52 protein-coding genes, 3 tRNA genes, 1 other RNA gene, 1 pseudogene and 2 riboswitches (2 of these 59 cut by a window edge) are annotated in these 57,671 nt (G+C 36.0%); of the genes and pseudogenes, 34 read left to right on the top strand and 23 right to left on the bottom strand.

Going from position 1 to position 57,671, the window contains the following annotated elements; genetic code table 11:
• Together EO766_RS04930 and EO766_RS04925 are read left to right on the top strand one after the other, a co-directional pair.
• A protein-coding gene (locus EO766_RS04930) for an RNA polymerase sigma factor (RefSeq protein ID WP_287100786.1) crosses the window boundary here: on the top strand, nucleotides 1-551 show its 3' portion. Its footprint begins 106 nt before the window's first position; only the last 551 of its 657 coding nucleotides appear in the window; its start codon lies beyond the left edge, outside the window; it ends in the stop codon at nucleotides 549-551.
• Nucleotides 552-591: 40 nt separating this feature from the next.
• Nucleotides 592-960 carry a hypothetical protein gene (locus tag EO766_RS04925; RefSeq protein WP_074420868.1) on the top strand — a complete coding sequence of 123 codons (369 nt, stop codon included), beginning with the start codon at nucleotides 592-594 and terminating at the stop codon, nucleotides 958-960.
• 284 nt (nucleotides 961-1,244) lie between these two features.
• Here the strand turns inward: EO766_RS04925 and ssrA are convergent.
• The 4 genes from ssrA to EO766_RS04905 all read right to left on the bottom strand — a co-directional run bounded on the left by ssrA (nucleotide 1,245) and on the right by EO766_RS04905 (nucleotide 5,937).
• Nucleotides 1,245-1,617, bottom strand: a transfer-messenger RNA (tmRNA) gene (ssrA, locus tag EO766_RS04920).
• Nucleotides 1,618-1,698: 81 nt separating this feature from the next.
• Entirely contained in the window at nucleotides 1,699-3,066 is a 1,368-nt protein-coding gene (gene rseP / locus EO766_RS04915; protein ID WP_074420867.1) for an RIP metalloprotease RseP, read from the bottom strand.
• Nucleotides 3,067-3,158: 92 nt separating this feature from the next.
• On the bottom strand, nucleotides 3,159-4,319 hold the full coding sequence (locus tag EO766_RS04910; RefSeq protein WP_074420866.1) for a 1-deoxy-D-xylulose-5-phosphate reductoisomerase: 1,161 nt from the start codon (nucleotides 4,317-4,319) through the stop codon (nucleotides 3,159-3,161).
• 124 nt (nucleotides 4,320-4,443) lie between these two features.
• Nucleotides 4,444-5,937: a GH3 auxin-responsive promoter family protein gene (locus EO766_RS04905; protein ID WP_218330690.1), complete on the bottom strand. Its 1,494-nt coding sequence runs from the start codon at nucleotides 5,935-5,937 to the stop codon at nucleotides 4,444-4,446.
• Between the two features lie 174 nt (nucleotides 5,938-6,111).
• On the opposite strand from EO766_RS04905, the gene rplU reads away from it, so the two are divergent.
• From rplU to EO766_RS04885, 4 genes are all read left to right on the top strand, one after another.
• The gene (gene rplU / locus EO766_RS04900) at nucleotides 6,112-6,417 is read left to right on the top strand and encodes a 50S ribosomal protein L21 (RefSeq protein WP_074419484.1); all 306 of its coding nucleotides are present in this window, start codon (nucleotides 6,112-6,114) and stop codon (nucleotides 6,415-6,417) included.
• 64 nt (nucleotides 6,418-6,481) lie between these two features.
• Nucleotides 6,482-6,748, top strand: a complete 267-nt coding sequence (rpmA, locus tag EO766_RS04895) for a 50S ribosomal protein L27 (protein ID WP_074419483.1) — start codon at nucleotides 6,482-6,484, stop codon at nucleotides 6,746-6,748.
• A 68-nt stretch (nucleotides 6,749-6,816) separates the two neighbouring features.
• Complete coding sequence (locus tag EO766_RS04890; protein ID WP_179853206.1) at nucleotides 6,817-6,993, top strand: hypothetical protein; 177 nt, start codon at nucleotides 6,817-6,819, stop codon at nucleotides 6,991-6,993.
• A gap of 90 nt (nucleotides 6,994-7,083) precedes the next feature.
• Nucleotides 7,084-8,766 carry a DNA polymerase/3'-5' exonuclease PolX gene (locus tag EO766_RS04885; protein WP_074419482.1) on the top strand — a complete coding sequence of 561 codons (1,683 nt, stop codon included), beginning with the start codon at nucleotides 7,084-7,086 and terminating at the stop codon, nucleotides 8,764-8,766.
• Here EO766_RS04885 and EO766_RS04880 read toward each other — a convergent pair.
• Both EO766_RS04880 and mazG read right to left on the bottom strand, forming a co-directional pair.
• On the bottom strand, nucleotides 8,763-12,524 hold the full coding sequence (locus tag EO766_RS04880) for a sensor histidine kinase (RefSeq protein WP_074419481.1): 3,762 nt from the start codon (nucleotides 12,522-12,524) through the stop codon (nucleotides 8,763-8,765). The two genes, EO766_RS04885 and EO766_RS04880, sit on opposite strands and share 4 nt — an antisense overlap.
• Nucleotides 12,521-13,300, bottom strand: coding sequence for a nucleoside triphosphate pyrophosphohydrolase (gene mazG / locus EO766_RS04875; RefSeq protein ID WP_074418416.1), 780 nt, complete (start codon nucleotides 13,298-13,300; stop codon nucleotides 12,521-12,523). The genes EO766_RS04880 and mazG overlap by 4 nt, the downstream gene beginning before the upstream one ends.
• A 171-nt stretch (nucleotides 13,301-13,471) precedes the next feature.
• Here mazG and EO766_RS04870 point away from each other — a divergent pair, with 171 nt between their 5' ends.
• Complete coding sequence (locus EO766_RS04870; protein WP_141676805.1) at nucleotides 13,472-14,302, top strand: hypothetical protein; 831 nt, start codon at nucleotides 13,472-13,474, stop codon at nucleotides 14,300-14,302.
• Between the two features lie 60 nt (nucleotides 14,303-14,362).
• Here EO766_RS04870 and EO766_RS04865 read toward each other — a convergent pair.
• The 5 genes from EO766_RS04865 to EO766_RS04845 all read right to left on the bottom strand — a co-directional run bounded on the left by EO766_RS04865 (nucleotide 14,363) and on the right by EO766_RS04845 (nucleotide 17,664).
• Nucleotides 14,363-14,448, bottom strand: a tRNA-Leu gene (locus tag EO766_RS04865).
• A gap of 44 nt (nucleotides 14,449-14,492) precedes the next feature.
• Nucleotides 14,493-14,565 (bottom strand) — tRNA-Gly (locus tag EO766_RS04860).
• Nucleotides 14,566-14,645: 80 nt separating this feature from the next.
• Nucleotides 14,646-14,849, bottom strand: coding sequence for a hypothetical protein (locus EO766_RS04855; protein ID WP_074418409.1), 204 nt, complete (start codon nucleotides 14,847-14,849; stop codon nucleotides 14,646-14,648).
• Nucleotides 14,850-14,890: 41 nt separating this feature from the next.
• Nucleotides 14,891-15,919 carry a glycosyltransferase gene (locus EO766_RS04850; RefSeq protein WP_245634902.1) on the bottom strand — a complete coding sequence of 343 codons (1,029 nt, stop codon included), beginning with the start codon at nucleotides 15,917-15,919 and terminating at the stop codon, nucleotides 14,891-14,893.
• A 116-nt stretch (nucleotides 15,920-16,035) separates the two neighbouring features.
• Nucleotides 16,036-17,664, bottom strand: a complete 1,629-nt coding sequence (locus EO766_RS04845) for an ABC-F family ATP-binding cassette domain-containing protein (RefSeq protein ID WP_074419479.1) — start codon at nucleotides 17,662-17,664, stop codon at nucleotides 16,036-16,038.
• 151 nt (nucleotides 17,665-17,815) lie between these two features.
• Between EO766_RS04845 and EO766_RS04840 the strand changes: the two genes are divergently transcribed.
• Nucleotides 17,816-18,982: a sensor histidine kinase gene (locus EO766_RS04840; RefSeq protein WP_074418412.1), complete on the top strand. Its 1,167-nt coding sequence runs from the start codon at nucleotides 17,816-17,818 to the stop codon at nucleotides 18,980-18,982.
• 107 nt (nucleotides 18,983-19,089) lie between these two features.
• On the opposite strand, the gene EO766_RS04835 is transcribed toward EO766_RS04840, so the two are convergent.
• From EO766_RS04835 to glgB, 3 genes are all read right to left on the bottom strand, one after another.
• The gene (locus tag EO766_RS04835) at nucleotides 19,090-19,674 is read right to left on the bottom strand and encodes a phosphatase PAP2 family protein (protein ID WP_074418413.1); all 585 of its coding nucleotides are present in this window, start codon (nucleotides 19,672-19,674) and stop codon (nucleotides 19,090-19,092) included.
• Between the two features lie 2 nt (nucleotides 19,675-19,676).
• A complete protein-coding gene (locus EO766_RS04830; protein WP_074418414.1) occupies nucleotides 19,677-20,207 on the bottom strand; it encodes a phosphatase PAP2 family protein in 531 nt (176 codons plus the stop codon).
• Between the two features lie 131 nt (nucleotides 20,208-20,338).
• On the bottom strand, nucleotides 20,339-22,363 hold the full coding sequence (gene glgB, locus EO766_RS04825) for a 1,4-alpha-glucan branching protein GlgB (RefSeq protein ID WP_287100785.1): 2,025 nt from the start codon (nucleotides 22,361-22,363) through the stop codon (nucleotides 20,339-20,341).
• Between the two features lie 112 nt (nucleotides 22,364-22,475).
• Here glgB and EO766_RS04820 point away from each other — a divergent pair, with 112 nt between their 5' ends.
• Nucleotides 22,476-25,238, top strand: coding sequence for an outer membrane beta-barrel family protein (locus EO766_RS04820; RefSeq protein ID WP_287100784.1), 2,763 nt, complete (start codon nucleotides 22,476-22,478; stop codon nucleotides 25,236-25,238).
• A gap of 60 nt (nucleotides 25,239-25,298) precedes the next feature.
• Nucleotides 25,299-26,039, top strand: coding sequence for a GLPGLI family protein (locus EO766_RS04815; RefSeq protein WP_287100783.1), 741 nt, complete (start codon nucleotides 25,299-25,301; stop codon nucleotides 26,037-26,039).
• A gap of 54 nt (nucleotides 26,040-26,093) precedes the next feature.
• Here the strand turns inward: EO766_RS04815 and EO766_RS04810 are convergent, their stop codons facing one another.
• From EO766_RS04810 to EO766_RS04795, 4 genes are all read right to left on the bottom strand, one after another.
• Complete coding sequence (locus EO766_RS04810; RefSeq protein WP_218330695.1) at nucleotides 26,094-27,950, bottom strand: glycoside hydrolase family 13 protein; 1,857 nt, start codon at nucleotides 27,948-27,950, stop codon at nucleotides 26,094-26,096.
• A 22-nt stretch (nucleotides 27,951-27,972) separates the two neighbouring features.
• Complete coding sequence (locus EO766_RS04805; RefSeq protein ID WP_218330696.1) at nucleotides 27,973-29,328, bottom strand: SLC45 family MFS transporter; 1,356 nt, start codon at nucleotides 29,326-29,328, stop codon at nucleotides 27,973-27,975.
• Nucleotides 29,329-29,418: 90 nt separating this feature from the next.
• Nucleotides 29,419-30,702: a glucose-1-phosphate adenylyltransferase gene (locus tag EO766_RS04800; protein ID WP_074420454.1), complete on the bottom strand. Its 1,284-nt coding sequence runs from the start codon at nucleotides 30,700-30,702 to the stop codon at nucleotides 29,419-29,421.
• Between the two features lie 55 nt (nucleotides 30,703-30,757).
• Nucleotides 30,758-32,173 carry a glycogen synthase gene (locus EO766_RS04795; protein ID WP_074420455.1) on the bottom strand — a complete coding sequence of 472 codons (1,416 nt, stop codon included), beginning with the start codon at nucleotides 32,171-32,173 and terminating at the stop codon, nucleotides 30,758-30,760.
• Between the two features lie 147 nt (nucleotides 32,174-32,320).
• Between EO766_RS04795 and EO766_RS04790 the strand changes: the two genes are divergently transcribed.
• Both EO766_RS04790 and EO766_RS04785 read left to right on the top strand, forming a co-directional pair.
• Entirely contained in the window at nucleotides 32,321-33,934 is a 1,614-nt protein-coding gene (locus tag EO766_RS04790; RefSeq protein ID WP_074420456.1) for an MFS transporter, read from the top strand.
• A 32-nt stretch (nucleotides 33,935-33,966) separates the two neighbouring features.
• A complete protein-coding gene (locus tag EO766_RS04785; RefSeq protein WP_074420457.1) occupies nucleotides 33,967-34,941 on the top strand; it encodes an ROK family protein in 975 nt (324 codons plus the stop codon).
• Nucleotides 34,942-35,026: 85 nt separating this feature from the next.
• On the opposite strand, the gene EO766_RS04780 is transcribed toward EO766_RS04785, so the two are convergent.
• From EO766_RS04780 to EO766_RS04770, 3 genes are read right to left on the bottom strand one after another with little or no spacing between them, the layout of a single operon-like run.
• A complete protein-coding gene (locus EO766_RS04780; protein ID WP_074420458.1) occupies nucleotides 35,027-35,638 on the bottom strand; it encodes a low molecular weight phosphatase family protein in 612 nt (203 codons plus the stop codon).
• A 21-nt stretch (nucleotides 35,639-35,659) separates the two neighbouring features.
• On the bottom strand, nucleotides 35,660-36,502 hold the full coding sequence (locus EO766_RS04775) for an arsenite methyltransferase (protein ID WP_287100782.1): 843 nt from the start codon (nucleotides 36,500-36,502) through the stop codon (nucleotides 35,660-35,662).
• A gap of 19 nt (nucleotides 36,503-36,521) precedes the next feature.
• Nucleotides 36,522-36,854 carry an ArsR/SmtB family transcription factor gene (locus EO766_RS04770; protein WP_287100781.1) on the bottom strand — a complete coding sequence of 111 codons (333 nt, stop codon included), beginning with the start codon at nucleotides 36,852-36,854 and terminating at the stop codon, nucleotides 36,522-36,524.
• Nucleotides 36,855-37,003: 149 nt separating this feature from the next.
• A riboswitch (Fluoride riboswitch) is annotated at nucleotides 37,004-37,070 on the top strand.
• Nucleotides 37,071-37,110: 40 nt separating this feature from the next.
• On the opposite strand from EO766_RS04770, the gene EO766_RS04765 reads away from it, so the two are divergent.
• From EO766_RS04765 to EO766_RS04700, 14 genes and pseudogenes are all read left to right on the top strand, one after another.
• Nucleotides 37,111-38,496 (top strand): voltage-gated chloride channel family protein, encoded by a 1,386-nt coding sequence (locus EO766_RS04765; protein ID WP_287100780.1) that lies wholly within the window; start codon nucleotides 37,111-37,113, stop codon nucleotides 38,494-38,496.
• Nucleotides 38,457-38,825, top strand: a complete 369-nt coding sequence (locus EO766_RS04760) for a DUF190 domain-containing protein (RefSeq protein ID WP_074419995.1) — start codon at nucleotides 38,457-38,459, stop codon at nucleotides 38,823-38,825. The genes EO766_RS04765 and EO766_RS04760 overlap by 40 nt, the downstream gene beginning before the upstream one ends.
• Before the next feature lie 20 nt (nucleotides 38,826-38,845).
• Entirely contained in the window at nucleotides 38,846-39,214 is a 369-nt protein-coding gene (gene crcB, locus EO766_RS04755) for a fluoride efflux transporter CrcB (RefSeq protein ID WP_074420022.1), read from the top strand.
• A 27-nt stretch (nucleotides 39,215-39,241) separates the two neighbouring features.
• Nucleotides 39,242-39,682, top strand: coding sequence for a universal stress protein (locus EO766_RS04750; protein ID WP_074419996.1), 441 nt, complete (start codon nucleotides 39,242-39,244; stop codon nucleotides 39,680-39,682).
• A 25-nt stretch (nucleotides 39,683-39,707) separates the two neighbouring features.
• Nucleotides 39,708-39,777, top strand: a riboswitch (Fluoride riboswitch).
• 94 nt (nucleotides 39,778-39,871) lie between these two features.
• Nucleotides 39,872-41,056 (top strand): MFS transporter, encoded by a 1,185-nt coding sequence (locus tag EO766_RS04745; RefSeq protein ID WP_074420023.1) that lies wholly within the window; start codon nucleotides 39,872-39,874, stop codon nucleotides 41,054-41,056.
• A 4-nt stretch (nucleotides 41,057-41,060) separates the two neighbouring features.
• Nucleotides 41,061-41,480, top strand: coding sequence for a hypothetical protein (locus tag EO766_RS04740; protein WP_074419997.1), 420 nt, complete (start codon nucleotides 41,061-41,063; stop codon nucleotides 41,478-41,480).
• Between the two features lie 40 nt (nucleotides 41,481-41,520).
• A complete protein-coding gene (gene eno / locus EO766_RS04735; RefSeq protein WP_074419998.1) occupies nucleotides 41,521-42,831 on the top strand; it encodes a phosphopyruvate hydratase in 1,311 nt (436 codons plus the stop codon).
• 1 nt (nucleotide 42,832) lies between these two features.
• The gene (locus tag EO766_RS04730; RefSeq protein WP_074419999.1) at nucleotides 42,833-43,417 is read left to right on the top strand and encodes an inorganic diphosphatase; all 585 of its coding nucleotides are present in this window, start codon (nucleotides 42,833-42,835) and stop codon (nucleotides 43,415-43,417) included.
• 73 nt (nucleotides 43,418-43,490) lie between these two features.
• Nucleotides 43,491-44,267, top strand: a complete 777-nt coding sequence (locus EO766_RS04725; RefSeq protein ID WP_081301284.1) for a metallophosphoesterase family protein — start codon at nucleotides 43,491-43,493, stop codon at nucleotides 44,265-44,267.
• 38 nt (nucleotides 44,268-44,305) lie between these two features.
• Nucleotides 44,306-45,076, top strand: coding sequence for a metallophosphoesterase family protein (locus tag EO766_RS04720; RefSeq protein ID WP_074420001.1), 771 nt, complete (start codon nucleotides 44,306-44,308; stop codon nucleotides 45,074-45,076).
• A 5-nt stretch (nucleotides 45,077-45,081) separates the two neighbouring features.
• Nucleotides 45,082-46,779, top strand: coding sequence for a dynamin family protein (locus tag EO766_RS04715; protein WP_074420002.1), 1,698 nt, complete (start codon nucleotides 45,082-45,084; stop codon nucleotides 46,777-46,779).
• A gap of 1 nt (nucleotide 46,780) precedes the next feature.
• Nucleotides 46,781-48,094: pseudogene (locus tag EO766_RS04710) on the top strand (MutS-related protein).
• An 83-nt stretch (nucleotides 48,095-48,177) separates the two neighbouring features.
• Nucleotides 48,178-48,594: an NUDIX hydrolase gene (locus tag EO766_RS04705; protein ID WP_074420005.1), complete on the top strand. Its 417-nt coding sequence runs from the start codon at nucleotides 48,178-48,180 to the stop codon at nucleotides 48,592-48,594.
• A gap of 149 nt (nucleotides 48,595-48,743) precedes the next feature.
• Complete coding sequence (locus EO766_RS04700) at nucleotides 48,744-49,211, top strand: HIT family protein (protein ID WP_074420006.1); 468 nt, start codon at nucleotides 48,744-48,746, stop codon at nucleotides 49,209-49,211.
• Nucleotides 49,212-49,335: 124 nt separating this feature from the next.
• On the opposite strand, the gene EO766_RS04695 is transcribed toward EO766_RS04700, so the two are convergent.
• On the bottom strand, nucleotides 49,336-51,534 hold the full coding sequence (locus EO766_RS04695; RefSeq protein WP_074420024.1) for an outer membrane protein assembly factor BamB family protein: 2,199 nt from the start codon (nucleotides 51,532-51,534) through the stop codon (nucleotides 49,336-49,338).
• A 311-nt stretch (nucleotides 51,535-51,845) separates the two neighbouring features.
• On the opposite strand from EO766_RS04695, the gene EO766_RS18390 reads away from it, so the two are divergent.
• The 3 genes from EO766_RS18390 (at nucleotide 51,846) to EO766_RS04685 (ending at nucleotide 52,936) form a co-directional block, all read left to right on the top strand.
• Nucleotides 51,846-52,031, top strand: coding sequence for a DUF4372 domain-containing protein (locus EO766_RS18390; protein ID WP_074420007.1), 186 nt, complete (start codon nucleotides 51,846-51,848; stop codon nucleotides 52,029-52,031).
• Nucleotides 52,032-52,136: 105 nt separating this feature from the next.
• Nucleotides 52,137-52,658: a transposase gene (locus EO766_RS04690; RefSeq protein ID WP_074420008.1), complete on the top strand. Its 522-nt coding sequence runs from the start codon at nucleotides 52,137-52,139 to the stop codon at nucleotides 52,656-52,658.
• Between the two features lie 2 nt (nucleotides 52,659-52,660).
• Nucleotides 52,661-52,936 carry a hypothetical protein gene (locus tag EO766_RS04685; protein ID WP_074420009.1) on the top strand — a complete coding sequence of 92 codons (276 nt, stop codon included), beginning with the start codon at nucleotides 52,661-52,663 and terminating at the stop codon, nucleotides 52,934-52,936.
• A 103-nt stretch (nucleotides 52,937-53,039) separates the two neighbouring features.
• On the opposite strand, the gene EO766_RS04680 is transcribed toward EO766_RS04685, so the two are convergent.
• A tRNA-Pro gene (locus tag EO766_RS04680) sits at nucleotides 53,040-53,113 on the bottom strand.
• A gap of 89 nt (nucleotides 53,114-53,202) precedes the next feature.
• Here EO766_RS04680 and EO766_RS04675 point away from each other — a divergent pair.
• The 5 genes in view from EO766_RS04675 to EO766_RS04655 are tightly spaced (at most 14 nt apart) and all read left to right on the top strand, a layout consistent with a single transcriptional unit that may run on beyond the window.
• A complete protein-coding gene (locus EO766_RS04675) occupies nucleotides 53,203-54,465 on the top strand; it encodes a dihydroorotase (RefSeq protein ID WP_074420025.1) in 1,263 nt (420 codons plus the stop codon).
• Between the two features lie 11 nt (nucleotides 54,466-54,476).
• A complete protein-coding gene (locus EO766_RS04670) occupies nucleotides 54,477-54,986 on the top strand; it encodes a DUF4199 family protein (protein ID WP_074420010.1) in 510 nt (169 codons plus the stop codon).
• A gap of 7 nt (nucleotides 54,987-54,993) precedes the next feature.
• Nucleotides 54,994-55,935, top strand: coding sequence for a glycosyltransferase (locus EO766_RS04665; protein ID WP_074420011.1), 942 nt, complete (start codon nucleotides 54,994-54,996; stop codon nucleotides 55,933-55,935).
• 4 nt (nucleotides 55,936-55,939) lie between these two features.
• Nucleotides 55,940-57,079, top strand: a complete 1,140-nt coding sequence (locus EO766_RS04660; RefSeq protein WP_074420012.1) for a glycosyltransferase — start codon at nucleotides 55,940-55,942, stop codon at nucleotides 57,077-57,079.
• A gap of 14 nt (nucleotides 57,080-57,093) precedes the next feature.
• On the top strand, nucleotides 57,094-57,671 hold the 5' portion of the coding sequence (locus tag EO766_RS04655) for a GHMP family kinase ATP-binding protein (RefSeq protein ID WP_074420013.1). The gene runs 448 nt beyond the window's last position; 578 of the gene's 1,026 nt are visible here — the first part of the coding sequence; it begins with the start codon at nucleotides 57,094-57,096; its stop codon lies beyond the right edge, outside the window.

Below are 57,671 nucleotides of genomic sequence, written 5' to 3'. Positions count from 1 at the left end.
AAGCTTTGCTGCAAGAGTTTTATGCTGATGGCAATACAGAATGGATAGGTATTTTATTAGAACGGTACACCATACTCTTACTGGGTACCTGTATGAAATATTTAAAAAATCAGGAAGCAGCTAAAGATGCTGTTCAGCAAATATTTTTGAAAGTGATGACAGAACTGCCAAAATATAAAGTACAATATTTTAAAAGTTGGATATACATGATTGCCCGAAATTATTGCCTGATGCAATTAAGAGATAAAAAAATTACTTATACACTACAGGAAGAAGCACCACTACTTGAAGCTGAAGGTAATTTGGCTGAATTATTAGAAAAAGAAAAACTATTGCAATGCATTGAAAATGCGTTAGATGATTTAAATGAAGAACAAAAAAAATGCATAACCCTTTTTTATTTGGAAAAGAAAAGTTACAGAACCATTGCCGCAATAACCGGATACAGCATATTACAAGTAAAAAGCCATATACAAAATGGGAAAAGAAATTTAAAATTATTGGTTGAAAAAAAACAACAACATACACCATCGGGAAAACAGCCTGAATAGTATTTTACCAAAAGCTGATTTCATTTAAAGATGCGATACCATGACACAAAAAACAACTAAAACAAATAACCAGCTCCCAATTACTGAAGAAACAATTCTTCACTATCTTGAAGGCAATCTTTCAGATAGGGCCATGCATGCATTTGAAGAAGAAATGGAATCTTCAGCTTTTTTAAGAGAAGCCATAGAAGGTTTAGAAACTTTTACTGATAAAAAAGCGTTAAGAGTATCAGTAAAACAATTACAAAAACAATTACGAAGAAGAACAGAGCATACCAGAAAAAAAAGATACCAGTTTTTCCAACAACGTCAGTTTCAGAACATCATCCTTATTGTGGCATTACTCTTATTAATATTTCTTGGCGTTATTGTGGTTCATTTTTTAAAGCTTCACCCGTTATTAAAATAGTCAGACCGTATCAATAAGCTTACTGGCGATTTAGACCAATCTTATTTCATTTTAAACAACAATATTGAAAAATGTACCGACTTAAATTATGTATACCAATTAGCAGCTCTGCCTGAGAAGCAGCAGCTCTTGAATAAATTGTTCGATAGAAAGCTTTACTACTTTGAGGGGTGTTATCGAACTTTTTGGATAATGCCATTGTTTGCTCATAACTCATTGATTCTCAAGGAAAAAAACCTCCTTGATATTCAAAAAAAAGGCGATTTCATGACAAAAATCGCCTCAGGTGGACCTGAGGAGAATCGAACTCCTGTCCAAACATATTTACCATAAGTCTTCTACATGCTTATTTCATTATTAATTGTCGGCAATGAACCGGAAATGAACAAACCAATTCAATGCTTAGCTGTATATTCTTTTGCAATAGTCACAGCCTTCTATTGCAGCAACCTGTGTTTGTTTTGAGTCGGCGGCGGCACCTGGTAACAGATAAACCTGTGCGGCGGCCCGAATGACTGACTAATTACTAATTAGGCAGCCATGGCATACTGTGTATTGCCATTTAAAGTTTGAGTATTCAGATTTAAGTGCTAATTACCCAACGCACTGCATGCTTCCACTTACCGTAACCTATGCTGTCGAAACCAATACAGGCCCGGGTAGTTGAAAAAATCAAAGAACTTATTCAATTTCTTATACAAAGGTACTTTATTCTGTAAACACCTGCTATTTAAAATTTTAATGACTAAAAATTCGTAAAAAATCCAAGCCAAGTGCATAAGCCATTAAACTTAACAACAAAATCATGCCAACCATCTGCGCATACTCCATAAACTTATCGCCCGGCTTTCTTCCTGTAATCATTTCTACCAATGTAAACAAGGCATGGCCGCCATCTAAAGCTGGTATGGGTAACACGTTCATAAATGCCAGGATAATTGAAAAAATGGCAGTTAAGGTCCAAAATGACTGCCAGTCCCACACACCAGGGAATATACCACCAATACTTATTACACTTCCTAAAGAATCGTTTACTTTTACTTCTTTAGAAGTGAACAATAATTTAAGATTGCTAATATAATTAATGAGCGTACTGTAGCATTTTTCAATACCAACCGGAATGGCCTGTAAAAAAGAATATTTAATTTGCACGGTACCCAATACTTCGTCAGGTGTCTGAAAGCCAATACCGGATTTGATTTTAGGATTGGTATTATTTACAACAGTAGCCTGAATGGTATCAGTATTGTTTTGAATCAGGGTATACTGAATGGAATTTTTATTTTTTAAATCTTTCAAAACATCAAATGCCTGGTTGTTATACGAAACAGGTATTTGATTAATGGCAATAACCCTGTCGCCTTTATGTATAGCAGCATCACTGTTTATTTGTGTTCCGAGAAGCACGGTATCTACGATTAATGGAATACGAACATAGGTAAACCCACCCAGCTTATTTTTATTTAACTGTTCAATAAATCCGGGAGGTACATTTAAAATGGTATCTTTTCCATTTCTTTCAATGGTAATATTTGTAGCCTGGTTTAGAATAATTAATGAACCTACCGTTCCAATTTTTTCAACAGGTTTACCTGCTACTGCCACTATTTTATCGCCATCCTGCATTCCAATTTTTTTCCCAAGACTATCTACATACACCCCATATTTTAAATTCTGTGCAGGTATATATTTTTCGCCCCAGGTATACATAATACCAACAAAAATAACAATGGCCAATAAAATATTCACTGTTACCCCACCCAACATAATAATTAGCCGTTGCCAGGCGGGCTTTGCACGAAATTCATAAGGCTCAGGTGGTTTTTTCATTTGCTCTTTATCCATACTCTCATCAATCATTCCGGCAATTTTTACATAGCCGCCAAAAGGAACCCAACCAATACCATATTCCGTTTCACCTATTTTCTTCTTCCATAAACTAAACCAGGGATTAAAAAAAAGGAAAAATTTTTCAACCCTGCATTTAAACCATCTTGCAGGTAAAAAATGCCCCAACTCATGCAAAATAACAAGGATAGAAAATGACAGGATAAATTGTCCTGCTTTAATTCCCACTACACTCCAATCAATTACTAAAAGACTCATTCAATTTTAATATTTAGTTGACTTTTAATTTTTATACAACAAAATGATTGCCATTCAGTTGATTATTTGAACCTATTTTTATATCAGTTCCGTTACATCTGAATTAAAGAAGCTGCAAAATTACGCGCTTCGGCATCACTGTCAAAGTATTCGTCCAAGGTGGGCTGGGCAATGAAGGTAATTTTATTCATGGTTTGCTCAATCATTTCAGTAATATCCAAAAATCCAATCCTGTTTCTTAAAAAAGCATATACTGCAATTTCATTGGCTGCATTCATTACACAGGGAAGATTACCGCCTTTAAATAGTGCTTCCGTTGCCAATACCAAATTGCGGAAGGTGCGTAAATCAGGCTCTTCAAATTGAAGTGTTGCTGCTTTTTTAAAATCAAAACGGGGAAAATTATTGGGAATTCGTTGCGGAAATGCCAATGCGTATTGAATAGGTAGTTTCATATCGGGTAGGCCCATCTGCGCTTTGATGCTCCCGTCTTCAAACTGCACCATACTATGAATAATACTTTGCGGATGCACCACTACCTGAATTTGATCAGCAGATAAATTAAACAACCACTTTGCTTCAATCATTTCCAGACCTTTATTCATTAAAGTAGCAGAATCGATACTGATTTTTGCACCCATTGACCAATTAGGATGCTGCAATGCATGTTCTTTTTTTACATTCACCAAAAAATTTGGTTTTTTCCCTAAAAAAGGGCCACCACTTGCAGTAAGCACCACTTTTTCAGTTTTATTTCTTCCTTCGCCAATAAGGCATTGAAAAATAGCTGAATGTTCACTATCAACCGGAATAACAGGCACTTTATTTTCTAATGCTTTTTGCATGATGATGTCTCCTGCTACTACCAATGTTTCTTTATTAGCCAGTGCAATGGCTTTTTGATGCTTAATGGCTGTGAGTGTAGGTTTTAATCCTGCATAACCCACAATAGCAGCCAACATCATATCATAACAATTCATTGCTGCTACTTCTTCCAAAGCTTTTTCACCTGCAAAAACCTTTATTGGAGTATGTGCCAATGCCTCTTTCACTGCAATATATTTTCTTTCATCAGCTATTACTACACAATTTGGATTAAACTGAATTGCCTGCTGCACCAATAATGTATCGTTGGTTTGGGCAGTTAATATTTCAACAGAAAATTTATCAGGATTAGCTGCAATCACTTCTAATGCCTGTGTACCAATTGAGCCTGTTGAGCCAAATAAAGCAATTCTTTTTTTTATTGTCATTGAATTTTAGAATTAAAAAAGTACGCAAAAAAGTACAAAATAAGGTATTTACCACAAATATGCACTAACAGGTATTTTGTATACCTATATTTTGGTGCATACCGTTGTTTGGCAAATGATTTTTCTATTTTACAAAGGCTTGTAATGCATCGGCAATATTTCTATCATTACTTAAACGAGGCACTTTATTCTGTGCTCCCAGTTTTCCAATAGAACGCATATAATCAATAAATGCATTTTTTTGTAAGGGCTTTATTTCTAATGTACGCAAAATATTTCCTCTAATTAAATCATCATAATACACATTTTTGGCGCGTAAATTATTATCAACTTTTAAGGCAAATGCCGCCATATCTTTCGGCGTTTCTTCAAATTCAATATACCATTCATGAAAACTATTGCCTTTTTCTTTTGCAATGTTGGGCGCAACTGTAAATTCAATAATTTTTATTCCTTCTTCATTGGCTGCTTTCATTAAAGCATATTCTACCTCTTCCCCAATAACGTGTTCCCCAAAAGCAGAGATAAAATGTTTAATGCGTCCGGTTACTAAAATTTTATATGGATTGGTGCTGACAAATTTAACCGTATCACCAATATTATAAGCCCATAATCCAGCATTGCTGCTTATAATTAAAACATAGTTTTCACCAATCTTTACATCAGCAAGGGTAAGCCGGGTAGGCTTTTCATTGAAAATTTCATTGGCCGGAACAAATTCAAAAAAAATACCACTATTGGTATTTAGTAATAAACCCGGTGCATTGGAGTCATCCTGAAAAGCAAAAAAACCTTCACTGGCAGGAAACAATTCCAAACAATCAATTTGCTTACCAATGCTATTATACAATTTCTGCTTATAGGGCTCAAAATTTACACCACCCTGAATCATAATGCTGAAGTTTGGAAATACTTCTGCAATTGGTTTTCCTGTTTTTTCAATAAGCCTGTCAAAATACATTTGCATCCATGGGGGAATTCCACTAATGAGCGTCATATTTTCATGCAGGGTTTCTTCTACTATTTTATCTAATTTCATTTCCCAATCTTCAATACAGTTGGTTTCAAAGCTGGGTAATTGATTGGCTCTTAAATACCTGGGTACATGATGGTTTACAATACCGCTTAGCCGGCCGGTAGGAATACCGCCTACCCTTTCCAAAACCGGCGAACCACTTAAAAAAATCATCTTTCCCTTTGCAAAATCAAAATTTCCGGTTTCGGCCATGTAATATAATAAAGCATTACGGGCAGTATTAATGTGGTTAGGAATAGAATCTTTGGTAATGGGAATGTATTTAATTCCCGAGGTAGTGCCACTGGTTTTTGCAAAATAAATAGGTTTGCCTTTCCACAAAACATTTTGGGTACCTTCTTTTATTTTTTCGATGTAGGGTTTAAACTGCTCATAATCCCGAATCGGAATTTTTTCAGCAAATTCGGCATAGCTATTAATTTCCTGCATTTGATGATCTTTACCGAATTTGGTGTTTTTGCCCACTTTTAAAAGCATTTTGAAAATGGCTTCCTGATCAGCCACAGCACTGAGCATACTTTTACGAATGGTTTTATGAATATGAAAAGCAAACGGACGGGCTAATAACGATTTTAAATTCATAATGGAGGGTATGCATCTACTATAAAAAGCACAAAAATAGCATTATACAACACCTTTCTATCAAAGAAGGTATTAATTTTATCAGAAAATAAGGGTTGAAGAACAATTATTTTGAAAAAATTTGCAATTTTTGGTATTGAAACATTACCTTTGCCGTCCTAATTTTGGATAGTTATGTTAGCAGTTGTAAAAATCGCAGGTCAACAGTTTAAAGTACAAGCAGGAGATAGTTTGTATGTTCCCCGCTTAGCAGCCAAAACCGGTGATAAAGTTGAATTTAAAGACGTTTTACTGGTAGATAATGCAGGCACACTTTCAGTAGGTAATGCAGTGAATGCTGTAGTTAAAGCTGAAATTGTAAATGAATTGGTGCAGGGAGATAAGATTATTGCTTTTAAAATGAAAAGAAGAAAAGGTTTTCGTAAAAAGCATGGTCACCGTACCCACTATACTCAAATTAAAATTGAAAGTATTGCTTAAATTGTTAAAACAATTTCAGACTTCATAATCTGATACCGTTTTAATTTTCAAAATCAAAAAAGTTATGGCACACAAAAAAGGTGAAGGCAGTGTAAAAAATGGTCGCGACTCGAACAGTAAGCGCTTAGGGGTAAAAATATTTGGTGGCCAGCCGGCTATCGCCGGAAACATCATCGTACGTCAACGCGGTACCAGTTACCATCCCGGAAAAAATGTTGGTGTTGGAAAAGACTTTACCATCTTTGCATTAACAGATGGAATTGTTGCATTTAAAAAGTCTAGAAATAACAAAACCATCATTTCAGTTTTGCCTGTAGAAGCTACTGCATAAAAAAAAATTTTGCAATACCAGAATAGTTGTTAATTTTAGGTTATTAACTAACCATTAAATTTCAACTTATGGCAAAAGCTGTAAAAAAAGCTGCTCCTAAAAAAGCAGTTGCAAAAAAAGCTGCTCCTAAAAAAGCAGTTGCAAAAAAAGCTGCTCCTAAAAAAGCCGCTGCAAAAAAAGCCGCTCCTAAAAAAGCTGCTGCAAAAAAAGCTGCTCCTAAAAAAGCCGCTGCAAAAAAGAAGTAATCTTCTTGTAAAAGAAGTAACAACTAACAAGTCCCGATTTATCGGGACTTTTTTTATTACATTTATCACTCATTTTTAACTACTCAGCTCATGTTAGACAACTATGCCATAGCAGATAATTTTACCTTGCTCTCTAAATTAATTGACATACATGGAGAAAACAGTTTCAAATCAAAATCGTATGCCAATGCAGCTTTTGTAATAGAAAAATTGCCCGAACAACTCTCTCAATTACCTGCCAATAAAATATTCAATATTAAAGGTATTGGTGAAGCCATTGGTAATAAAATTCAGGAACAATTAACAACCGGATCATTACAAATTTTACAGGAATATATTCAAAAAACACCGCCCGGCATTATTAAAATGCTGCAAATAAAAGGATTGGGACCAAAAAAAATTAACAGCATCTGGAAAAATTTAGAAATAGAAACTATTGGTGAATTGTTGTATGCATGCAACGAAAACAGACTAACCTTATTAAAAGGCTTTGGCGCAAAAACGCAGGAAAGTATTAAAGAAAACATCAATTATTATTTAAATAATCTGGGTAATTTTTTGTATCAACAAGTTGAAACTTATATTCAGGCTTATCATCAAAAATTAACCAAAGTATTTCCAGAAGATTCATTTGTATTAACCGGCGCTTTCAAACGGCAATTAGAAACCATTGATGCCGCAGAATGGGTTACTACAACAAAACCCGATGCCTTAAAAAATTTTTTTGTAACAAACCAATATACCATTGAGGTTGACACACCCGATAAATTAGTGTTTAAAGGAACCGAAAATATAAAATTAATTTTTTATTTAACTTCTAAGCAAAAACTCACCTACCATTATTTTATTACCAGTTGCAGTAATGAATTTTTAGTGGAATGGGAAAAACAATTTGTATGGAAAGATGACAAATACTATGAAAATGAAAATAAAATATTTGAAGCAGCCGGTATTGCAGTAATACCAGTTTATCAAAGAGAACTTCCGGAAATTATCCAACAATATAAAACCACAAAAATTGCAACACCTATACAGATCAATGACATAAAAGGTATTATACACAGCCATAGCAATTGGAGTGATGGGCAACATACCATTGAGCAGATAGCCATTGCTGCCAAAGAAAAAGGGTATGAATATTTGGTAATTAGCGACCACTCAAAATCTGCATTTTATGCCAATGGATTACAGGAAGAACGTGTTCGGGCACAACACGCAGCCATTGATGTTTTAAATCAATCATTAGCACCATTTAAAATTTTTAAAAGTATTGAAAGCGATATCCTGAATGATGGATCATTGGATTATTCAGATGACATTCTGCAACTTTTTGATATTGTAATTGCATCCATTCATTCTAATTTAAAAATGACGGAAGAAAAAGCAATGAGCCGTTTATTGAAGGCCATTGAAAACCCATACACCAGTATTTTAGGGCATTTAACGGGCAGGTTATTATTAAGCAGAAAAGGGTATCCGATAAATCATACTGCCATTATAGATGCCTGTGCGAAGCACCAGGTAGCCATTGAATTAAATGCTCACCCCAGACGGTTGGATATTGACTGGAGGTACATAGATGCAGCGTTGCAAAAAAACGTTTTGATATCAATTGATCCTGATGCGCATGCTATTGAAGGTTTTGATGATTGTAGATATGGGGTATTGGTTGCACAAAAAGCCGGATTAACTCATACACAGAATCTAAGTAGTTTTTCTTTAGCACAGTTTGAAAGCTTTATTGCACAACAACACAAAAAAAGAAATGGCTAATCTGTTGCTGCATGAATAGGAATTTGAACATAAAACGTAGTACCAATGCCTTGTTTGGTTACAAACCAAATTTTACCATTTGCTTTTTCTACAATACCACGGCAAATAGCCAAACCTAAACCTGTACCAGATGATTTTGTAGTAAAATTTGGGGAAAATATTTTCCCGATGAATTCATCAGGAATTCCGGAACCATTATCGGTTACAGAAATTAAAATATGGTTGGCAACATTTGCCTGATACACGTGCACCGTTGGGGTGGAGACACCTTCTACTGCTTCAAATGCGTTTTTGATAAGGTTAGTAAACAATCGTTGTATTTGCGTTTTATCGGCATACAACCCATAATTACCCATTTCTTTTTTCCATGAAATTTTTACATAATTGTCTGCACTATGTAATTGCACCAAACTGCGCAACACATCTGAAACATCAAATTTTTCTAATTGTACATTACCAATATTTGCAAATTGTGAGAAATCGCCGGCAATTTTAGATAACTGATCAATTTGTTCAATCAAAGTTTGCGTAACCCGATTGGTTAAACTATTCAGTTGCTCCGGATCGTGTTGTTTATCGCTAATGGCATTTTGCAAAAACTGAATACTTAGTTTCATGGGAGTTAAAGGATTTTTGATTTCATGTGCAACCTGCCTTGCCATTTCACGCCATGCTCCCTCCCGTTCACTCTTAGCCAATGCATCGGCACTTTCCTCTAACTGGTGCACCATTCTGTTATATTCCTGAATTAAAACGCCTAATTCATCCTGCTTTTTCCAGGTTATCTCTTCATTCTTTTTCCCAAGCGATATAGCCTTCATTTTATCAGCAATCAATGAAAAAGATGCAGTTATTCTATTCGTAATTAAAAATGCAATGGCTCCGGCTACTAAAAATATAAATGCATTCAAATTAATCAGTGTAGCTAAAAAACCAGAGATTTCCTGCTTCAATTCAGCTTGTGAATTTAAGTATGGTATATTTAAATAAGCATAGGTATTACCCTGTTCATCAATAATGGGAGTATACACACTTAAAAAATTGAGGGTGCCAATATGCTCATCTTGTTCAAATCGAGATTTTTTTAGATGATGCAATTCATAATAAGCAAGTGGATTCATTTTGCTGTTTAATAAATGCTTGTTGTATATGTAAGGTTGTGTAGATGCTTTTAAATTTCCTGCAGCATCATAATAATTTATATCTACATTATGCATTTCTGCAATGTCAATAATCTTTTTTTCACGCACACCACCGGTAGTAAAATCATTCACTCCCACACCATCATCAAACACCATTTCAGCATTTATTTTATTTTGAATTTCAGTACCGATGAGCTGTACCGATTTAAACAGTTTATCCTCTTTATTTTTATTAAAACGGTTTATAAAAAATGAAATGGTGGCAGCACCTATTACAATGAATGAAAACAGGCTAATAGAAATAATGGTAAGGTTGATTTGAGAACGAATATCGAAAACAAATGATGTTTTAATTTCCTTCCAGCTAAACCTTTTTAACAACAGAAACTGAACGGTATTTAATAAAAATATTAATAATAAAAATGAACAAAACAGGTAGGCAAATAGTGTGAGTGATTCTAATATCCATTCGTTTTTCCGAACAATGAGTACCTGCCTGCCATTTTCGGCATTATACCATAATTCATTATAACCATTTTTATTGATTACATTAAACTGCGCCAAACTACTCATTTGTTTATTGACCTGTATAGGAAAACTGTAATCATTATAACTACTCACTATTTTTCCATTGTTGTACACTGCATAGGCATAATTCCCATTTAATTCATTAGAAAAATAATTTATTTGTGTAAACAATTCCGGATATAATGCTTCACTGGCAAATTTTTTGGGAATCACAATTACGAAGAAATAACCAAGCACATTATTTTCAGATGATTTAATATCTTTTTCAAAAAGATAGCCTAACCGATTGCCATTTGTAGTGTAAGTATACAAACCCGGAATAGAAGTAGATTTTGCCCTGCGCAATACAATGGTGCGGATGGTTGCATAATTGGTTGAATCATCATTATACAATGGTTGGAATAAACTATCGAAAGTATAGATGTGTGTTTCATATTTATTTAAATAGCCAGAGAAATTACTACTGATAAGACTATCTTTTAAATACTTATTGGTAAAATCAGAATCTAACCGATCAAAATTTTGTAATAAAAACCGGTCATCAAAATTGGTCATGGCAATATTCAACAAATTTTCTCCGGATGGATCGGCCTGCGATGCTAATTTTTCTGCAATACGTTTTCTTTGCTCTATTTCAACCAGTTTATTTTGATACATGACCATAGCTGCAACAGATGCAGCAAAAAACATTACCCAAAAAATAAAGAATGTAGTGTGATACAATGGTCTGTCAATATCATGTTGCCGGTAGTAGAAAATAATAAAAAAAACCAATAACCAGGCTAATACTGCAATATTGGTAATGGTAGATGATCCCCCAATTTTTATACTTGCATATAATAAACCCTCTACTGCTATAATAAACAATTGAATATTCAGTGGAATTTTTCTGGAATACACCCTTCCTAATAATAATTGAGCAACAGAAAAAAATGAAAGCGTAAGTAAACATAAAATGGCAAAACTAACTACGGTATATATATCCAGACTAAAGAAGTTTGCTACATCAAATGAAATTTTAGAATCAAGTACCAGACTTTTAATAATACCTGCAAACAGAAAGCAAATGGCACCCAGAATAATGATTTGCACATATGCAACTATGGTCATAACAGTTTCAGAAAAATGAAGTTTTAACTGTAGGTGCAAATTGTTCTTGTAAAAATTAATCAGCCAGAATAATATCACTACATTAATTAATAAATCGCCTAATGAGGGATGGATGGCATTGGATGCATAGATAGCCGGATCAAAAAGCGGCAGTTGAGAAAAATCAAAAGGAAAAGGAAAATAGTAACTGAGTATACGCAGTGTGATAACAGATACCGATAAAATAACAAAACCCTGTAAAGCCTTTTCATGCCCGGCCAATTCAATAGCAATGGCATTTAAAAAAAATAATAGTAGTATAATACTCAGGGTTCTTAGAATGATGGTGGTGGTATTATAGGGAGAAAACGTTTTGCCTGATTGAAGCTGAATGCCGCAAAGTGCTGTTCCATTTAAACCGTAAATGGGATATCCATCCTGCACACTAGTGATTTCATATAATTTTCCCAAACCTTGAAAACCATCAAAATCAGGTTGTAAATATTTGTTCTGTATAAAATAGGCATGGTATATTGGAATTAAACCAACCACCATTATTTTTTTGCCTCCTAAAAAAATGTATTTCTTAATTAATTCAAAATAACCGTTTTGATAGTTTACAAAATGAATGGTATTTGGATGATACAAATCTGCATCATCTACATAGTATTGGTTGGTATTCCAATAGCTTAAAATAGCATGGTTTAAATCATTAAACGTGTAGATAAAAAAACCAAAATTTTGGTTCAGTGGTTTAGATTCAGAGGGCAATAAAACACTATCACTCAATAATCCACTTAATAATACTTTATCAGAAGATAATTGTATAAATGAATTTTCCCTATGCGATAAATATTGTTGAATTTTTGTTTGAACTTTTACCGGAGAAGTATAATAGGTAAAATAATTAGATAATATAAATGAAAAGGTAAACAACCATGCAGCTATAATCATCAAATAGCCATGCCGGTATGCTGCATGTTTAATTATCTTAATCAAGATGGTTCATTTTTAATTTGCGCTTTAACCTGATTCCACAGCACATCCATTTCAGCCAGACTTAAATCAGCAAGATTTTGCCCTTGTTCAGTTGCAATTTTTTCCATACCCTTAAATCTTCGTATAAATTTTTTATTGGTTTTTTCCAGTGCTGTTTCCGGATCAACGTTCAAAAATCGTGCAAAATTTACCAGACTAAATAATACATCTCCAAATTCTTCTTCAATATGCTTTGCATCATTTAAAGCTACAGCCTCTAGCAATTCATTGGTTTCGTCTGTTACCTTATCCCAAACCTCCTCTTTCTGCTGCCAATCAAACCCTACCTGCTTTACTTTTTCCTGTATTCGGGTAGCTTTTATTAATGCGGGCATAGCTGCCGGAATACCAGAAAGTACACTTGTTTTACCTTCCTGTAATTTAATTTGTTCCCAATTTTTTTTCACATCTTCAGCATTTTTGGCAACAATATTGCCATAAACATGCGGATGGCGATGTATTAGTTTTTCACAAATCTTTTCAATTACATCCTGCATACTAAATGCATTTATTTCACTTGCAATTTTTGAATAAAAAACAATATGCAACAGAAGATCGCCCAATTCTTCTTTGATAGACTCCCAATCGCCGGTATCTATTGCATCTGCCAATTCATAGGTTTCTTCAATGGTCATTGGTTTTAAAGATTGAAGTGTTTGTTTTTTATCCCATGGACATTTTTCTCGCAGTTCATCCATGATGGTTACCAATCTTTGTAAATCAACATTATCTGCCATAAATTTGTTTTTATTATCAAGCATACCGCACTAAAAAACTATATCAAACAAGTACACAGGAGCATGTTTACGGTTCATTAAAAGTACACAACAAATTGGTTATAAGCGTGCATAGTTTTGCATTTTTTTGAGTTTGTATAATATAGATATACATTTGATATAAAAACATTCATGCATTACTTCAGTTTGATTATACTATTCATGAGCTGCCAGTGGGCACATGCACAATATTATTATAACGATATTATAGCTGCCAAACAAAGTATCCAAAACTATATACACATCAAAAACCAAAAAATTAAAAGTATAGATGTACAAAGCTTTGATGAAAATAATGAGCCGGCCAAAGGGTTTGCTTTACAACAATTATTTACAAATAATTGGACTAAAATGATACTCAGTACACAAAATGCTACCGGAGAAAAATCTACGCTTATCACCTATTATAAAAACAATTTGGTGAACAATACGATTGAACGTACCAACCACATTGAAACAACTACCAACTATACTTATGATGCAAAAAATAATATAACCGAAATTCTATCTGTTACAAAAGACAGTATCTATCATTACCAAAATACAGAAAAACATATCTGGCATTATTTATCTGGTGGTGCACCGGCAGATATGATTAAAATTAAAAATAATTTAGATACTACTTTTGTTCATTTTACGTATGATGAGCATGGCAATGTAGCAGAGGAAAAATGGATTAGAATGGGAAGATTAATAGAAACATATTATTACTATTATAACGATATGCACTTGCTGACAGATATTGTTCGTTTTAACAGAAATGCCAGAAAATTATTACCGGATTATTTGTTTGAATACAATTCAATGCGACAGTTAAGCAGTATGACACAGATTTCTCCAAACAATAATAGTTATTTGGTATGGAATTACAGTTACAATAGTGCAGGTTTAAAAGAAGAGGATATTTGCAGAAACAAAGAAAACCAATTGGTAGCGCGATTTAAATACGTGTATCACCAATAAATTTTAGAAGCATTGCAGCAATAAAAAAAGTCGGGATAGAAATTATCACCGACTTTCTTGTGCCCCAGGCGGGACTTGAACCCGCACGGCCGTTGCTGACCACAGGATTTTAAGTCCTGCGTGTCTACCAGTTCCACCACCAGGGCTTCCAAAAAAAATTCCATCCAAAAAACGATGGAATATTTTTCAGAGCGGAAGACCGGGCTCGAACCGGCCACCCCAACCTTGGCAAGGTTGTGCTCTACCAAATGAGCTACTTCCGCTTTTTATTTTTGTAAGAACTAATTTATTGGGAGTGCAAATTTAGGTATCTAATGTTCCCAACAAAATTTTTTTGTAAAAATTATTTGTATTCGGGTGTATATTTTGTGCTACCCTGAATTTCTACATCCGGTTTACCCTTGTAACGTTTTTGGTACAATTTATAACAACCTCCTAAAAAGAAGGCTACAATACAAAATACCTGCAGGTAAAATAAAAATCTGGAAGTACTTACCCAGTTGCGGGTAACATCTTTCTTGGCGTTTTCATTCATTTCTTGTAACATAGTGTTTCAATTGCTGTGCAAAAATAAGGTACCTGATTAAATTATGAGCGCTTCTTTTCAACAATTTCTGCAAAGGTTTTTTTGTGTTTAAAAAAATACTGCCATACTATACTGCCCGAATATACACCTTGCAATGACTTCAATGGTTTTTTTAATTGATTTTGTGCTTTTATGTTATGTAAATGCCTAAGTACATACCAATGAGCCTGAGCAACAGCAGTAAAAAATGCAGTATTGCCATTCAGCAAACTTTTCCATGCAGATAATGCATCTAAAAAAAAGCGGAGTGTTAATTTCCAGTATTTTTCTTTTGGTGGTAAATGCATTACCAACATCATTAAATTATTGCGAAAGTTTAAATAAATTTTTCTCCCACCCTTTTGCAAAGTACCTGCCCCAACATGATATACTACACTTTCCGGGCATGCAAAAATTTTATACCCTGCCAGTTGTATGCGCCAACATAATTCAATTTCTTCCTGATGTGCAAAAAACGAGTCGGTAAAACCATTAAAAGCATGAAACACTTTGCTTTTAATAAACAATGCAGCACCACTTGCCCAGAATATAGGTGTAACGGTGTTGTATTGACCGGCATCGATTTCCATATTATCAAAAACCCTACCCCTTGCAAATGGATATCCTAAAGCATCCATCCATCCACCACAAGCACCTGCATATTCAAATTGTTCTGGTGCATAATAAGATAACAGTTTGGGTTGGCAGGCTGCAATCGTATCATCTGCTTCCATTAATGCAATAACCGGTTCAATCCATTGCGGTGTAACCGATACATCTGAGTTTAATAAAATATAATATGCAGCATCAATTTGGCGTAAAGCCCAGTTGTAACCTCCCGCAAAACCATCGTTTTGTTGATTCATCAAAATTTCAACCTGCGGAAAATTTGCTTGTACAATTGAGATAGAATGATCTGTAGAAGCATTATCGGCAACAATAATCCTTTTGTTGGGATAGGTAGAAGCCAATACAGAAGGCAGGAACTGCTGCAAATAATGTGCACCATTATAATTGAGAATTACTACTGCTACTGTTGGAAAATTTTCCAAACCATTCATTTTACGAAAATAAGACGAGTTTTATAACATCCTAAACATTTTCTGCAAAAGTACCTGTAACAATAGCAATGCGCAGTTCCTGCCATTTTTCATGCATACAGTTCATTTTACAATTTATACAATTGTTCCCTTAGATCGTGAATACGTGCATCTTCCATATAATCATCAAATGTGGTAAGGCGGTCAATAATACCATTGGGTGTTAACTCAATTACTCTGTTAGCAACAGTTTGCATAAAAGTGTGGTCGTGCGATGTAATGAATACAATTCCCGAAAAATTCTGACAACCTTCATTAAAGCTCTGAATACTTTCCAAATCAAGATGATTGGTAGGCTGATCTAAAATGATGAGATTCGGATTTTGCAACATCATTCTACTAATCATACACCTCACTTTTTCACCACCACTTAAAACATTCGTTTTCTTCATAATATCATCCCCGCTGAATAGCATTTTTCCTAAAAATCCTCTTAAAAAAGGCTCATCCGCATCGGTAACATGCGGCGGTACAAATTGGCGCAACCAATCCATTAATGTAAGCCCGTCTTCAAAAAATTCACTATTTTCTAATGGAAGATAAGCTTTGGTTATGGTGGTACCCCACTCATATTTGCCTGTTTCCGGTTTTAAATGGTCATTAATAATCTCAAAGAAACGGGTTACAGCCATTGGATTTCTGCTAAAAAAAGCAATTTTATCTCCTTTGTTTACCGTAAAATTCACTTTTGAAAAAAGCAGGTTGCCATCAATTTTCGCAGAAAGGTTTTCAACATTTAATATTTGATTACCCACCTCGCGTAAGGGCTGAAAAATAATGCCGGGATATTTACGGTTGGAAGGTTCAATTTCTTCAATAGTTAATTTTTCTAATGCTTTTTTTCGTGCAGTAGCCTGTTTACTTTTACTGGCATTGGCCGAAAAGCGGGCAATAAAATCAAGTAAGGCAGCACGTTTTTCTTCCACTTTTTTATTCTTATCACTCATCTGGCGAAGCATTAACTGAGAGGATTCGTACCAGAAAGTGTAATTACCGGTAAATACTTTAATTTTAGCGCGGTCAACATCAGCTACATGGGTACAAACTGCATCTAAAAAGTGCCGGTCGTGACTAACAACCAAAACAATATTTTCATAATCAGCTAAAAAATTTTCCAACCAGCCAATTGTTTCAATATCTAACCCGTTGGTAGGCTCATCTAATAACAAAATATCCGGGTTACCAAATAGTGCCTGTGCCAGTAAAACCCGTACTTTATAAGTACCTGGAATATCTTTCATTAAACTTTGGTGTATATTTTCACTAACACCAAGGCTACTTAAAAGGCTTCCTGCATTGCTTTCGGCCTCATAACCACCCATTTCACCAAATTCGGCTTCCAATTCACCGGCCTTCATGCCATCTTCTTCCGTAAAATCCTCTTTTGCATAAAGGGCATCCCGTTCATGCATCACATCCCACAAACGTTTGTACCCCATTAACACGGTTTCAAGAACCGTATAATCATCAAAAGCAAATTGATTCTGATTTAAAACAGCCATCCGCTCACCCGGAGTAATATCAACGGTTCCCTTATTCGGTTCTATTTCACCACTTAAAATTTTAAGAAAAGTTGATTTTCCTGCGCCATTTGCGCCAATTACACCATAACAATTTCCTTTAACAAAATTTACATTTACTTCATCAAATAAAACACGCTTACCATAAGCCAGTGTAATGTTTCTAACACTAATCATTCTTTTTAGGGTTTTACAGGCTGCAAAACTAAGGGTTAAGCCGTTAATTCGTTAATTTAGGTTGTTTGACGCGTTATTACCGGAAAAACAACGCTATGCAGGCAAATTACAAATATGCTTATTTTGCCTATTTTTAATACGTATTTGCTTTATGATTCAATACTGGCTAAACTGGAAATCACTCATTGCCCTTATTGCCCTTTTTATTATTAGTGGCACTATTTTCTATTCCAATTACTTAGCCAATAAAATTAAACAGGAAGAGCAAATTAAAATTGAGCAATGGGCCGAAGCGGTTAAAAGCAATGCTTCTAACCTTATAACGGACACCAATTTAAGTAGCCGGATATTAGCCGAAAACAGTCAGGATATTCCCATTATTGTTGTTACAGAAAAAGGCGTTTTATTGGATAGTAGAAATTTAGATTCCATTCAACTCAAAAATCCGGCTTATTTGCACAAAAAAATCAATACATTTAAAGCATTGCATACACCTATTGAATGGAAAAACCCGTTAGATTCCACACAAAAAAATATTGTTTATTATGGCGAATCGCATTTATTGAACGAGGTAAGATATTACCCCATTGTACAATTGATGATTGTGGGATTGTTCCTTATATTTTTAATTGTAGCGCAAAGAACGGCCTATCAGAACAACCAAAATCAGTTATGGATTGGCATGGCCAAAGAAACTGCACACCAATTGGGTACGCCGGTAAGCAGTTTGCAAGGCTGGATTGAAATGCTGAAAGAAATACCCGGCACAGATAAAATAGTGAACGAAATTGATAAAGATGCGAACAGGCTGCTTTTAATTACAGACCGCTTTGGAAAAATTGGCAGCATACCGGCATTAGAACCGACCGATTTAGTGTTGAAAATTGAGCAGATGGTTGATTATATCAAAAAACGCTCTGGCAAACAAATACAATTTGAAATGATTATATCTGAAGCGCCTGCAATCACCCATATATCGCCTGCTTTATTTGATTGGGCAATTGAAAACCTGCTAAAAAATGCATTAGATGCTATGGAAGGAAAAGGAAAAATTACCATTCAATTAAAAACAGCACATGAACAGGTTTTGATTGACGTGAGTGATACCGGAAAAGGTATTAGCAGAAAAAATTTGCCTGCTGTTTTTAAGCCTGGATTTACTACCAAAAAAAGAGGATGGGGACTTGGTTTAACCCTAACCAAACGAATTATTGAACAATACCATCAGGGCAAAATTTTTGTTTTAAACAGTCAGCCGGGTAAAGGCACCACTTTTCGTATTGTTTTGCCCAAACACACCGGTACCTGTATCATCTGATGCTTATTTGGCTGAAAAGCTTTATAATTTATTATTTGTTTCTATTCTGAATATACCACAAGTACCGGTATAAATTTCAGAAATTGCAGGGGTTAATTTCTATTGAATTAAACCATTGGTGTGGTTGTAAAATAACGTTTTTCAATCCATAAATACAATCGGGAAATAATAAAACCATTGGCTACGGCTATGAATATGGGAACTACCACATCGCTGGGATAGTGTACACCTAAATATATCCGGCTGTACGATACCAATGCAGCCCATAAAAACAGGATGAGTGTAAGTTTGGGCATTTGTTTTTTTATTGAAAAGAAAAAATAAAAAGCCAGTGAAAATGTATTGGCTGCATGTGAGGAAACAAAACCATACATACCACCTCTGTAATTATTTACATAATGCAACAAATTTTCTAATCCCGGTTCATGGCTGGGCCTGAAACGGTGAAATATGGGTTTGAAAACAGAAGATGCCATTTGATCGCTGATAGTGAGCAATACTGCCACTAGTAATACAAAAGGTATGGCCTTTTTCTTCAATTTTGAAATGATGAGTAACAATAGCAATACATAAAATGGTAACCAGGAGTATTGCCCGCTACACCAGTACATAAACCCATCAAAAAAAGCATTATGGTGTCCATTTACAAATAACAATATTTTTCGGTCTAATTGTTCCAAATATTCTAACATAACTAATATTTAAATTGCGCTTTGTAACGAGGTACCGCATATTTTAAAACAAGCGGAGCAGCAGCACCAATTATAATGCCACCTAAAACATCGGTAGGATAATGTACACCCAGTGCCATTCTTGAATAACCCACCAACATTGCCCAAATTAAAACAGGAATGGTGTATTGCCATTTATGATACACCACAATAATACTGACACAAATTACAAAAGCATCGGTTGTATGGCCTGAGGGAAAAGATGGGCTTCCTCCGGCCGTTAACTTTTCAATAAAAGGATACACTTTAAAAGGCCTGGTTCGGTTAATGGAAAATTTTAAAATAGTGGAAACAATTTCAGCCAGCAACATTGCAAACAAAATAAACCACGCTCTGAATTGAATGAATTTATTTTTTTGCCAATAGCCAACAATCAGCATAATAACAGGAACTGCTATTGCAAATACATAAGCAGTGTTCGTAATAAAATGTATGATAGGATCAAGCCATACAATACGATGGTGGTTGAGCCAGTTTAATAATTCAATATCCATATAAAAAATTGCCGGATGTGTAAAGTTGCACCTTAATAAAAGCCGGAAAAATACTTATTTAATTTTCAATTCACTGCACAAATCCTGTTAAAAAACGATTGAATTGATTGCTTTTGAGGATTCAGTCAAGGTTATTTTAACACTATGGCAGAAAGTGCCGGTAAATGTACTTTTATACGATACCATTCTTCATCTATATACACTTTTTCGCCTACAATACTTGTATTTTGTATATCGCCGGTGCCATAAAATGCTTTATTATCACTATTAAAAATTTCTTTCCATGCTTGTTTGCCATATACATGTACTTCCCAGTTATGATGCACCACCGGCGTCATATTGAGTAGAATCAGCAAATCATCAGCAGCCTTTTTTCCTTTTCGTTTAAAAGCCATGATACATTCTGACCTGTGATTTAAATCAACCCACTCAAACCCTTCAGATGAAAATTGTAATTCATACAAGGCAGGTTCTGTTTTGTATAATTGATTGAGCTGCTGTACACATTTTTGCAAACCCAGATGAGGCGCATATTGTAACAATTCCCATTGCAATTCACTTTTATAGTTCCATTCATTGGTTACGCCAAATTCATTGCCCATAAATAATAATTTCGCACCGGGATGGGTAAACATGTATACATAGAGTACTCTTAGGTTGGCAAATTTTTGCCATTCATCGCCCGGCATTTTATAAATCATGGGGCTTTTGCCATGCACCACTTCATCGTGACTAAGAGGAAGCATAAAATTTTCGTCATAAAAATACATCATGCTGAATGTAAATTTATCCTGTAGTGCAGATCTAAAAATAGGATCAACTTTAAAATAGTCTAAAGTATCGTGCATCCATCCCATCATCCATTTCATTCCAAATCCCAAACCCCCTTCAAAGGTTGGTTTGCTGATTTTTGGCCAGTCTGTTGCCTCTTCGGCAATGGTTTGAATATCCGGAAAATCACGATACAATGTTTCATTTAAATCTTTTACAAAGGCAATGGCTTCTATATTACCATTTCCTCCAAATTCATTGGGTTCCCATTGACCTTCGTTTCTACTGTAATCCAATCGAAGAATGGAACTTACCGCATCAACACGTAAGCCATCTGCATGAAATGCATCACACCAAAATCTGGCATTACTAATCAAAAAACTTTTTACTTCACCACGTTTGTAATTAAAGATATAGGAGCTCCAATCGGGATGATAACCTTTGCGCATGTCTGCATACTCATAGGTATGTGTTCCATCAAACAAAAACAGACCATGTGCATCATAAGGAAAATGAGAAGGTACCCAATCTAAAAAAACACCAATACCTGCCTGATGCAATGCGTCAATTAAATGGGCAAACTCCTGCGGGTTGCCAAAGCGTGAAGTAGGTGCAAAATAACCGGTACCCTGATACCCCCAGCTTCCATCAAATGGATGTTCCATAACAGGCATAAACTCAACATGTGTAAACCCCATTTCTTTTAAATACGGCACCAAACGTTCTGCAATTTGATCATAAGAATTGTATATTTCTTCATTGTTTTTATCGGGACGCATCCAACTGGCCAAATGCATTTCGTATACAGATATGGGTGCAGATAAACTGTTTTTTTCATTTCTGTTTTTCATCCATTCAGCATCCCCCCAATTATAATCGGTTTGCCAGGCAATAGATGCTGTAAATGGCCTTTTTTCCCAATAATGCGCAAACGGATCTCCTTTATCTAAAGCTAAACTCTGGTAACCAATGATGTGGTATTTATAGGCTTCGCCCGCTTCCACATGTGGTATAAACCCCTCCCAAATACCGGAATGATCTAACCGTACCATTAAAGGATGCGCTGTTTTATCCCACTGATTAAAATATCCAATTACACTAACATACGTTGCATTAGGTGCCCAAACAGCAAAATAAGTACCCTTTGTACCGGATACTTCAATTTGTTTATTGCCGAATAAATGATATAAACAATAATGTGTTCCCTGTTGAAAATTGACAATATCATCTTCTGTAAAAAGTGAATAATTCCACACTGAACGCTGTGTATCAACGAATTGAACCGTTTCATAGGGTGGCATTAATCCGGCTTTTAAAGCAACAACACCAACCAAATTTTGGTTATTGCCTCCATTTTTAATATTTTTTTTTGTAGAATTAGACATATTACTTATTTTGTCGAATATTAAAAATAACTAACCTTTGTTTAACCTGCATATTCCGGACTACAATTTATGCTTTTAAAATGAATTGAAGTTATTAACATGAACAGTGCTTATGAGAAAATTTTTGCCAATATCCATTTTGCTATTTGTTTCATTGCATTCGGCTGCACAAACCATCCGTATTAAAGGAACTATTTCCGATACTACTGCACATATCACATTATCCAATGCAGTTGTTGCAGTTTTAAGAGCCAATGATTCTGTTTTACTGCATTTTACCCGTACACATAAAAATGGAAGCTTTGAAATGAATGCAATACCTGCCGTAAAAAGTATTGTAATGGTGTCGTATCCGAATTATGCTGATTTTATTGATACACTGTTTATAAAACCGGGACAAATCCTTATTGATTTAGGCAATATTTATTTAGAAACAAAAGCCCATTTACTGCAGGAAGTGATTGTGCAACAACGGGTTGCTGCCATAAAAATAAAAGGTGATACTACCGAATTTAAGGCGGATAGTTTTCATACCGGCCCCAACGCGAATGTACAAGATCTTTTAAAACGATTACCCGGCATTCAGGTAAATGCCAAGGGTGAAATAACGGCACAAGGTGAACGGGTTAGAAAAGTATTGGTGGATGGGGAAGAGTTTTTTAGTGATGACCCTGCAGTTGTAACACAAAATTTAAGAGCAGATTATGTAGACAAAGTGCAGGTTTACGATAAAAAAAGTGAACAAGCCGTTTTTTCGGGTATTGATGATGGAGAAAAAACCAAAACCATTAATTTAACTTTAAAAGAAGATAAAAAGAAAGGCTATTTTGGAAAAGTAGAAGCCGGAAGCGATGCCACGCAATATCATTATGAAAAAGCCATGGTGAACTCCTTTCAAAAGAAACGAAAATTTGCAGCTTATGTTACCAATGATAACACACGTTACGAATCATTAAACTGGAACGAAAAAAGTAATTATGGTAATGACTTAAACAGAACTACCGATGTGCAGGATGATGGCAGTATTTGGATTAGCCAAATGAGTGATGAGTTTAGCAACGGCTCCGGCTTGCCTAATTCAACCTCTGCAGGTGCTACTTATGGAAATAAATGGAATGAAGACAAACAAAACATTAATGGCACTTATCAGTTCAATCATTTAAATATCATTGGTCAAACCAATTCCATTACACAGTATATTTTACCTGATACTACTTTTATTAATAAAGTGCAACAAAATGCCGACAACACCCGGCAAAGGCATCGGATGAATGCTGTGTATGAATGGCAGATAGATTCAACCAGTTCATTAAAAGTTACATTAACGGGTTCGCAGATTAAAAAGAACGACAATAACCTGTACACCGGCCAGTCAATTAGCCAGGAAGGACAAATTATCAATCAAACCGATAGAACCACTACATTAGATGGTACTGAAAATAATTTTTTAAGTAATTTTTTCTGGCGAAAAAAATTTAAAAAAGCTGGACGTACCATCTCTTTTAATGGAAATCTCAATTTTTCAGGCAGAAATAATACCGGCTTTTTAATAGCACAAAACAGCTTTTATGACAAAACCGGTTTTTTATCAACGGCACAAAATATTGATCAGTATAAAACCAACAATGAAAATCTTTCCGGGGTAGATGGTAAATTGGTGTACACAGAACCATTATGGAAAAAAACATTTTTAGAACTCAATTATCGTTTTGGCTTTTCAGGTAATGATGCGCAAAGAAACACCTTTGCAAAAGATAGTATTAATGGGAAATATGATATTGGTGTTGATTCGCTGACCAATCATTTTAAATACAACATCAATAGCCAGTCTGGCGGCGCCACTTTCCGGTACAATGCAAAGAAATTTAATTTTTTTGCAGGTTCCGGTATAGGTATAACTACATTCAATTTAAATGATATATTGCAAAATACCCATCGTACTATTCAGTTCACCAATTTTTTGCCCACAGCGGCCATCAACTTTACTCCTAAAGCACAAAGAAAAATAAGTTTAACCTATACGGGTTCTATCCGAAACCCTACCCTGATTCAAATTCAGCCATTCGTTGACAATACCGATCCTTTAAATATTAATATTGGCAACCCCAATTTAAAACAGGAATTCAATCATCGCTTTCAATTATCAGTATCAGATTTTAAAGTTTTAAAAAGCAGAAATATTTACATTAGTGGAAATTTTAATTTAACAAACAATGCCATCAGCTCATCAAGTGTGGTAGATAGTTCAGGCCGAAGAGTGAATCAGGCGGTAAATGTAAACGGAAACTATAGTGGCAATATTTTTATGTTCTATAGTTTTGAAATAGTACCTACATGGATTGCCGGATTCAGCAGTACACCGGGCATAAATCGGTATATCAATTTTATTAACGGTGAAAAAAATATTAACGACAACCGAAATATAAATATTGGGGTTTATTTTGGCAGATGGAGCGCTAAGAAAGTAAATTTTTATGTAAATGCCGATTTTACCAGGAACTATTCCCGTTCATCCATCAGCCCTAACATTATTACCCGTTACTGGACATACACACCATACATTAACTTCACTGCCAAACTACCGGCTAAGTTATATTTTGAAGCAAACAGTAATATCACCATCTATCAAAAAACAAGTGTGTTTACCGGCAATGCAGATGTGTATCTGGTAAACGCATCCCTCAAAAAAACATTTACCAAAAATGATAACTGGGAGCTAAAATTTTCTGTGAATGATTTGCTGAATCAAAATAAAGGTATCAACAGAAATATCAGCAGTAACTTTATTGCGCAGACCACGCAACAAACTATTCAACGATATTTTTTGCTGAGTCTTGCTTATAATTTTAATAAAAATGGTAAACCCGCTCAGTAAAAAAATAGGTTGCATCAACTGTATTGAATCAACAATAAAAATAACCAGACGAAAATATTTATGAAAAACATCCTTTCTTTTTTTATACTCCTGCTATTGGCAATACAGGTATCTGCACAAGTCAATTTTATATATGCAGGAAAAATATATTATGAAAAACGGGTAAACCAATACCAGCTATTAGATATGGATAATGATAATGAATGGGCACAGCTGATGAAAAAAAATATGCCTAAAATAGTGGTGAACGATTATGTACTAAACTTTAATAAAAATTATAGCCTATTCCAACTCATAAAAGAAAATGATGATACCAAATATATTTTTGGCATGAAGCCCTCTGAGAATGATAAGATATGGAAAGATTTATCCAAAAACAGAATAGATATGCAGCGCGATGTTTTTGAACAGACCTATTTTTTACAAGATACACTACGACAATTAGAATGGCGTATTACCGGCGAAACCAGAGATATTGCCGGATTTGAATGTAAAAAAGCGGTTACTAAAATTTGCGATTCAGTATATGTTGTTGCATTTTATACCGATCAAATTCCGGTGAGCAGTGGCCCGGAAAGTTTTAGCGGATTACCAGGTTTAATTTTAGGCTTAGCCATACCACGATTGTATACTACCTGGTTTGCCACTAAATTAGAATTAACTGAACCTGCTGGCAGTATTGCTGAACCTAAATTAAAAGGTAAAATAACCAATTGGCTGAACCTGCAAAAGGATCTGAATAAAGGGATGAGTGACTGGGGAAAATCAGGCCCTAAATATGTTTGGAATGCATTATTATAAAATTGCCCGCAAGCAATTTTTGCTTCCGGGCAATGATTGGAAAAAAATCATGAATTATTTTTTCAATTCAATAACCATCAAAGTTTTTGGCATTACTTCAAAATTACTTTCAACAGTACTACCATTTGTTACATCAATCCCTTTTGTAAAACCCGCCGTGCGTTCCGCATAATTACTGAATTTTATTTTTTGAGATTTTTCATTGGTATTCATTACACACATAATGGTTTGGTTGGGTGTATATCTGAAGTACACATATAACCCATCTTTCGGCACATATTGCATTAACTTACCTGATGTTATTGCAGGTGATGTTTTCCTGAAATTTGCCAGCGTTCTGGTATATTGCTGTACCTCTAATTCCTCTTTTGAAAGTCCTTCTCCGGTAAATGCATTCTTCTTATCTCCTTTCCATCCACCCGGGAAATCTAAACGCACCCATCCATCCGGATTGGTAAATCCTTTCATGAGTACTTCAGTACCATAATACATTTCCGGTATTCCCCGGCAGGTTAACAACCAGGCAATACCCATTTTTTGTTTGGCAACATCTTCTTTCACTACTGAAAAAAAACGGGACAAATCATGATTGTCTAAAAAAATCACATTCCGCATGGGGTTTGTATATAAAAAATCTTTTGCCAGTGTGCTGTACAATCGGTTTACACCTTCCGTCCAGCCAAAAGGCTGATTCACTGCGGGTAAAATACCATCAAATAACATTTGAAAATCGGTTGCACCCTGTAAATTACTTTTAAAAGGTATTTGAATTTTATTATCAACAAAATAGGCCTGACTGGATACCCCATGCACCCATGTTTCGCCAAACATGGTAATTTTTGGAAATTCTTTTTCCAAAGCTGCATTACAACGGTTCATGAAATTTAAATCATTATAAATGTAAGTGTCAATCCGCCAGCCATCAACGCCAAATTTTTCAACACTCCAAATGGCATGTTGAATTAAGAAATTGGCTACATAAGGATTGTTTTGATTTAAATCGGGCATTTTTTCTGTAAACCATCCATCGCTGGTAATTTTTTTATCGATAGCAGCTGCATAAGGATCGTATAATGGTTGATCTTTATACGATGTTTGGGTAAATTTTGGCCATTGATGAAACCAGTCTTTAGTTGGTGGATCTAAGAAAAAGATGTTTTTACTGCCAACATGGTTGTACACTGCATCCTGAATTAATTTCATACCTCGTTTGTGTAGTTCATCACTCAGTTTAAGGTACATTTTTTCTCCACCTAATCTGGGTTCTATTTTATAATGATTGGTAAAAGCATAACCATGCTCGGTTCTGTTAGGTTCATCATTTTCAATAACCGGTGTAAGCCATAATGCAGTTACTCCTATATTTTTTAAATAATCCAAATGGTTGATGATTCCCTGAAAGTCGCCACCATGCCTTAAATAAATAGAATCGCGATTCAATGATTGGTCGCGCATGCCCGGAATTCGGTCATTGGTGGTATCGCCATTACTAAAACGGTCTGGTATAGCCAGATAAATAAAATCGGCGGCATTTACACCTTGCGCAAACTGTGTACCGTTACCCTTTCTTCTGGCATACAATGGCCATTGAAGCGTTTGTTTTGAATTGCCCGCCCAAAAAACGATAGGTACCATACCGGGTTTAGCTGCTTCGGTAATATTAATATCAACTGCTACATATGTTTTATTATCTAATGGATGTACTTTCAACAATTGTACACCCGGATAATTGATTTGAATTTGACCGGTTGCAATGGCATCGGGCGTAGCACTTTTAATGAGCAATTGAATTTGATGCTGCTGCATGCCTACCCACCAGTTGGATGGATAAACAGCTGCATCCTGTGCGCAGACTACTGAAGGAACAAATAGAACGAAGAGAACGAAATACCATAAATTGTTTTTGAGCATAACAGTATAATTTTAAAATCAATCAGGAATTTGTTGTTTTAATGACAGTTTTTGCGAAGATGCCGGCCAATATCATAGAAACACCTGCCAGTCCAATTACATGGATGGGTTTTTCTCCCAACGCTGTAAGTGCAATACCACCCAATAAGCCGGCAGCAATTTGCGGCACAGTAATGGTAACATTAAAAATTCCCATGTAAACACCGGTTTGTCTGGCAGGTAATGAAGCAGATAAAATTGCATAAGGCAAAGCCAAAATAGCAGCCCATGCAATGCCTACACCCAACATAGGCAGTAAAAGCCAATACTTATCGGTTATAAACATCATAGATATTAAACCAATTCCACCGGCCATTAATGAAAGCATGTAAGTATTTTTTCTGCCAAAGCGGTTCGCCAATGGAGTGAGTATCAGCGAGTATAAAGCAGCAAATACACTGTAGGCTGCAAAAATTACACCTGTCCAGTTTCCGGCTTCATTGTATTCCTTCGATTCCGGATTAGTGGTTTGCCAGATATGTTGTGCAATACCCTGTGTAGTGTACACCCACATTAAAAAAAGCGAAAACCAGGAAAAGAATTGCGTTACAGCCAATTGCAACATGGTAGCCGGAATGTTTTTAATTAAGGTTAGAAAACTAACTTTTTCTTTATTTTCATTTTCATCAATATTGTTGTATTGGGCATATTCTGCAGGAGGATATTCTTTTGTACGAAGCGATGTCCATAAAACACTTAACAACAATGCACCGCCACCAAAATAAAACGACCAGATAACGGTAGGGGCCACTTTCTGTCCGGGGCCCGGCTCATTGGCAACGCCTAATGTAGTTAAAATAAAAGGAAGCAACGATCCAAGAACAGCACCTGCATTAATTAAAAAGCTTTGGATAGCATAACCCTCGTTACGTTGGCTTTCAGAAACCATATCACTCACCAATGCACGAAAAGGCTGCATGGTTACATTAAAAGAAGTATCCATTAACAATAGCATGGTAGCCCCAAAAAAGAGCGGCGGCAACAATTCGGCAAAATGCTCAGAATTGGGCATAAAAAACATCGCCATTGCCGAAACAATAGCCCCACCTAAAATAAATGGAATTCTTCGGCCCAAACGAGTCCAGGTTTTATCGCTGGATAAGCCCACTATCGGCTGTACAAAAAAACCGGCTAAAGGTGCGGCTAACCAAAACAAACTTAAATGGTGCGGATCGGCACCAATAGCAGAAAGTATGCGGCTGGTATTGGCATTTTGCAAAGAATATCCAATTTGTACACCTAAAAATCCGAAACTGATATTCCATATTTGCCAAAAACGCAATCGGGGTTTGCTTGAGGAGACAGAATTGGAAGTAGCAGGGGTCTGGGCACTTGGCATGACAATCGTTTAAATTAATATGTATTTTTTACACAAATATAAAAATAGCAAAAAAACATCTTGTTAAAAAGATGTTTTTCAAACATACAATTATATTACAAAACCATCGGGTAAAATGGCGCCTTTTTTTACAACCACAATACCATCTTTAATGGTATATAAAGGATGATCCGTATTATCTAAGTGGCTACCTCCATTTATGCGTACATCATTACCAATGCGGCAGTTTTTATCAATAATGGCATTTTTAATATAGCATCTTTCTCCAATACCAATTTTAGGAATGCCTTTACTAACATTTTCTGCCATCACTTCTAAGGTTTCATAATAATCATTACCCATTATGTACGCATTTACAATAGTTGAACCATGCCCAATTCTAGCCCGAATACCTACCACACATTTTTCCATTCTACTGGCTAAAATGATGGAGCCATCTGAAATAATGGTTTTTTCTAAAGTGGTACCACTGATTTTTGCAGGTGGCAACATCCGGGCACGGGTATAAATAATTCTGCTATTGTCGAACAAATTAAACAATGGAATTTCTTCTGTAAGCGCCAAATTAGCTTCAAAAAAGGAATAAATATTTCCAATATCTGTCCAATATCCATCATACTGAAAACTCAAAACATTATATTTTGCAATAGATTGTGGCATAATTTCCTTACCAAAATCAGTGGCTTCAGGATATACTTCTTTCAACAAATTGTATAACACCTGCTTATTAAAAATATAAATACCCATCGAGGCTAGATAAACACGCCCCTGTTGTTGCATCTCTGCCCCTGTATCACTAATCCATTCACCCAATAATGCCGGTTTCGGCTTTTCTATAAATGAAGTAATACAGTTTGTTTCATCGGTTTTCATGATTCCAAACTCTGATGCTTCTCGTGCAGGAACTGGAATGGTAGCAATAGTAATATCAGCTTCTTTGGCTTTATGCGCTGCAATCATGGCATCAAAATCCATTTGGTATAATTGATCACCACTTAAAATTAATATGTAATCAAATTCTAAATTATCAATATGGCGTAGCGATTGGCGTACCGCATCGGCTGTACCCTGAAACCATCCCGGATTATCGGGTGTTTGTTCTGCAGCCAGTATATCTACAAACCCTGTACTGAAAGCACTAAAATGGTAGGTGTTTTTGATATGTTTATTCAACGATGCTGAATTAAATTGTGTTAATACAAACATGCGGTTGATATTGGAATTAATACAATTACTAATAGGTATATCTACCAACCGATATTTTCCTGCAATAGGTACCGCAGGTTTTGAGCGGGATGCAGTGAGTGGATATAACCGGGTACCTGCACCGCCTCCTAAAATAACGGCTACTACAGACTGACTAAGCGTTGACATAAAATTCAATATTTAAGGTTAGATGAATGTATATAAAATTGAGTATTCTAAAACATTACAAAACAGATTGGTATACCATAATGTATTCATTCACAGTTTTATCCCAACTATGATCAATATTCATCATTGTTTTGCGCATAAGCGATAGTTGCACTTTATCCTGATACACGCCTACAGCACGGCTTATAGAATAATAAATATCGTGAATACTGGCATGATTAAAACGAATGCCAAATCCTTCCCAATCGCCCATATCAATTACCGTATCCTGCAAGCCACCCGTACTGCGCACCATGGGCACAGTGCCATAACGCATGGCATACATTTGGTTTAAACCACAGGGCTCTACCCTACTGGGCATGAGTAAAAAATCGCCACCGGCATACATTTCATGCGATAAGGCTTCATTATAGCCAATTACTGCATGATAATATCCCGGATATAAATTATTCATCATACTCAACTGCCATTCAATGGCTGTATCGCCGGTACCAACAATTAAGAAAGCAACTGAATCTTTCATACCATGTAAAATAACCTTGATACTTTCAGGCAAAATATCGGCGGCTTTTTCTCCTACTAATCTTCCAATAAATATAACCAATGGAACTGCCTCATTTAAACCAAATTGCTTACAAAGTGCCTGTTTGTTTTTTTCTTTTCCTTTATCAACCGTTTTTACGTTATAATGATGTTTTAAATAGGTATCGGTATCGGGGTTCCAAACATCATTATCTATTCCATTTAAAATGCCAATACATTTCCCTTTTTCATATTCAAACAAGGCTTCTAAACCATTACTATTGTATTTTAATTCATTTAAATAGCTCCAGCTTACGGTGGTAACTTTCCATGCACATTTTATGCCACTTGCCAATGGGTTGATGGTATTATTCCAATCTAAATCACCCCATTTCCAACTATCATAAGCAGGTAACCAATGGCTTTTGTCCCACCCCATCCAACCCTGGTATTGTGCATTATGAATGGTAAGTATAGTAGGCACTGATTGGAGTTTTCGATAATCAAAACAATTTTTAACCATAAAAGGAATAAGCCCGGTATGGTGGTCGTGGCAATGGATAATATCGGGCCGGTGTTCCCAGGAACTCAACCAGTTTAAAATGGCAATTTGAAAGGCGAGATAACGGTAACTGTCATCATCATAACCATAAATTTTATCTCGATCTAATAAACCATTGATGTCAACTAAATATAAATCAAAACCTAATTTATGGGTAGCTTCCTTTATAATGGTGTAATTATAATAATGTCCGCCAATGGCTAAATATCCTTTTGCATCAACCTCCCAGCTGTTTTCATATAAGAATTTGGTACGGTGCATAGGCATTACCACTTTGGCATGATGCCCGGCTTTATTTTGGTATTTTGGCAATGCCCCAACCACATCGCCCAATCCACCAGCCTTTGCAACGGGATAGCATTCTGCACTTACATGAATTATTTCCATAGCAATCAATTAATTATCTGCTTGAAGTTAAGAATGAAATAGATACTAATGCATATTTTCAATTAATTTTTTAAGGATTACAAAATGTATCTTACTTTACAGCCATAATTAGCAACCCATTTTTTAAAAACTTATTTAACGATTGTTATGAACCAACCTGACGCTTCAAAAATTAAAACAAATGGAAGTGCCCTGGCCTCATTGGCATTGGTATTTTTTTTCTGGGGATTTATTGCTGCCTCTAACAGCATTTTTATTCCTTTTTGTAAAAGTCATTTTCATCTTTCGCAATTTGAATCACAGCTTATTGGTTCATCGTTTTATGGCGCTTATTTTATTGGCTCATTGTTGTTGTACCTTATCTCCAGCATGGTGGGGTACGATATCTTAAACAAGATTGGATATAAAAAAGGCATCATTTACGGACTACTCATTTCCGTTGTAGGCGCATTGGCCATTATACCTTCTGCCAATGCAAACTCATTTCCTGCAATATTGGTTTCTTTTTTTGTAGTGGCCTTAGGATTTTCATTGCAACAAACCGCAGCACAACCTTTTGCCATTGCATTGGGTGATCCTGCCACAGGCTCGCACCGCTTAAATCTTACCGGTGGTGTCAACTCTTTTGGAACCACACTGGGCCCCATTATTGTCAGTTTTTTTCTGTTTGGCTCAGTTGGAACAGCCATTGAGAATGTAACTGTAACTAATATCAATAATTTATATTTGATAGTAGCCGGCGTATTTCTAGCAGTGGCACTATTTTTTGCACTTTCAAAAAAATTACCCGACGGCAAAAATGAAGCAAAGTTTGAAGCTTCAAAAAATGCATCTAAATCTTTAATGATTCTTACCGGATTAATTATTGCCATCATTATTGTAGGGCAGTTAACCAACATTGAAAAATTACCATTACTGATTGTAACCTTATTCGTTGTTTTCTTTACCTTATTTTATTCAAACAACAAAGCCATAAAAAATAATGAAGGATGGGGCGCCATGAAATATCCGCAATTGGTATATGGCATGATAGGAATTTTTATATATGTAGGAACAGAAGTTACTATTGATAATAATTTTGGTGCTTTATTAAAAACCCCGGGTTACTTAACACAAATTGGTTTAGATGAAAGTAAAATTTCAAAATTTGTTTCGTTATACTGGGGTAGTTTAATGATTGGAAGATGGACAGGTGCTATTGGGGTATTTAATTTATCGAACATGGGTAAAAAAATTGCCACAATTGTTGTACCCTTTATTGCATTTGGCGTTGTGTTGTTTGTAAACCATTTATATGGAAATGATATTATGGAATTATTACCCTATACTATTTGTATAGTTATTGCCATTGCCGCATTTTTTTACGGGCAGGAAAAACCTGCAAAAACCTTATTAACACTGGCAGTATTAGGAACCATTTCTATGATTATTGGCACTACATTATCAGGTATTGTATCTGTGTATGCCATTATATTTGGCGGATTGTGTTGTTCGATTATGTGGCCTTGTATTTTTTCGCTGGGTGTTGCCGGATTGGGCAAATATACCAGCCAGGGTTCTGCCTTTTTAATTATGATGATTTTAGGGGGAGCAGTCATTCCTCCATTTCAAGGGGCATTGGGTGATGCCTTTGGTATGCATCCTTCCTATATTGTTGCCGCATGCTGTTTTGCTGCATTAGCATTTTTGGCTATTAAATTAAAATCTGTTTTAAAAGCACAGGGATTAGACTTTGATTCACAAGTGGCATCAGGTCATTAATCTATAATTATAATTTTTCAAAAGTATTATTCATGTCAACCTCAACTTCCACACTTGATTCATTGGCCATTGGTATAGATATTGGCGGTACCGGAACTAAATTTGGTATTGTTGACCGTTTGGGAAATGTTTTGTTTTCATCAGAAATCAGCACAAAGAAACACACTGAAATTGAAACTTTTATTGCAGACCTGCAACAAAATTTAGCTCCGCTTATTGAAAAAGCAGGAGGCATTGGCCGTATTAAAGGTATTGGTGTAGGTGCTCCTAATGGCAACTATTACACCGGCACAGTAGAATATGCGCCTAATTTACCCTGGAAAGGTATTTTGCCAATGGCAAAATTGGTTCAGGATGAGTTTAAGTTGCCGGTAGTATTAACCAACGACGCCAATGCTGCTGCGTTAGGCGAAATGATGTATGGCGCTGCCAAAGGAATGAAAGATTTTATTATGATTACTTTGGGTACCGGTGTGGGCAGTGGTATTGTGGCCAATGGTAAACTCATTTATGGTCACGATGGTTTTGCAGGTGAATTAGGTCATACCACCATCATTCCCGATGGCAGATACCATCCGGGTACCGGCAAAAAGGGATCTTTGGAAAGTTATGCATCAGCCACCGGCGTTACTACCACTGCACATGAATTGTTGGCCAATAGTAAAAGAGAAAGTGTTTTAAGAAAAATTCCGAAAGAAAAAATAGATTCTAAAAAAGTTTATGAAGCCGCTATTGCAGGTGATAGATTGGCTCAGGAAATTTTTGAATTTACCGGTAAAATTTTAGGAATGGCATTGGCAAATTTCATTATGTTCTCCAGCCCTGAAGCGATTATATTGTTCGGTGGACTTACCAAAGCCGGCGATTTAATTTTAAGCCCTACTAAAAAACATATGGAAGAAAACCTGATTCAGGTATTCCAAAACAAAGTAAAAATTTTGGTGAGTCACCTTAACGAATCAGATGCTGCCATTTTGGGTGCATCTGCCTTGGTTTGGGATATGTAATAGTAATATTGTAAAAAGGCTTTTGTTTTAATTCAATGGGATATCATTAAACACAACGATATCCTATTGTTGTTTCAATACTACACTATTTTACCAGCGAAAAAACATACAATGTTTCTAATGCAATTTGGCGGCATCGCTCATCATAAGCGGCTTCTTGCTGCGGCGTGCCATCAAACAATTTCGGATCTTCATAAGTAGTGGCAATTCTACCACCTGCCCCTGGAATAAACGGACAGTTGGCCTCTGCCTCACCACAAGTCATGATCGCTAGAAAGTTATCTTTTGGATTAGAAGGATGGTTATACACTTTAGAAAAACAGGTTGTACATGCTTCTTCACCATAACAAACTTTGTAAACCGGATTGTTTGGTTGACCATCTGAATGAATGATAAACCCCACTTTTTCTAATGCATGAATGGCATTGATATTAAAAGCAGTTGCCTCTGTTCCACCCGAAAAAGTATGGATATTGGGTATGCCATAATACTCAGCAGCTGTAGCTGCCCAAATCTGTCCAAAATGGCTTCGGCGTGAATTATGGGTACAGATATACACCAGATTTACCGATTTACCGGCAGCTCGTTGCTGCAACATGTAATCGCAGATTTTTGAAAGCAGTGGCTTTCTTTCTGCAGCAATAGAATGGAATTGTTGCGTTAATGTTTCGCAATAAGACTGAATAGTAGTATACATAAATAAAATTTACAAATTCAATTAGCAACAACCCGGCGCACAACAGCCGGCAGTTTGTTCCTGCTTCTGTGCAAATACAGTAATACTAAATATACCGGTAGTGCCATTTTTAAAGGCTGCTATTTTTTGATGAGTTAAATAATTTAATAATATATCATCGGGTATAATGATTGGTTTTTCTTTTTGAATGATAATATTTTCAAATCCATTTACCCGTATCAATTCCAAATAAACATCTTTCTGAATAGCACCAGATACACAGCCTGCATACATTTCAGCATCTTTACGTAATGCTTCAGGCAGGTTTCCTACCAATACCACATCAGAAATACTAAAATGGCCACCCGGTTTCAACACCCGGAAAATTTCTTTAAACACACCATCTTTATTGGGCACTAAATTCAATACACAATTGCTTACTACTACATCGGCAACATTGGCAGTAACGGGCATTTGTTCAATATCGCCCTGCCTGAATTCTACATTGTTGAAACCTAATTTTTCAGCATTGGTACGTGCTTTTTCAATCATAGCAGGTGTAAAATCAATCCCAATTACTTTTCCTGAAACACCAGTGGCTGCTCTTGCAACAAAACAATCATTACCAGCACCGCTTCCCAAATCAATCACAGTATTGCCGGGTTTAATTTGTGCAAATTGAGTAGGCAAGCCACATCCCAAACCTAAATCAGCATCAGAAGTATATCCTTCTAAAGCAGTATAATCATCACTCATTATGTTATATACTTCAGTTGAACAGCCTGCGGCACCGCAACAGGAAGCGGCATTAGTAGCTTTATCCTGCAAAGCAATTTCACTGTATTTTTGCCTTACCAATTCTTTCAATTCATTATCAGTTTTCATATTATTTTAATTTTTATAATCAACAACATTGGTCTTTTAAATCGGATGTTGCAGCAAAAAATTTAGCAAATAAATCGCTATACTTTGCCCAGGTTTTTAAATCAATACAATAACATACGTTCACGCCTTCCACAGTACCTTGAATAATACCCACATTTCTTAATTCTTTTAAATGCTGTGATGTAGTAGATTGCGCTAGACCGGTTTCTTCTACCAAATCGCCACAAACACATGAATTCTTTTTTAATAAAGCCTGAATAATAGCAATACGTGCAGGATGGCTCAATGCTTTGGCTATTGCAGCAATTTCATTTTGCTGCTTAGTAAATAATTCTATTTTTGAAATGCCCACTGATAGTGTTTAAAATAATATCGCAATATTACGATTAAATAAAAGAATAAACAAATTATACATTTCAAAAAAATTAGAATGAAATTAGAAATAAGAAAAATGATTATTCCATTTTTTTCTGACACAATTGCATTGTATCTTTGCAGCATATTTACAAGGGTGATGGTGTCCACCGATTAACTGCCCGATAAAAGGGATGATGGCGCCTACAAATTAAGATTCGAAAATATTTTTAAAGATTCATTAATTTGTAGGAATGAAGCGAATAAAAAATTCTTTTGAGCACGTATTTATTGTCTCACACCTGATTCAATGGACACTGTTTGTAATCCCGGTTTCCCTCTCGGTAGGTACTTTGGTTGCATGGTTTTTATGGCTGTTGGATAAAGCCATTCATTTCCGCTACACACATCTCTGGCTCCTATGGTTATTACCTGTTGCAGGTGTTGCCATACATTTTTTGTATCAATTTTCCGGTAAAAATGCAGAGGGCGGTAATAATTTAATTATGGATGAAATTCATGAACCCGGCGGTGGCGTACCGGCAAGAATGGCACCATTGATTATTGTTGCCACCATCATCACACATCTTTTTGGCGGCTCAGCCGGTCGTGAAGGTACTGCCGTGCAGGTGGGTGGCAGTTTGGCAAATTTCTTTGCAAGGCAATTCAAATTAACGAGAGAAGATGTAAGAATGTTACTCACTTCCGGTGTTGCAGCCGGTTTTGGTGCCGTATTTGGCACACCCATTACAGGTGCAATTTTTGCATTAGAAGTATTAGCATTAGGCCGCATTAAACATGATGCACTACTGCCTTGCTTTATTGCCAGTTTTCTTGCCGATATTACCTGTGGCGCCTGGGGCATTCATCATACCCAATACCATATTCTGTTTGCTTCAATAGATAAAACTTACTTTAAATATGTTCACTTCGATTTATTGCTGCTATTCAAAGTAATTGGAGCTGGTATTTTATTTGGATTAGCCGGTTTTGCTTTTGCTGAAACAGCACATACAATTAAAAATTACAGCAATAAATGGATAAAACAAAAATGGATGATTCCGGTAGCAGGTGGCCTGATCATTATTACACTTACCTATATTATTGGAACGCAGGATTATTTAAGTTTAGGAGTAACCAACCCCAACAAAAATGGGGTAAGCATCATCAGCAGTTTTCATGAAGGAGGTGCCACCTATTTTAGTTGGTTTTGGAAATTATTGTTTACTGCTATTACCTTAGGAATGGGTTTTAAAGGTGGTGAGGTAACTCCTCTGTTTTTTATAGGAGCTGCATTGGGTAATACACTGGGTGTTATTACAGGTGCCCCTATTGATTTAATGGCCGGATTGGGCTTTATTGCCGTATTTGCCGGAGCTACCAATACGCCAATTGCCTGTACATTTATGGGCATTGAATTATTTGGCGGCGAAAATGTAATATACTATGCCGTTGCCTGCTTTACTGCCTATTATTTCAGCGGCCATTCAGGCATTTACCATGCACAAAGAGTAGCAGTTTCTAAAGTAGGAAATTTACAACACCATACAGACAAAACCTTACACGATGTAAGAGATAAACGTATTAAAAAAAGAAAACAATGGTTAAAAAAATCAAGAGCCACTCTCTTGGAAAATTAGAGATTTACATTGAGCCGGCCCACAAAATAAGACATGGTGACAGAACCTTATTCAGAAAATTATTTCCAAAATCGGCCTACATGCATATTGTAGCTGAGGCAAAAAAAGATGGTATTATCAATGCATCGGCACATAGTACCCATACCAGCTTTAGCACAGATGGTAATATTATAACTTTTAGTGCCGAAGGCGATAATTCAAAACTAGCCATGTGTGTGGAATTAATTGACAAAAAAGAAAAATTAGAAAATTTTTTCCTGAAACACAAAGACCTGTTACAGTCAAAAATTGTAATTTACAAAGAAGTTGAATTTTGGGACATTGATTAATCCGTTTCAATTTCATGATTATGAAGAACTTGCTGATTATAGCTTTAGGTGGTGCAGTGGGTAGTATTTTACGCTACCTGGGCCAGGTAATGGTGAACAAAATTGGCTCATTCAGTTTCCCAATGGGAACTTTTTTAGTGAACATTTTGGGATGTTTTATCATCGGCCTGCTTTATGGTATTGCTAATAAATACAGCTGGCTAACTTTAGAATGGCGCCTTTTACTGATTACCGGTTTTTGCGGTGGCTTTACAACATTCTCAAGTTTTTCTTATGAAAGTATCAGCTTAATCAGACAGGGTAATTTATTTTACTTTTTTCTGTATGCATTATTAAGTTTAACAATCGGTATACTAGCCACATTTGGAGGAACTACTTTAATTCGGTAATTTTAAATACATGAAATATTTTTATTTATGGAATATAAAAGAATATTAATTGCCGTTGATGATAGTGCTTATGCCATAAAAGCAGCCAGAGCCGGTTTTACATTGGCACAGGCTTTAGAAGCTGTGGTAGGTGTAGTATACGTGATTAATAAATCGAAAGAAGTAGTGAGTGCCGATTTGGGCATTACCCCGGAACAAAGCAAAACTTTGCTGTTACAGCAAGCAGATAAAACCATTCAGCAATATATTGAATTGTATGATGGCAAAACAGAGGTTTTTCGTTTTACACCCGAAGGTATTCCGGAAAAAGAAATTTTAAACATTGCTTCGGAATGGGAGGCTGATTTAATTGTAATGGGTACCCATGCCCGCAGTGGATTAGACAGAATTTTAACAGGCTCTACGGCTGAATATATTATTCGGCATTCCACCATACCGGTATTGGTTACCCCACCTCGTATGACATAAATAAAGTCTATGAAACACACATTCCTAATTTTCAGGTGATGGCGTTCCACCCAATTTAACCGCCTTTTACAAAGGATGATGACGCCTGACTTTCTTTTTGAACATCCCTCAAATATTGCAGGTATTGTACACTTGGATATATTTTGATGGATGCTTAAAAAGTCATTTTATTTCATCCAATTAAAAAATATGCAATTAAAAAAAGCCACAGTTTTTGTAATCCTTTTAGGATGCACCAGTCTTTTCTCTGACATGACTTATGAAGCCGCCAGAAGCATCAATGGACCCTATCTGGAAGTGTTGGGCGCTTCAGCAACAACAGTTGGCTGGATGGCAGGATTAGGAGAATTACTGGGTTATAGCTTAAGAGTGATTTCAGGTTATTTGAGTGATAAAACAAAAAATTACTGGGCCATTACAGTAGTGGGCTATTTCATTAATTTATTGTCAGTTCCATTACTCGCTTTTGCAGGTTTTTGGCAACTCGCCATTATGCTAATGATATTAGAACGCGTTGGAAAAGCCATCAGAACACCTGCCAGAGATGCCATGCTTTCTTTCGGCGCACACCAGATGGGGCAAGGCTGGGGATTTGGCCTGCACGAAGCATTAGACCAAACCGGTGCTACCATTGGGCCATTATTGGTAAGTGCAGCATTGTTTATCAAAAACAATAATTATCAAAGTGCATATATCATTTTATTTATACCAGCCATTATTGCCATTGGTCTTATCATTTTTGCAAAAAGCATTTATCCGCATCTGGAAAATTTAGAGATTAAAACAAAATCACTTGAAACCAAAGGTTATCCAAAATTGTATTGGCAGTATTTAATAGCCATTGCCTTTTTAGCATTGGGTTATGCAGATTTTCCACTTATAGCTTATCACTTTAAAAGCACCAATTTAATGCCGGATGACGTAATACCCTTGCTGTATGCATTGGCAATGGCAAGCGATGGTATTGCTGCATTAATATTAGGTAAAGTATTTGATAAATCTGGTACCAAAGCACTTGTACTAGCACTATTCATAGCACTTTTTTTTGGTCCAATGGTATTTTTGGGTGGAATGAATTGGGCTATAGTGGGAATGGTGGTATGGGGTATTGGTATGGGTGCTCAGGAATCGATAGTAAAAGCAACTGTTGCACATTTTATTCCTCCTGAAAAAAGAGGAACAGCATTCGGTGTATTTAATGCCGTATTTGGATTGTTTTGGTTTGCAGGCAGTGCATTAATGGGTTATTTATATGATTATTCAATTATAATACTGGTGGCATTCTCTATTATTGCACAACTCATCGCTTTAGTGCTGCTAGCTGCTATTTCAGGAAAAATTCAACAATATTTTCATACACAACAAATTAGATAAACCAATGTATACCATCCCGGAAAAACAACAGCACGTGTTCAATGCTATTGCCTATATGATTGAAAAAAAATTATTAGACATGCAACTGCAACTGCTTGCACACCAGCATCCGTTAAAACAGGTATCTATTCAGTATGAAAACATTTCTAATCTGCAACTGCTTGCACAAATACATGAAAAATTAAACGCATTATATCAGCTTCTCTCAGAATTTTGTAGAGCTTACCGGGTACCCATTCAACAAATTAATTTCAAAAAAGAATTAAACGTAAAAGCCAATTTTTTGTGGGAAGATATTACCGGTGCAAGAGCCGGTTCGATGAAAGGATATGGCATTACTGACCCTGAATTGATGGACGATTACCAACAAAAAATTAATGCATTTACGGATGGTATCAATGAAATGATACACATTTTAAACTGAGCAATTCATTTTATTTATTCAAACACATAAATACAACAATATGAAAATTTCAAAAATTTATGCAAGAGAGGTTTTAGATTCAAGAGGTAATCCAACCGTAGAAGCAGAGGTTACCATTGAAGCCCCATTAAAAGGAAGTAAAAAAATGGTGCGTAACATTAAAGGCCGCTCCATTGTTCCATCCGGTGCCAGCACGGGAGAACTGGAAGCTGTAGAGTTACGCGATAATGACCCTAAAAGATACGGCGGCAAAGGCGTTACCCTGGCTGTTAACAATGTAAACAAAACCATTGCCAAACAATTTACAGGTAAAATATTTGAATCGCAGCAGGCCATTGATAATGCCCTGATTACATTAGACGGCACTCCCAACAAAGCCAAATTAGGCGCCAATGCAATTTTAGCTGTATCAATGGCTTATGCCCGGGCAATGGCAGCTACATTAAACATGCCTTTATATCGGTATTTTAATACCTCCGGAAAATTTACCATGCCCGTTCCTTGCATGAATGTAATCAATGGCGGAAAACACGCCGACAATAATGTAGATTTTCAGGAATTCATGATTGCACCGCACAATGCACCTTCATTTAAAGAAAGTATCAGGATGGGTGAAGAAACATTTCATGCACTTAAATCCATCCTCAATAAAAAAGGGTATTCCACCGGTGTGGGTGACGAAGGTGGCTTTGCGCCTAACTTAAAATCGAATGAAGAGGCGGTTGAAGTAATATTAGAAGCTATCCAAAAAGCAGGATATACACCCGGAAAAGATATTTCGCTTTGTATTGACCCTGCTACCAGCGAAATGTGGGAAGATGGACACTATGTATTTTTTAAATCTACCAAAGAAAAAATGAGCTCAGAGAGACTTTTAAATATTTGGGATAGCTGGATTAACCAATACCCCATTATTTTATTGGAGGATGGCATGGCTGAAAACGATTGGGGAGGGTGGAAATTATTAACCAACCAATTAAAAAACAAAGTTGAATTAACCGGTGATGATATATTCTGTACCAACCCATCCATTTTACAAAGAGGCATTGATGAAGGTATTGCCAATTCTGTTTTAATTAAACTAAACCAAATAGGAACCGTAACAGAAACCATTGATACCATCCAAATGGCTTACAAAAACAATTATAACTGCTTTATCTCACACCGCAGCGGCGAAACGGAAGATACCACCATTGCAGACTTAACAGTAGCTACCAATGCAGGTCATTTAAAAACAGGCAGTGGTTGCAGAGGTGAACGTATTGCCAAATTCAATCAATTGCTCCGTATTGAAGATGAATTAGGCAAAGCAGCAAAATTTGCAGGCATTAAAGCATTTAAAAACCAATAATATGAGTGATACAATTATTCCACAAGTACAACACCCCTGGCATATTTCAATTGGCAATAATGTTCCCAATGTAGTAACAACTATAATTGAAATACCCAAGGGCAGCAGAATGAAGTATGAATTAGATAAAGCTTCGGGTTTGCTGCGATTAGACAGAGTACTATATTCTGCCATGTATTATCCCATGAATTATGGTTTAGTACCACAAACCTATTTTGATGATGGCGATCCACTCGATATTTTAGTGATATGTTCCTTCGATATACAGCCGCTTTGTGTAGTAGATGCACGCATTATTGGCATCATGCACATGGAAGATGAAAATGGTATTGATGATAAAATAATTGCAGTGGCTCACCACGATCCGGCTTATCTGCACATTCAAGACTTATCAGATATACCTGATCACCACATGGTAGAATTGAAAAACTTTTTTGAAGGATACAAAGCTTTGGAAAACAAAGTGGTTACCGTTGGTGATATGTATGGAAAAAAAGCAGCACAGGAATGTGCAGTTAGAAGTCATCAGTTGTATAAAGAAAAATTTGCTATTCAATATAATGGTGAGAATCGGCTGAAACAATGATAAATTACCTGAATTAACCCATTGCAATGTCTGAGTCTAATTCAGGTAACTTAATTATCTATTTAAAAAATTTATGATGAAAATTGCTGTATTTAGTGATGTGCATGCGAACCTGCCAGCTTTAAAAGCAGTATATGCGCATATTGAAAAACAGCAACCGGATGCAATTTATTGTTTAGGCGATTGGGTAAACCAAAACATTTGGAATAATGAAGTGATTGATTTTATGCAGCAACATCATATTCCCAGTGTATTGGGCAATCATGATGAAGGTATTGGCAACAATAAAGCAAAATACCCATTTTCGTATGGCAGCAGAGAAGAAATTGATTGGGGATTGGATGCCATTCAATATTCATTACAACAAATAACAGAAGATCGTAAAGCTATTTTGCGTGCATTACCTTTAAAGCTAAAAGTAAAATTATTAATCGGACAACAGCAACGAACTTTATTGTTTGCACATGGCACCCCCAAAAGTAATACAGAACGCATTTATCGTTTCTACAAACAAGCAGAACTATCTAAAATATTAGATGATGAAGCGGCAGATGTGCTATTTATTGGTAATACCCATGCTTCATTTCACAAACAAATAGAAAGAAATACTAACGGTGAAAAAACCTACCAACACATCATCAATCCCGGATCGGTAGGTAGCCCTAAAGATGGGAGCTGGCATGCCTGTTATGCCATAGTTGAAATTGATACCAAAAAAGATATTAAATATAACCCTGAAGCATTACAAGTAAATTTTTACAGGTTAGATTATGATATTGATACCGTAATTAAAGGAATAAAAAACAGCCCCTTACATATTTACTATGCGGTAAGATTACTCAAATACTAATAACATGAGTGGCCGAACAAAATCAAAAATAGATAATTATGAAAATAGCATTGATTAGCGATATACATGGCAATTTACCGGCTTTAAAAGCTGTACTCAACGATATTAAAAAACATGAACCGGATGCTATTTTCTGCCTGGGCGATTTGGTAAATTTTGCAGGATGGGATAATGAAGTGATTGACCTGATTAGAAAAAATAATATCCCTTGTTTACAAGGCAACCATGATGAAGGCATTGGTTATTCAAAAAAAATATTTCCTTATTCTTTTGCCAATGAAGCCCAACAACAATTTGGAATCGATTCCATCCGTTGGGTGAATGAACATATAACCAATAGCAACAGGGCTTATTTACAAAATTTACCTTTCCTTTTTAAAATAGAAATCAAGGGGCTGTATCATACCATTACCATTGCAATGGTGCATGGCAGCACTACTTCAAATTTAGAATATGTACAAGAAAGTACAGATGATGCCTATTTATTAGAAATGATGGAAAGTATTGAAGCGGATATTTTGTGCATGGGACATACGCACAAACCCTGGCACAGGCCTATATTTTGTGAAGCAGAAAATAAAAAAATATACCGACATGCCGTCAATGTAGGCTCCGTTGGCAAACCCAAACAAGAGAATAATAGAGCTTGTTATACCCTGTTAAACATAAAGAATGATGCAGCATTGTCTGAACCAGCTGCAGTTCATGTACAGTTTGAATTTGTACATTACCCTGTAAAAACAGTTATCAAAAAAATTGCTTCGCTCGGTTTATCAGATGCATATAATAATTTTCTATTAAACGGATAACCCTTATGTCAACCGGTGCCCAAAATATTCAATTATTACATCAAACTGCCATTCAATTAGAGCAGCAAAACCTGGCTGATGAAATTATGCAATTACAGCATAAATTGAGTAGCGCAGAAATAAATGTTGTGATTACCGGATTTTTTAAAAGAGGTAAATCTTCACTCATTAATGCGCTTATTGGCCAAAATATAATGCCCACCGGTGTAGTTCCGGTTACAGCCATTATTACATTGTTAAAGTATGCTGCTTTTCCCGGAATTGAAATTGTGTACAAAAATAACCAAACAGAAAAAAATGACCTTCACTGTTTACAGCAATATGTGAGTGAAGAAGAAAATCCGGAGAATATAAAAAATGTATCGCATGTTATTGTGTACCATCCTGCATCCATACTTCAGCAAATTACCATAGTCGATACGCCGGGTGTAGGTTCATCGCTGGAACACAATACCGATACCACCCTGCAATTTTTAACAAAAATTGATGTCGCCATATTTGTACTAAGCGCCGATATGCCCATCTCAAAATCAGATATTGAATTTTTAGCACAACTGAAATTGCAGGTAAACGATATTGTTTTTGTTGAAAACAAAAAAGATTTGCTCAATATATCCGATTTAGAAAAAGTGCTGGCGCATAATAAAAAAATTATTGCGGAACATTGCAACATACCCATAGCAGAAATAGCCATTATACCTGTTTCGGCTAATACTCATTTAGCCGGAAATATGGCTACTTCCGGAATAGATAATCTACTTCAGTTACTGGAAAAGAATATTGCACAAAACAAACCAACCATTGTTCAACAAAGTACAGAAAGGCAATTGGCATTGATTGAACAAAGCATTCGTTCATTCATTCAATTAAGACTTGATAATTTGCAAATGCCTGTTCAGGAATTGAACCAGCGAATCAGCAATTTTCAGGCCACCAAATCTGTTTTATTGAATGAAATAGAAGGCTTTCATGCCATATTGCAACACTATATTCAAAAACTCAATGAAACAGTTGATACCCAATGTAATGACGCAGCTAAAGCAATTGAAACAGAAATCATAGCTTGTATTGAAAGTTATTTACATCCCTCTTTTCAATTATTAGAGAAGCCGGAACAGCATAAATTAATTAAAGTGCTCAATCAAATAATACGAGCAGGGTTTGAACAGTTGAAAACGCAATTGGAACAAAGCAGCAAAACCCAATTCAAACAAATACTTGAACAATATTTATTTAACGCAAAAAACATTTTACACAACATTGCCATTCATTTCTCCGATTATCTGAATACTGGTATTGAAACAATTGTTGAAAAATTTGACTGGAACGCATACACTGCTTCTTATATTACTTTAAATGGGCTTGATAAAGAAGCCATCATTACTAAAAGCAATCCACTTTTTTACCTCACCAAAAAAAGCAAAGAAAAGCACATTGTGCAATCTGTTTTGCAGCAGTACCATGAAATTATTGTTCAAAATACTGCCTCTATTATTTACGAGGCGCAATATAAAATACAGGAATCGTTTCGAAAGTTCAATGCAGATTTTAAAATAAGGGTGCAACAATTACTGCAAACATTGGAACAGGAAATGAGAATAACCATAGAAAAAACAAAAGCATTAAATTTCAATACCCACGAAACTATTGCCGCTTTAGAAAATATGAAAAGCAGGTTAAACGATTTCTCAAAAACTGGTTAATATGGATGCGCAAACCTTGTTAGATTTAGAAATACTGGAATCAACAGATGGGAAAAAAAATCATTTATTCCATTTGCTGAACCATACCATTACACAAGGTGGTGATGATATTTTAAAACAAAAATTGGTGCAACCATTTTTATCTGCACAAGCTATACATAAAACACAAGCAGCAATTCAACACTGCATGCCATTTGTGCTCCAATGGAAACAAATCATATCAGAACGAATTATAGTTATGGCTGAATTATATCTGCAATCAAACATCCAAATAACTATTTTAGAAGAAAGTTTTATTGATAAGTGCAGTGCAAAGTTGTTTCAATGGCAGCATCCCGATTATTTTCATTACCTGCATACCAACATTGTATCGCTACAAAACTTATTTTTCAGTTTAGATGATTTTCTTTCCAAAAGTTCACTTTCAAACCATTTATCTGCCAGCACTATACAACATAAAATAAAAACTATTTTAGAAAAAATTATAAAACCGCATTGTGCCAACATAGCAAAACGTAGTGCATTTACCACCCTTTATATAGATAAATTGTTAAGAAGTACTGAAGCCGATTCTATTAAAAATATTTTAGAATGGATATATGAAACTGATGCCATCATGTCTATGGCTACAGCCTGTAGCATTTATCAATTACAATTTCCTGAAATAAGTGAAGAAAGTGGCATTGAAATAAGTAACCTACAACATTTACTTGTACAAAACCCTATTGTAAATAATGTTTCATTAACAAATCAAAATGTAATGTTTATAACCGGACCAAATATGGCCGGAAAAACCACTTATTTAAAAGCAATTGCCCATGCCATAATATTAACGCATATAGGTATGGGTATTCCTGCAAGTGCGGCGAAAATATGAATAGTGAATGATTTATTTTCATTTATAGGTATTACTGACAGCATTTCAAAAGGGGAAAGTTATTTTCAGGCAGAAATTAACCGAATTCAATTTTTGGCAAATTCATTACAAAAGAACTATCAAATGGCCGTAATTATTGATGAACCATTTAAGGGTACAAATATTAAAGATGCATTAGACTGTAGCATTTTATTTACCCAATTAGCATTAAAATGGGCAAAAAGTTTTTTTATTATTGCCACGCATTTAACAGAGGTATATGACAGTTTACATACGAATAATAAAATTGTATTTTATTATTTTGAAATCAGGCAAGAAGGTGATAAATTAATTTTTGATTACAAATGCAGGCCCGGCTTATCAAACCAACGATTAGGTTTGGCCATATTTAAAAAAACAGGATTACCTGAACTAATGCAACCTAAAAAACAGGATTGAATAAAATAGGCAAATGAGCCTTACATACATGCAAAAAATACTACCTTTAAAACGAACTTTTGCTATACCATTAAAATAAAATTATGAAACCAACTGTTTATGCTGCCGGTGGAATTGTTTGGAATGAAAATGATGAATTACTCATGTTACTCAGATATGGAAAATGGGATTTACCCAAAGGTCATTTACTAATGAATGAGAGCTACGAACAATGTGCTTTGCGGGAAGTAAAAGAGGAAACCGGATTAAAAACGCTTGAAATTACCGGTAGTGCAGGTATAACACATTATGAATATTTTGACAATACTTTACACCAGGAAGCCATCAAAGAAATTTATTGGTTTGAAATGAAAACAATCACCCATTTAGATGTGATGCCCGAATTAAAAGAGCAAATAGAATGGATACATTGGATTCAAAAGGATGAGATTGAAAAATATTTATACAACTCGTACGATAATGTGCGTAACATATTGGGAAAATATGTTACTAAAATATAAATAATATTTTATTTGCAGGTAATACAATAAGGTATATCCGGCACTACTTTTCATCGGTTTATATAAGCATTTTACCAAGGGTTTTAAAACTATTGCACTGTGGTGCATTTGGGCAAGTTTGTTTAATTTTGTAAGAATAAAAAAAATCTATGCAAGATTGTCCCTTTTGCAACAAACAAAAAAATGATTTCTATTTAGAAACAGAAAATTTTGCAGTAATATACAATATATCTCCCATACTTCCCGGGCATTCATTGGTAATTCCGAAACAACACAAGGAAAGTTTGTTTGAATTAACAGATGATGAATTAGCAAAATTTATGCAATTGGGAAGAACCACTGCAGCCTTATTGTGCAAGGTATTTAACACGAACGCTTTTAATTGGGCTATTCAGGAAAGGGAAGTTGCCGGACAATCGGTTGCACATTTACATATGCATGTAGTACCCAGAAGATTGGGTGATATGGTAAATCCCGGCGACTGGTACCAACGTTTAGAAAAAATTGAATCGGGCGATATTGATACGTATGAACGTTTTAGATTATCGGAAGAAGTATTACACACACTTACCCAGAAAATGAAACAGAAAGTCATTGCATTTGGATTAAGAAAATGAAAAACGTTTCAATTATTTTAAACTAATGTTCAACTATTGACGTAGAAAAGTTGCCACTACAATCTGGCGTACAAGTGTGCGACGCAACAGTTGTTGCCATACCAACAAAAAGCCGGTAACAAAATTATTTTTGTGCATCAGGCAAGGCAAATGCCACATAACTATCGCCGGAAGGTTTTTTTAATTTTCCTCCACCACAGGCAATAACCACATATTGTTTGCCATTAACTGCATAAACGGCAGGTGTTGCAAAGCCGCATGCAGGTAAATCAGCCTCCCACAATAACTTGCCATTCGTTTTATTGAATGCACGAATTTTAGCATCGCTGGTGGCAGCAATAAACAGCAAGCCGCCGGCCGTTACCACAGGGCCACCATAGTTTTCTGTACCGGTATGAATACCTTTTGCTTTCCATTCAGGATAATCGCCTATAGTGTCTTTCCATACCAACTGTCCAGTGTTTAAATTGATGGCTGTTAAAGTACCCCAGGGGGGTGCCACTGCCGGATACCCTTCACGCGATAAGAATTTATTGTAGCCCGTTGAGGTATAGGGCATATTATCCCATTTAGTGGTTGTTTTAGCAGGTGCAATAAATTTTTGATGTTGTTGTGAAGATATTGCAAGCACATAGGTAGCCAATGCATTTTTTTCTTCCGGCGTTAATTGTTGAAAAGAAGGCATCATTCTTCTGCCCGAAGTTAACAATGCCTCAAATTGATTTTTATTGTACTTTTTATTTATTTGAAAAAGCCAAGGATAATTACCACTGCCTTGCATTAACGTACCATGACAAGCCATACAATGTGTACGGTACAAACGAATACCCGCCTGAAGATTGGTTTCACCGGCAGGTGGTACCTCATTTTTTGCATCCACCATGGTTAAAACCCATGGCATTTCGCTGGCATTTACATACAATATACCCGATGTTGGATCTGCTGCAGGCCCACCCCACTCTGCTCCACCATCAAAGCCGGGAAAAATAACCGTACCTTCTTTTGAAGGAGGAATAAACAGCCTGCCTGTTTTATAACTGGATAGCCTTTGTTGCAGTTCATGAAAAGAGGAATCGGGAACTAAATGATTCAAATCTTTTTCAGTAAGCGATTGCCTTGCAAAAGGAACGGGTAAAACAGGATAAGGTTGTGTAGGTGCAGGTTGTTCACCAGTTAATTCGCTGAAAGTGGGTACGGGCCGTTCCACAATAGGAAATACCGGCTTACCATTTATTCTGTTGAATAAAAATATAAAACCGGTTTTAGTGGGTTGTGCTACTGTTTCAATTTTTTTACCGTTTATTGTAAGGGTAAGCAAAGCCGGTGCAGTTGGTAAGTCACGATCCCACAAATCGTGGTGTACGGTTTGATAATGCCAGATTTCTTTACCATTGTTGGCATTTAAAGCAATAAGTGTATTGGCAAAAAGATTATTCCCAAGGCGTAAACCGCCATAAAAATCATACACAGCAGACCCTGTGGGTACATACACAATACCTTTGTTTTCATCCATACTAAAACCCGCCCAGGCATTCGCACCACCTACCTGACGGTAAGCAGAGGTATCATCCCAGGAATGAAAACCAGGTTCGCCGGGTTGCGGAATGGTGTGAAATATCCAGCGCAATTTGCCGTTATGTACATCGTAAGCACGCACATCACCTGGTGCTGCAGGCATTTCTTCAGCAACACGGGTACCAATAATAATCATGTCTTTGTAAATGATACCCGGAGTAGTGGAAGCCACATATAACTGTTGTGCCCTTATCCCCAAATTTTGATGCAAGTCAATGCTACCCCCATTGCCAAATGACAGGATTGGCTTTCCATTGGATGCATTGATACAATACAATTTAGCACCGGCAGCATAAAATATACGACGATCGTTTGCTCCATTTGCGTAATAGGTAACACCTCTGCATACATTCATCATAAAATAGCCGGAAGTTTTGTCGTTTCCTGCCGTATCTGATAATGGATTAAAGCTCCATTGGTGTTGACCATTGGCTGCATCTAATGCAAATAATTTTAATTGTGGAGAAACACCGTATAAAATGCCATCTACTATAATGGGATTGACCTGTATTTGGGTAGATTCACCGGCATCGCCACAATGATACTCCCAAACGGATTTTAACAAAGCAACATTATTAGTATCGATTTGCGTGAGCGATGAATAATGATTGTTTTCTTTATTGCCGCCGTATACCTGCCAGGAGGCATATTGTTGCGACTGTTTAGAGTGGCAAGCCATCAACATACCCAATATCAATGCTATGCAGCCAATATGGATAGATTGTTTGGAAAATAAAAGTGTTTTCATATGCATATTTTGAGCCAACAATTCTTAAAACAAGAACAATAGCATCGTTGAAAATAAACAATCTTTCTGGCTTTTGAATGAATTGGAACGAGAGAAGTTTATGGATTGCAAATCAATTTAGCGGCCGTTGGTTCCAATTTTTTTATGTGCAGAATGATAGAAGATTTTTTGGCAAAGTAAAATTGACCAAAAACCTTAACAAAGCATACAGTGTCTTGTCCGACAAAATTATAATCAAAATTCATTAGTGTCCGGTAAAAATATTTATTAGTTTGAAAATCTTAGTATAAATATGTTTCATGGGAAATTAAGTGAATCAGGGCAAATATGTTTTTTCTCAAATTGTCACATTTCTTCCTGCTCGAATTTTTGATCGTTGTGTTAATTCTTTCCAAGGAGATAAATGGGTCAAGCATTTTACTTATTGGAACCAGTTAATGTGCATGATTTTTGGACAATTAAGTAATCGTGATAGCCTGCGTGATTTACTTGTTTGATTAACTGCACATAAAACAAAGCACTATCATTTAGGATTGGGCAGAAGTATTTCCAGATCAAATCTATCCGAAGTAAACGAAAAACGAAATTACCAAATTTTTGAAATGATTGCAGAAGCTCAGAAAATATGTATCTCTTATACTGATTTTAATTTGTTAATTAAGGGTAATGTTTACGTTTTTGATTCTACTATTGATCTTTGTCTAAATGTTTTTTGTTGGGCAACTTTTAGAAGAGCAAAAGGTGCAGTTAAATTGCACACATTACTTGATATAAAAACTGCTATTCCTATCTTCATGCATATCACGCCAGCAAGTGTTCATGATGTAAATGGATTAGATTTTCTCACCTTTGAAACAGGCAGGTATTATATCCTGTACCGTGGTTACATTGGTTTTAATCGCTTATCGGCTATTGATAAGCATGATGCATTTTTTGTAATCCGTGCAAAAGTTAATCTTAAATTTACAAGAGTCTCTTCTGAGAAACATGATAAAGCAAATGGGGTACTCTGTGATCAACGAATGCTTCTGCAAATGCGGTTAAAACTCAAATCTATATCTCTATATCGCCATCATTACTTATACAATTGTAGCTATCATCAAAGCAACTTGAACATCAATTAGAAATGCTGGAAGAACGTTTGGTAATCAATGAAATTTCAAAAGAGCAATACCAAAAATTCTCAAAAAAATACATTGATGCTATTAGAGAACTTAGCGAAGAATTAGAACAAAAACAAAACATGAGTTCGAATCTTGAAAAAGCTATTGATAAAGGATTAAAAATTGCTAAAAACATAAGCCAGATGTGGATTACAGCAAAATATTTGGAAAAGAAAAAGTTGCAATATCTCATATTCCCTGATGGAATGGTGTACGATAAAAAAAATAACACAGTTTGAACCTCCATAATAAATACCCTATTCTCCGCCATTGCCCAACACCATTGTATTACAGCCAAAAAAAGAGACAACCTTTTGCAAGATTGCCTTTTAGGTAATAAAGTCGGGTGGACTGGATTCGAACCAGCGACCCCTTGCACCCCATGCAAGTGCGCTACCGGGCTGCGCCACCACCCGAACTAATTGGGTTTCTTCCCCGAGGGGCGGCAAATATAAGAACAAAAGAATTTTTCAGGCTATATTGCACAAAATTTTATCAGCAATCCATGAAAATTCTTTTAAAACAGGTTGCCATCGCAGATAATAATAGCTCTTATAATGGTACCATTCAGGATATTTTTATTGAAAATGGAAAAATTATTGCCATTGAACCCACCCTTCATCAGGATGCAGATCAGGTCATTGTATTGCCCAATTGTTCGGTATCGCAGGGCTGGATAGACCCGTTTGTTCATTTTTGCGACCCAGGCTTAGAACATCGCGAAACCATCCATTCCGGTGCAGCGGCAGCAGCAGCAGGCGGATTTACAAGGGTTGCTACCCTACCCAATACCATTCCCTGCATTCAAAATAAAACACAGGTTGATTATTTAATTCAGGCATCGCATTCAACCAAAATATCTATACACCCCTTGGGAGCGGTTAGCAAAAATCTGGAAGGAAAAGAATTGGCTGAAATGTACGATATGCAACAAGCCGGGGCTTTGGCTTTTTCAGATGGCTTGTTGCCCATACAATCTTCAGGCCTCATGGTAAAAGCGCTGCAATACATTAAAGCTTTTAATGGTATTATTATTCAAATACCTGAAGATGTAGCCATAGCACCACACGGATTGATGCATGAAGGTGTTGTTTCTACCTGCTTAGGACTTCCAGGCAAACCGACTATAGCAGAAACCCTGATAATTGCCAGAGATATTGATCTGGTGCAATATACCGGCTCTGCCATTCATTTTACGGGTATTAGTACTAAAGCCTCAATAAATTTAATTGCCGCTGCAAAACAAAAAGGATTAAATGTTACCTGTTCCGTAACACCTCATCATTTATTTTTTTGTGATGAAGACTTAAAAGATTATGATACCCATTTAAAAGTAAATCCCCCATTGCGCACAAAAACCGATATGCTGGCTTTACGCGAAGGCTTATTGAAGGGAACAATTGATTGTATCAGCACGCATCATTTACCATTGGAAACCGACAGAAAAGTTTGTGAGTTTGAATATGCCAAACCGGGAATCATAGGGTTACAAACAGCCTATACCATTATAAACAGTTTATTCCCTAATACCAATGCGGATTTGCTAGCAGATTGGCTAGGTAATCGTGCACGCAGTATTTTTAATTTACCCGATGCAGCTATCATGCCGGGCAATGTTGCAGAACTTACTTTATTCAATACAAATGATGGAAGTGTATTCACTACACAGCACAATCAAAGTAAATCGGCCAATAGCCCCTTTTTCAATATACCGCTTACAGGAAAAGTTTATGGCATTATTCACAAAAATCAAATTCACTTGAATTAATCAGTTGAAGTATGGAGGTTTCGTGTACATCACATATTAAAAAGGGCATTATCATCGCTGGGCTTATCATGCTGCTCAATGCCATTGGCCAGATAACAGAACTTATTTATCTGCCCTGGTATGGCTTTATTATTTTATCGGTATTTATTGTTGCAGCCTTCATCAGTACCTGGTTATTTAACCATCAAACAAAAGGGGTAAAAGGTTTTTCATTGATTTTAAGCCACGGCTTTAAAACAGTGGCCGTTGCTACTGCATTATTTTTTGTGTATAATTTTATAGCTATGCATTATTTGTTTCCGAATTATGTAAACCACCAAATTAGTTTATTACAAGAGGAAGTAAAAAAACATGGAGAGGCCATTACTAATTTACCGGCCAATATAAATCGTGCTAAACAAATTTGGATGAATACGCAATTGACAGGGGTATTAATTTTATTTTTATTAGCCGGAGGTGCGGGTGCATTATTGGCAGCTGTGGCAGTACCTAAAAAATATCAAACAACCACTACTCAATAAAAATAGAATGGATATATCAATTGTAATACCATTACTGAATGAAGCAGAATCACTACCGGAACTATGCCGGTGGATTGATAAAGTGGCAACGGAAAATGAATACCGTTATGAAATTGTTTTGGTAGATGATGGCAGTACCGATAATAGCTGGGAAGTAATTATGAACTTATCAGTTGCCAATACAAATATCAAGGGCATTAAATTTCAACGGAATTATGGAAAAAGCGCTGCGCTAAATGAGGGATTTAAAGCTGCGCAAGGTGATGTAATTATTACCATGGATGCTGATTTACAAGACTCGCCCGATGAAATTCCCACACTTCGGCAATTAATTGTGCAGGATGGATTTGATTTAGTGAGTGGCTGGAAGAAAAAAAGATACGACAATACACTTACAAAAAATATCCCTTCTAAAATATTTAATGCTGCAGCCCGATGGAGCAGCGGTATTCCTTTACACGATTTTAACTGTGGATTAAAAGCTTATAAAAAAAAGGTAGTAAAAAGTATTGAAGTATACGGCGAAATGCACCGTTATATTCCAGTTATTGCCAAATGGGCGGGCTTTAGAAAAATAACGGAAAAAGTAGTGGCCCACCAACCCCGTAAATATGGTGTTTCAAAATTTGGATGGGAAAGGTTCATCAATGGCTTTCTTGATCTGGCTACTATTAGTTTTGTAAGCCGTTTTGGAAAAAAACCCATGCATTTTTTTGGATTATGGGGTACTTTGTTTTTTATCATTGGCTTCATTAGCAGTATCTATTTAATCATTGCAAAATTTATGGAGGCTGATTTTTCTTTAACCAACCGACCTTCATTTTATATTGCCCTTACTTCAATGGTAATAGGCATGCAACTATTTTTAGCCGGTTTTATTGGAGAGCTGATTGCCCGCAATGCATCGGAAAGAAATGTTTATTTAATAGAAGAAAAAATACGCATCTAATCGCATGTCAGCAACAGTAATCATCATAGGGCCCGCATATCCTTTACGAGGTGGACTGGCATCTTTTAATGAAAGGCTGGCACGCCAGTTTAAAGAAGAAGGTTTTAATACCCCCATTTATACCTTTTCTTTACAATATCCTTCTTTTTTGTTTCCCGGAACTACGCAATACTCAGCCGAACCTGCACCACAAGATATCGCTATTAAAGTGTGTATAAACTCCGTGAATCCATTCAATTGGATCCGCGTTGGATTACAGTTAAAAAAAATGCGTCCAAAATTCATTGTAGTGCGCTATTGGTTGCCTTTTATGGGCCCATGTCTGGGTACTATTTTACGTATTGCCCATCAAAACAAATACACAAAAATTATTTGTATTGCCGATAATATAATACCCCATGAAAAAAGGCCGGGCGATACAGCTTTTACCCAATACTTTACCAAAACGATTGATGGTTTTGTAACCATGAGCGATAAGGTGTTGAAAGATTTAAAACAATTTACACAAAAACCTGCGTTAAAAGTAGTGCATCCGCTATATGATACTTTTGGAAGTATTATTCCTAAAAATGAGGCCAGAGTGCATCTTCATTTACCTGAACAAGAAAAAATTATTTTGTTCTTTGGTTTTATCAGAGCCTATAAAGGGCTTGATATATTATTGCAGGCTATGCATGAACCTGCTATTCAACAAGCCAATATTAAATTGCTAATTGCCGGCGAGTTTTATGAAGACAGGCAAAAATATGATGCCATCATTCAAAACCTGGCTTTACAATCGCAATTGTATTTGCGCACAGATTTCATTCCGAATAGTGAAGTAAAATATTATTTAAGTGCTGCAGATTTTGTTATACAACCTTATAAAAATGCTACCCAAAGTGGCGTTACCCCATTGGCCTATCATTTTGAAAAACCTATGCTGGTAACCAATGTGGGTGGCTTACCCGATTTGGTACCCCATTTAAAAGCAGGAATTATTACGGAACCAAACCCGGAAGCCATTGCAGCAGGTATTATTCAACTGTATACATTAGGAGAATCTTATTTTTTACCGCAACTTCGTGAAGAAAAAAAAAAATACAGTTGGGCTCAGTTAAGCAATGCCCTGCTGCAATTAGCAGAGAATGATTGTATGAAATAATAACCTTCCATGGTATGATATACAGAAGTAAAACGCCCTTACGGTTAGGCCTTGCCGGTGGAGGTACCGATGTAAGTCCATATAGCGATGAATTTGGCGGTGCTATTCTAAATGCCACTATTTCATTGTATGCATATGCTTCTATTGAACCTATTCAGGAAAATGGTATTATAATAGAAGCCATTGACAGAAGGGAAGAGCAACGTTTTGAATGGATGCCGCAATTACCAATTGACGGGCAATTAGATTTAGCCAAAGGTGTTTACAACAGAATTCAAAAAGATTACGGGCTGCCGCTTACCGGTTTTAAATTGTCCACTTTTGTTGATGTACCCTCTGGCAGTGGTTTGGGCACCTCCTCTACCCTTGTAGTGGCTATTATAGGTGCATTTGTAGAAATGCTGAAATTACCCTTAGGCGATTATGATATTGCCCATTATGCTTATGATATTGAGCGAAACGATTTAAAATTAGCAGGTGGTAAACAAGACCAATATGCAGCTACTTTTGGTGGTGTAAATTTTATGGAATTTTATGCATCAGATAAAGTAATTGTAAATCCACTCCGCATTAAACAAGAGTATTTGAATGA

The sequence above is a fragment of the Hydrotalea sp. AMD genome (assembly GCF_004100315.1).
Classification (GTDB): domain Bacteria; phylum Bacteroidota; class Bacteroidia; order Chitinophagales; family Chitinophagaceae; genus Hydrotalea; species Hydrotalea flava.
The sequence above is the reverse complement of the archived record's forward strand: the minus strand, read 5'-3'. Positions and strand labels throughout refer to the sequence as shown.

What these genes read in the sequence shown, in the direction of transcription:
- EO766_RS04780 (WP_074420458.1), bottom strand. Translation starts at nt 35,638, where the DNA reads ATGTATACTACTATTCAGTCTTATTGCGAAACATTAACGCAACAATTC.
- EO766_RS04925 (WP_074420868.1), top strand. Translation starts at nt 592, where the DNA reads ATGACACAAAAAACAACTAAAACAAATAACCAGCTCCCAATTACTGAA.
- EO766_RS04835 (WP_074418413.1), bottom strand. Translation starts at nt 19,674, where the DNA reads ATGTTAGAATATTTGGAACAATTAGACCGAAAAATATTGTTATTTGTA.
- EO766_RS04795 (WP_074420455.1), bottom strand. Translation starts at nt 32,173, where the DNA reads ATGGAAATAATTCATGTAAGTGCAGAATGCTATCCCGTTGCAAAGGCT.
- EO766_RS04695 (WP_074420024.1), bottom strand. Translation starts at nt 51,534, where the DNA reads ATGAAAACACTTTTATTTTCCAAACAATCTATCCATATTGGCTGCATA.
- EO766_RS04730 (WP_074419999.1), top strand. Translation starts at nt 42,833, where the DNA reads ATGAGTGATACAATTATTCCACAAGTACAACACCCCTGGCATATTTCA.
- EO766_RS04820 (WP_287100784.1), top strand. Translation starts at nt 22,476, where the DNA reads ATGAGAAAATTTTTGCCAATATCCATTTTGCTATTTGTTTCATTGCAT.
- EO766_RS04665 (WP_074420011.1), top strand. Translation starts at nt 54,994, where the DNA reads ATGGATATATCAATTGTAATACCATTACTGAATGAAGCAGAATCACTA.
- crcB (WP_074420022.1), top strand. Translation starts at nt 38,846, where the DNA reads ATGAAGAACTTGCTGATTATAGCTTTAGGTGGTGCAGTGGGTAGTATT.
- EO766_RS04870 (WP_141676805.1), top strand. Translation starts at nt 13,472, where the DNA reads ATGCATTACTTCAGTTTGATTATACTATTCATGAGCTGCCAGTGGGCA.
- EO766_RS04910 (WP_074420866.1), bottom strand. Translation starts at nt 4,319, where the DNA reads ATGACAATAAAAAAAAGAATTGCTTTATTTGGCTCAACAGGCTCAATT.
- rplU (WP_074419484.1), top strand. Translation starts at nt 6,112, where the DNA reads ATGTTAGCAGTTGTAAAAATCGCAGGTCAACAGTTTAAAGTACAAGCA.
- EO766_RS04740 (WP_074419997.1), top strand. Translation starts at nt 41,061, where the DNA reads ATGTATACCATCCCGGAAAAACAACAGCACGTGTTCAATGCTATTGCC.
- EO766_RS04830 (WP_074418414.1), bottom strand. Translation starts at nt 20,207, where the DNA reads ATGGATATTGAATTATTAAACTGGCTCAACCACCATCGTATTGTATGG.
- EO766_RS04675 (WP_074420025.1), top strand. Translation starts at nt 53,203, where the DNA reads ATGAAAATTCTTTTAAAACAGGTTGCCATCGCAGATAATAATAGCTCT.
- EO766_RS04775 (WP_287100782.1), bottom strand. Translation starts at nt 36,502, where the DNA reads ATGAAAACTGATAATGAATTGAAAGAATTGGTAAGGCAAAAATACAGT.
- EO766_RS04765 (WP_287100780.1), top strand. Translation starts at nt 37,111, where the DNA reads ATGAAGCGAATAAAAAATTCTTTTGAGCACGTATTTATTGTCTCACAC.
- EO766_RS04885 (WP_074419482.1), top strand. Translation starts at nt 7,084, where the DNA reads ATGTTAGACAACTATGCCATAGCAGATAATTTTACCTTGCTCTCTAAA.
- EO766_RS04705 (WP_074420005.1), top strand. Translation starts at nt 48,178, where the DNA reads ATGAAACCAACTGTTTATGCTGCCGGTGGAATTGTTTGGAATGAAAAT.
- EO766_RS04810 (WP_218330695.1), bottom strand. Translation starts at nt 27,950, where the DNA reads ATGCTCAAAAACAATTTATGGTATTTCGTTCTCTTCGTTCTATTTGTT.
- EO766_RS04760 (WP_074419995.1), top strand. Translation starts at nt 38,457, where the DNA reads ATGGTTAAAAAAATCAAGAGCCACTCTCTTGGAAAATTAGAGATTTAC.
- EO766_RS04750 (WP_074419996.1), top strand. Translation starts at nt 39,242, where the DNA reads ATGGAATATAAAAGAATATTAATTGCCGTTGATGATAGTGCTTATGCC.
- EO766_RS04745 (WP_074420023.1), top strand. Translation starts at nt 39,872, where the DNA reads ATGCAATTAAAAAAAGCCACAGTTTTTGTAATCCTTTTAGGATGCACC.
- EO766_RS04840 (WP_074418412.1), top strand. Translation starts at nt 17,816, where the DNA reads ATGATTCAATACTGGCTAAACTGGAAATCACTCATTGCCCTTATTGCC.
- mazG (WP_074418416.1), bottom strand. Translation starts at nt 13,300, where the DNA reads ATGGCAGATAATGTTGATTTACAAAGATTGGTAACCATCATGGATGAA.
- EO766_RS04855 (WP_074418409.1), bottom strand. Translation starts at nt 14,849, where the DNA reads ATGTTACAAGAAATGAATGAAAACGCCAAGAAAGATGTTACCCGCAAC.
- EO766_RS04700 (WP_074420006.1), top strand. Translation starts at nt 48,744, where the DNA reads ATGCAAGATTGTCCCTTTTGCAACAAACAAAAAAATGATTTCTATTTA.
- EO766_RS04685 (WP_074420009.1), top strand. Translation starts at nt 52,661, where the DNA reads ATGCTGGAAGAACGTTTGGTAATCAATGAAATTTCAAAAGAGCAATAC.
- EO766_RS04805 (WP_218330696.1), bottom strand. Translation starts at nt 29,328, where the DNA reads ATGCCAAGTGCCCAGACCCCTGCTACTTCCAATTCTGTCTCCTCAAGC.
- EO766_RS04660 (WP_074420012.1), top strand. Translation starts at nt 55,940, where the DNA reads ATGTCAGCAACAGTAATCATCATAGGGCCCGCATATCCTTTACGAGGT.
- EO766_RS04720 (WP_074420001.1), top strand. Translation starts at nt 44,306, where the DNA reads ATGAAAATAGCATTGATTAGCGATATACATGGCAATTTACCGGCTTTA.
- EO766_RS04690 (WP_074420008.1), top strand. Translation starts at nt 52,137, where the DNA reads ATGATTGCAGAAGCTCAGAAAATATGTATCTCTTATACTGATTTTAAT.
- EO766_RS04800 (WP_074420454.1), bottom strand. Translation starts at nt 30,702, where the DNA reads ATGTCAACGCTTAGTCAGTCTGTAGTAGCCGTTATTTTAGGAGGCGGT.
- eno (WP_074419998.1), top strand. Translation starts at nt 41,521, where the DNA reads ATGAAAATTTCAAAAATTTATGCAAGAGAGGTTTTAGATTCAAGAGGT.
- EO766_RS04890 (WP_179853206.1), top strand. Translation starts at nt 6,817, where the DNA reads ATGGCAAAAGCTGTAAAAAAAGCTGCTCCTAAAAAAGCAGTTGCAAAA.
- EO766_RS04845 (WP_074419479.1), bottom strand. Translation starts at nt 17,664, where the DNA reads ATGATTAGTGTTAGAAACATTACACTGGCTTATGGTAAGCGTGTTTTA.
- EO766_RS04725 (WP_081301284.1), top strand. Translation starts at nt 43,491, where the DNA reads ATGATGAAAATTGCTGTATTTAGTGATGTGCATGCGAACCTGCCAGCT.
- EO766_RS04790 (WP_074420456.1), top strand. Translation starts at nt 32,321, where the DNA reads ATGAACCAACCTGACGCTTCAAAAATTAAAACAAATGGAAGTGCCCTG.
- rpmA (WP_074419483.1), top strand. Translation starts at nt 6,482, where the DNA reads ATGGCACACAAAAAAGGTGAAGGCAGTGTAAAAAATGGTCGCGACTCG.
- EO766_RS04715 (WP_074420002.1), top strand. Translation starts at nt 45,082, where the DNA reads ATGTCAACCGGTGCCCAAAATATTCAATTATTACATCAAACTGCCATT.
- rseP (WP_074420867.1), bottom strand. Translation starts at nt 3,066, where the DNA reads ATGAGTCTTTTAGTAATTGATTGGAGTGTAGTGGGAATTAAAGCAGGA.
- EO766_RS04815 (WP_287100783.1), top strand. Translation starts at nt 25,299, where the DNA reads ATGAAAAACATCCTTTCTTTTTTTATACTCCTGCTATTGGCAATACAG.
- EO766_RS04905 (WP_218330690.1), bottom strand. Translation starts at nt 5,937, where the DNA reads ATGAATTTAAAATCGTTATTAGCCCGTCCGTTTGCTTTTCATATTCAT.
- EO766_RS04785 (WP_074420457.1), top strand. Translation starts at nt 33,967, where the DNA reads ATGTCAACCTCAACTTCCACACTTGATTCATTGGCCATTGGTATAGAT.
- EO766_RS04670 (WP_074420010.1), top strand. Translation starts at nt 54,477, where the DNA reads ATGGAGGTTTCGTGTACATCACATATTAAAAAGGGCATTATCATCGCT.
- glgB (WP_287100785.1), bottom strand. Translation starts at nt 22,363, where the DNA reads ATGTCTAATTCTACAAAAAAAAATATTAAAAATGGAGGCAATAACCAA.